This window comes from Porphyromonas canoris (assembly GCF_000769115.1).
GTDB lineage: Bacteria > Bacteroidota > Bacteroidia > Bacteroidales > Porphyromonadaceae > Porphyromonas_A > Porphyromonas_A canoris.
Genome location: NZ_JQZV01000013.1, coordinates 865,071 through 922,741, shown reverse-complemented (window position 1 = coordinate 922,741; position 57,671 = coordinate 865,071). Strand labels below are relative to the sequence as shown.

Annotated in this window: 44 protein-coding genes and 3 tRNA genes (2 of these 47 cut by a window edge); 21 read left to right on the top strand and 26 right to left on the bottom strand. The window is 44.1% G+C overall.

The annotated features are described in order from the left end of the window. The 5 genes in view from recF to HQ43_RS08910 are tightly spaced (at most 30 nt apart) and all read left to right on the top strand, a layout consistent with a single transcriptional unit that may run on beyond the window. On the top strand, window positions 1-348 hold the 3' end of the coding sequence (gene recF, locus HQ43_RS08930; RefSeq protein WP_036792432.1) for a DNA replication/repair protein RecF. Its footprint begins 768 nt before the window's first position; only the last 348 of its 1,116 coding nucleotides appear in the window; its start codon lies off the left edge, out of view; the stop codon is at window positions 346-348. Between the two features lie 6 nt (window positions 349-354). Beyond that, the gene (locus HQ43_RS08925) at window positions 355-660 is read left to right on the top strand and encodes a hypothetical protein (protein WP_036792430.1); all 306 of its coding nucleotides are present in this window, start codon (window positions 355-357) and stop codon (window positions 658-660) included. 30 nt (window positions 661-690) lie between these two features. Beyond that, on the top strand, window positions 691-1,284 hold the full coding sequence (locus HQ43_RS08920; RefSeq protein ID WP_036792427.1) for a thymidine kinase: 594 nt from the start codon (window positions 691-693) through the stop codon (window positions 1,282-1,284). A gap of 5 nt (window positions 1,285-1,289) precedes the next feature. Further along, the gene (rfbC, locus tag HQ43_RS08915) at window positions 1,290-1,835 is read left to right on the top strand and encodes a dTDP-4-dehydrorhamnose 3,5-epimerase (protein ID WP_036792895.1); all 546 of its coding nucleotides are present in this window, start codon (window positions 1,290-1,292) and stop codon (window positions 1,833-1,835) included. A 7-nt stretch (window positions 1,836-1,842) separates the two neighbouring features. After that, window positions 1,843-3,066 carry an anaerobic sulfatase-maturation protein gene (locus HQ43_RS08910; protein WP_036792418.1) on the top strand — a complete coding sequence of 408 codons (1,224 nt, stop codon included), beginning with the start codon at window positions 1,843-1,845 and terminating at the stop codon, window positions 3,064-3,066. 124 nt (window positions 3,067-3,190) lie between these two features. Here HQ43_RS08910 and HQ43_RS08905 read toward each other — a convergent pair whose 3' ends face one another. From HQ43_RS08905 to HQ43_RS08855, 11 genes are all read right to left on the bottom strand, one after another. Further along, a complete protein-coding gene (locus HQ43_RS08905; protein WP_036792416.1) occupies window positions 3,191-3,679 on the bottom strand; it encodes an HU family DNA-binding protein in 489 nt (162 codons plus the stop codon). Window positions 3,680-3,725: 46 nt separating this feature from the next. Continuing rightward, on the bottom strand, window positions 3,726-4,031 hold the full coding sequence (locus tag HQ43_RS08900; protein ID WP_036792414.1) for a hypothetical protein: 306 nt from the start codon (window positions 4,029-4,031) through the stop codon (window positions 3,726-3,728). Between the two features lie 128 nt (window positions 4,032-4,159). Then, a complete protein-coding gene (locus HQ43_RS08895; protein WP_036792408.1) occupies window positions 4,160-4,426 on the bottom strand; it encodes a hypothetical protein in 267 nt (88 codons plus the stop codon). Window positions 4,427-4,630: 204 nt separating this feature from the next. After that, window positions 4,631-5,116 (bottom strand): gliding motility lipoprotein GldH, encoded by a 486-nt coding sequence (locus HQ43_RS10170; RefSeq protein ID WP_081964590.1) that lies wholly within the window; start codon window positions 5,114-5,116, stop codon window positions 4,631-4,633. A gap of 34 nt (window positions 5,117-5,150) precedes the next feature. After that, window positions 5,151-6,347 (bottom strand): PSP1 domain-containing protein, encoded by a 1,197-nt coding sequence (locus HQ43_RS08885; protein ID WP_052103174.1) that lies wholly within the window; start codon window positions 6,345-6,347, stop codon window positions 5,151-5,153. A 63-nt stretch (window positions 6,348-6,410) separates the two neighbouring features. Next, window positions 6,411-8,465 (bottom strand): excinuclease ABC subunit UvrB, encoded by a 2,055-nt coding sequence (gene uvrB, locus HQ43_RS08880; protein ID WP_036792403.1) that lies wholly within the window; start codon window positions 8,463-8,465, stop codon window positions 6,411-6,413. A gap of 20 nt (window positions 8,466-8,485) precedes the next feature. Beyond that, complete coding sequence (locus HQ43_RS08875) at window positions 8,486-9,304, bottom strand: UDP-2,3-diacylglucosamine diphosphatase (protein WP_052103173.1); 819 nt, start codon at window positions 9,302-9,304, stop codon at window positions 8,486-8,488. After that, window positions 9,304-9,642 (bottom strand): metal-sulfur cluster assembly factor, encoded by a 339-nt coding sequence (locus HQ43_RS08870; protein ID WP_369794013.1) that lies wholly within the window; start codon window positions 9,640-9,642, stop codon window positions 9,304-9,306. Before HQ43_RS08870 ends, HQ43_RS08875 begins: the two co-directional genes overlap by 1 nt. Then, on the bottom strand, window positions 9,630-10,664 hold the full coding sequence (locus tag HQ43_RS08865) for a S41 family peptidase (protein WP_036792398.1): 1,035 nt from the start codon (window positions 10,662-10,664) through the stop codon (window positions 9,630-9,632). Before HQ43_RS08865 ends, HQ43_RS08870 begins: the two co-directional genes overlap by 13 nt. A 14-nt stretch (window positions 10,665-10,678) precedes the next feature. After that, window positions 10,679-11,635 carry a hypothetical protein gene (locus tag HQ43_RS08860; protein WP_036792396.1) on the bottom strand — a complete coding sequence of 319 codons (957 nt, stop codon included), beginning with the start codon at window positions 11,633-11,635 and terminating at the stop codon, window positions 10,679-10,681. Continuing rightward, entirely contained in the window at window positions 11,632-14,298 is a 2,667-nt protein-coding gene (locus tag HQ43_RS08855) for a DNA gyrase/topoisomerase IV subunit A (RefSeq protein ID WP_036792393.1), read from the bottom strand. Before HQ43_RS08855 ends, HQ43_RS08860 begins: the two co-directional genes overlap by 4 nt. 959 nt (window positions 14,299-15,257) lie before the next feature. Between HQ43_RS08855 and HQ43_RS08850 the strand changes: the two genes are divergently transcribed. From HQ43_RS08850 to hydF, 4 genes are all read left to right on the top strand, one after another. After that, window positions 15,258-16,724 (top strand): monomeric [FeFe] hydrogenase, encoded by a 1,467-nt coding sequence (locus HQ43_RS08850; protein ID WP_036792390.1) that lies wholly within the window; start codon window positions 15,258-15,260, stop codon window positions 16,722-16,724. After that, the gene (hydE, locus tag HQ43_RS08845) at window positions 16,708-17,754 is read left to right on the top strand and encodes a [FeFe] hydrogenase H-cluster radical SAM maturase HydE (RefSeq protein WP_036792387.1); all 1,047 of its coding nucleotides are present in this window, start codon (window positions 16,708-16,710) and stop codon (window positions 17,752-17,754) included. Before HQ43_RS08850 ends, hydE begins: the two co-directional genes overlap by 17 nt. Window positions 17,755-17,840: 86 nt before the next feature. Then, complete coding sequence (gene hydG / locus HQ43_RS08840; RefSeq protein ID WP_036792384.1) at window positions 17,841-19,262, top strand: [FeFe] hydrogenase H-cluster radical SAM maturase HydG; 1,422 nt, start codon at window positions 17,841-17,843, stop codon at window positions 19,260-19,262. Between the two features lie 32 nt (window positions 19,263-19,294). Continuing rightward, window positions 19,295-20,485 (top strand): [FeFe] hydrogenase H-cluster maturation GTPase HydF, encoded by a 1,191-nt coding sequence (hydF, locus tag HQ43_RS08835; protein ID WP_036792381.1) that lies wholly within the window; start codon window positions 19,295-19,297, stop codon window positions 20,483-20,485. 865 nt (window positions 20,486-21,350) lie between these two features. Here the strand turns inward: hydF and HQ43_RS08825 are convergent. From HQ43_RS08825 to HQ43_RS08795, 7 genes are all read right to left on the bottom strand, one after another. Beyond that, a tRNA-Arg gene (locus tag HQ43_RS08825) sits at window positions 21,351-21,422 on the bottom strand. 110 nt (window positions 21,423-21,532) lie between these two features. Continuing rightward, window positions 21,533-23,500, bottom strand: coding sequence for a fructose-bisphosphatase class III (locus HQ43_RS08820; protein ID WP_036792377.1), 1,968 nt, complete (start codon window positions 23,498-23,500; stop codon window positions 21,533-21,535). Window positions 23,501-23,619: 119 nt separating this feature from the next. Beyond that, window positions 23,620-23,693 (bottom strand) — tRNA-His (locus HQ43_RS08815). A 190-nt stretch (window positions 23,694-23,883) separates the two neighbouring features. Beyond that, window positions 23,884-24,579 carry a hypothetical protein gene (locus HQ43_RS08810; RefSeq protein ID WP_036792375.1) on the bottom strand — a complete coding sequence of 232 codons (696 nt, stop codon included), beginning with the start codon at window positions 24,577-24,579 and terminating at the stop codon, window positions 23,884-23,886. 263 nt (window positions 24,580-24,842) lie between these two features. After that, on the bottom strand, window positions 24,843-25,571 hold the full coding sequence (locus HQ43_RS08805; protein WP_036792373.1) for a carbonic anhydrase family protein: 729 nt from the start codon (window positions 25,569-25,571) through the stop codon (window positions 24,843-24,845). A gap of 392 nt (window positions 25,572-25,963) precedes the next feature. After that, complete coding sequence (locus tag HQ43_RS08800; protein WP_036792368.1) at window positions 25,964-26,416, bottom strand: hypothetical protein; 453 nt, start codon at window positions 26,414-26,416, stop codon at window positions 25,964-25,966. Between the two features lie 370 nt (window positions 26,417-26,786). After that, window positions 26,787-26,873, bottom strand: a tRNA-Ser gene (locus tag HQ43_RS08795). Between the two features lie 91 nt (window positions 26,874-26,964). Here HQ43_RS08795 and mltG point away from each other — a divergent pair. Next, complete coding sequence (mltG, locus tag HQ43_RS08790; protein ID WP_036792365.1) at window positions 26,965-28,017, top strand: endolytic transglycosylase MltG; 1,053 nt, start codon at window positions 26,965-26,967, stop codon at window positions 28,015-28,017. Here the strand turns inward: mltG and HQ43_RS08785 are convergent. Both HQ43_RS08785 and HQ43_RS08780 read right to left on the bottom strand, forming a co-directional pair. Next, window positions 28,010-29,536 (bottom strand): GH3 auxin-responsive promoter family protein, encoded by a 1,527-nt coding sequence (locus HQ43_RS08785; protein ID WP_036792363.1) that lies wholly within the window; start codon window positions 29,534-29,536, stop codon window positions 28,010-28,012. The genes mltG and HQ43_RS08785 overlap by 8 nt on opposite strands. 120 nt (window positions 29,537-29,656) lie before the next feature. Then, window positions 29,657-30,076 carry a hypothetical protein gene (locus tag HQ43_RS08780; RefSeq protein WP_036792360.1) on the bottom strand — a complete coding sequence of 140 codons (420 nt, stop codon included), beginning with the start codon at window positions 30,074-30,076 and terminating at the stop codon, window positions 29,657-29,659. 473 nt (window positions 30,077-30,549) lie between these two features. On the opposite strand from HQ43_RS08780, the gene ileS reads away from it, so the two are divergent. The 10 genes from ileS (at window position 30,550) to HQ43_RS08730 (ending at window position 46,303) form a co-directional block, all read left to right on the top strand. Beyond that, a complete protein-coding gene (ileS, locus tag HQ43_RS08775) occupies window positions 30,550-33,987 on the top strand; it encodes an isoleucine--tRNA ligase (RefSeq protein WP_036792353.1) in 3,438 nt (1,145 codons plus the stop codon). Between the two features lie 35 nt (window positions 33,988-34,022). After that, entirely contained in the window at window positions 34,023-34,412 is a 390-nt protein-coding gene (locus HQ43_RS08770; RefSeq protein WP_036792346.1) for a TraR/DksA family transcriptional regulator, read from the top strand. Window positions 34,413-34,430: 18 nt separating this feature from the next. After that, window positions 34,431-35,105 carry a lipoprotein signal peptidase gene (locus tag HQ43_RS08765; RefSeq protein ID WP_036792343.1) on the top strand — a complete coding sequence of 225 codons (675 nt, stop codon included), beginning with the start codon at window positions 34,431-34,433 and terminating at the stop codon, window positions 35,103-35,105. Beyond that, complete coding sequence (locus HQ43_RS08760) at window positions 35,077-36,000, top strand: DUF4296 domain-containing protein (protein ID WP_036792341.1); 924 nt, start codon at window positions 35,077-35,079, stop codon at window positions 35,998-36,000. Before HQ43_RS08765 ends, HQ43_RS08760 begins: the two co-directional genes overlap by 29 nt. A 2-nt stretch (window positions 36,001-36,002) precedes the next feature. Next, window positions 36,003-38,009 carry an NAD-dependent DNA ligase LigA gene (gene ligA / locus HQ43_RS08755; RefSeq protein WP_036792338.1) on the top strand — a complete coding sequence of 669 codons (2,007 nt, stop codon included), beginning with the start codon at window positions 36,003-36,005 and terminating at the stop codon, window positions 38,007-38,009. 15 nt (window positions 38,010-38,024) lie between these two features. Beyond that, entirely contained in the window at window positions 38,025-41,684 is a 3,660-nt protein-coding gene (dnaE, locus tag HQ43_RS08750; protein ID WP_081964588.1) for a DNA polymerase III subunit alpha, read from the top strand. Window positions 41,685-41,803: 119 nt separating this feature from the next. Next, window positions 41,804-42,118, top strand: coding sequence for a thioredoxin (gene trxA, locus HQ43_RS08745; protein WP_036792335.1), 315 nt, complete (start codon window positions 41,804-41,806; stop codon window positions 42,116-42,118). Window positions 42,119-42,665: 547 nt separating this feature from the next. After that, window positions 42,666-43,469 (top strand): glycogen/starch synthase, encoded by an 804-nt coding sequence (locus tag HQ43_RS08740; protein WP_036792333.1) that lies wholly within the window; start codon window positions 42,666-42,668, stop codon window positions 43,467-43,469. A 46-nt stretch (window positions 43,470-43,515) separates the two neighbouring features. Continuing rightward, entirely contained in the window at window positions 43,516-44,976 is a 1,461-nt protein-coding gene (locus tag HQ43_RS08735; protein ID WP_036792328.1) for a DUF4270 domain-containing protein, read from the top strand. Window positions 44,977-45,076: 100 nt separating this feature from the next. After that, window positions 45,077-46,303 (top strand): nucleoside permease, encoded by a 1,227-nt coding sequence (locus HQ43_RS08730; protein WP_036792325.1) that lies wholly within the window; start codon window positions 45,077-45,079, stop codon window positions 46,301-46,303. Between the two features lie 127 nt (window positions 46,304-46,430). Here the strand turns inward: HQ43_RS08730 and HQ43_RS08725 are convergent, their stop codons facing one another. From HQ43_RS08725 to HQ43_RS08705, 5 genes are all read right to left on the bottom strand, one after another. Further along, a complete protein-coding gene (locus HQ43_RS08725) occupies window positions 46,431-47,615 on the bottom strand; it encodes a TolC family protein (protein WP_161785905.1) in 1,185 nt (394 codons plus the stop codon). Continuing rightward, the gene (locus HQ43_RS08720) at window positions 47,612-50,713 is read right to left on the bottom strand and encodes an efflux RND transporter permease subunit (protein ID WP_316930796.1); all 3,102 of its coding nucleotides are present in this window, start codon (window positions 50,711-50,713) and stop codon (window positions 47,612-47,614) included. The genes HQ43_RS08725 and HQ43_RS08720 overlap by 4 nt, the downstream gene beginning before the upstream one ends. An 18-nt stretch (window positions 50,714-50,731) precedes the next feature. Then, window positions 50,732-52,243: an efflux RND transporter periplasmic adaptor subunit gene (locus HQ43_RS09565; RefSeq protein WP_052103171.1), complete on the bottom strand. Its 1,512-nt coding sequence runs from the start codon at window positions 52,241-52,243 to the stop codon at window positions 50,732-50,734. A 151-nt stretch (window positions 52,244-52,394) separates the two neighbouring features. Further along, complete coding sequence (locus HQ43_RS08710; protein ID WP_036792322.1) at window positions 52,395-52,814, bottom strand: hypothetical protein; 420 nt, start codon at window positions 52,812-52,814, stop codon at window positions 52,395-52,397. An 822-nt stretch (window positions 52,815-53,636) separates the two neighbouring features. Next, window positions 53,637-56,018, bottom strand: coding sequence for a DUF5686 family protein (locus HQ43_RS08705; RefSeq protein WP_161785904.1), 2,382 nt, complete (start codon window positions 56,016-56,018; stop codon window positions 53,637-53,639). Window positions 56,019-56,254: 236 nt separating this feature from the next. On the opposite strand from HQ43_RS08705, the gene HQ43_RS08700 reads away from it, so the two are divergent. Then, window positions 56,255-57,256: a malate dehydrogenase gene (locus HQ43_RS08700; RefSeq protein WP_036792318.1), complete on the top strand. Its 1,002-nt coding sequence runs from the start codon at window positions 56,255-56,257 to the stop codon at window positions 57,254-57,256. 95 nt (window positions 57,257-57,351) lie between these two features. Here the strand turns inward: HQ43_RS08700 and HQ43_RS08695 are convergent, their stop codons facing one another. Beyond that, window positions 57,352-57,671: the 3' end of a glycoside hydrolase family 3 protein gene (locus HQ43_RS08695; protein WP_052103170.1), read on the bottom strand. 1,411 nt of this gene lie beyond the right edge of the window; 320 of the gene's 1,731 nt are visible here — the last part of the coding sequence; the start codon falls outside the window, past its right edge; it ends in the stop codon at window positions 57,352-57,354.

Here is a 57,671-nt window from a genome sequence, read left to right as displayed (position 1 = left end):
AAAGATGACATCGGGATGTACATAGACGGAGAGCTGATAAGAAAAATCGGGTCGCAAGGGCAAAACAAGACTTTTCTTATTGCACTAAAACTTGCTCAGTACGATATTCTAAAGGAGGCAACAGGGCTTAAGCCTCTTCTTCTCTTGGATGATCTTTTTGACAAACTCGATGCGGAAAGAGTGAATAAGATCATTCACATGGTAGCCGGGGACACGTTTGGTCAGATCTTCATGACGGATACGAACAGAACCTATTTGGACAAGATACTGAAAGAGAAGAAAGAGACTTCCTATCATCTGTTTTCGGTTGAGAAGGGAACCTTTTCTCTGATTGCATCAAATGCTTGAGAGACGATGAAGCGCAGGTACACAAGTGATAAAATAGACAAAGTATTGCAGGACGCCACCGAAGAAGTTTCGCTCCTGTCTGCCGTCAAACGTTACAGCGATGTCTACGAAGCGTGGCTCTTGTCCCCTCTTTCTCAAGGACTGACCGAGTCGGTAGAAATCTCTTTAGAGGGAGACGATACCATCCTTATCATCTGCAAGAGTAGCGTTGCCTGGCACCGGCTCAATCTTTCCAAAGAGTCCCTTCGGGAGTTGTTTGATGAAACCATGAGGGAGCATGGCATAAAAAAGATAGAACTAAAACGAGTGTAGAGCTCTCTTAAATCAAGGAAGATTATATATATGTATCAGTTTGAAGAAGACTCGGATATAAGAAGAAAAAAGATAAGAAGGCACGGAAGCATAGAAGTGATTTGCGGCTCTATGTTTTCGGGCAAGACGGAAGAGTTGATACGAAGGGTCAGGAGGGCCACCATTGCGCAGTTGAAAGTCGAGCTTTTCAAGCCCAGCATAGACACGCGCTACTCTCAGACGGATATTGTAAGCCACTCCCATGAGAGCATTCCCTGCACGGAGGTTTCTCACTCCATGAATGTCTATCTTTTGGGGTGCGATGCCGATGTTGTCGGCATAGACGAAGTGCAGTTTTTCGACAAAGGGATCACGGATGCCTGCGTGAAGCTGGCGGACGAAGGGGTGAGAGTGATTGTCTCCGGTCTGGATATGGACTTCAAAAGGGAGCCATTCGGTCCCATGCCCGATCTCTGTGCCGTGGCAGACAGCATCTCCAAAGTTCACGCCGTCTGTCTGGGATGTGGCAGGCCGGCACAGTATTCTCATCGTCTTGTTGCGGACACGCAGGTGGTTTTATTGGGAGAGACCGGAGAGTATATGCCTCTGTGTCGCTCTTGCTACTTGAAGATGAATAAAAAATGACCCCTATGAACACGACAACCATACCGACCTCCCTACCCGGAGTGTACATCATACAGACGAAGCGATACCCGGACGTTAGAGGATACTTCTCGGAGAGCTACAACAGAGCTTTCTGGCAGGAGATGTTTCCTCACGACCCGTTTGTTCAGGACAACGAATCTTATTCTCACCGCGGCGTGTTTCGCGGTTTGCATTCTCAGCAGGGAGATGCGGCACAGAGCAAGCTCGTGCGTGTCGTTCAGGGCAAGATCATAGACTTTGTCGTGGACATAGATCCCGGCTCTCCGACCTACTGCAAGTTTATAGAGGTAGAGCTATCTTCGGAGAACGGCAGGCAGCTCTACATCCCTCGCAGGTACGCACATGGTTTTCTGGCATTGGGCGAGCACAACATCGTGTCGTACAAAGTGGACAGATACTATGCGCCTCAAAGCGAGAAGAGTTTCAGGTTCGACGATCCGAAGATAGGGCTTGATCTTGCACGCCACATAGATTCGTCGCGGCTCATCATTTCCGAAAAAGATTTGCAGGGTGTTTTCCTGCCGGACTGAGCAGCTTATGTCTTTCACCCCCTTTTCGCATCCCTATTATATCTCCGTAAAACCCGTGGGTGCCGCGTGCAACCTGCGGTGCGAGTACTGCTACTATCTGGAGAAGTCGCGTCTGTATGCCGGCGAGCCGCGCAAGACGATGAGCGACGAGATGCTGGAGCTTTTCGTGAAGGAGTACATCGGCTCTCAGACTTCGCCCGACGTTCTTTTCACCTGGCACGGCGGAGAGACGCTGCTCCGTCCTATCTCCTTTTATAAGAAGGCACTCGCGCTGCAAAAGAAGTACGGCAAAGGAAAAAACATAGACAACTCTTTGCAGACGAACGGCACTCTGCTCACGGAGGAGTGGTGTCGCTTCTTCAAGGAGAACGACTTCCTGATAGGTATCTCCATCGACGGCACCTCGGAGCAGCACGACAAATACAGGAAGGATGCCAGGGGGATAGGCACGCACTCGGACGTGGTTCGGGGCATAGAGCTTCTGAAGCGGTTCGATGTGGCGTTCAATGTTCTTGCCGTTGTGAACGACTTCAATGCCGACCGCCCGTTGGAGTTTTACCGCTTCTTCAAGTCGTTGGGTTGCCGGTACATTCAGTTTTCTCCTGCCGTGGAGCGCATCTACTATTCGGACGAGGCGCTCTCCCCTCCCTCCGAGACGTTCGACCATGTCAAGGTGGCACCCTATTCGGTTTCGCCTGCGCAGTGGGGTCGTTTTCTGATAGCGATATTCGACGAATGGGTGCGGAACGATGTGGGAGAGATTTTCGTTCAGATTTTCGATGCCACGCTGGCCAACTGGGTCGGTGTCTCGCCGGGGGTCTGCATCTTTGCCGAGAGATGCGGCAACGCCTTGGCACTCGAACAGAACGGCGACGTCTACTCGTGCGACCACTTTGTCTTCCCTCACTACCTGCTTGGCAACATCCGCACCACGCCTTTGGTCGAGATGGTTTACGGGCAGCGGCAGCGAGCCTTTGGCGAGAGCAAGCGTGCTTCGCTGCCGGAGCAGTGTCTGTCGTGCACGTATCTCTTCGCCTGCAACGGCGAGTGCCCCAAGAATCGTTTCGCTTTCACGGCGGACGGAGAGCCGGGGCTCAACTATCTCTGCTCCGGCTACCGTGCATTCTTCCACCACGCCGCACCTTACATGGACCGGATGAAAGAGCTGCTTCGCCGCCGCCTGCCTCCCTCTCTCATCATGCACCGGCTTGGAGAAGAAGAGCAGCCGTGAGGGGGCTTTGCGCTTCGGTTCGGAACAAAAAAGACTCTCCCCCATCAGACCGGGTCTGATGAGGGAGAGATTTTTTTACCCGGCTGCTTCGGGTTGTTTCGCGATGTGCCGGTATCCGTCCGGATCAGAAGCCGCCTTCTCCTCCACTACCGCCGGAAGAAGAGCCGCCGCCCTCGCTGCCGCCCGGCTTCTTGCCGGAAGACTTGTAAGCAACGTCCAGAGCGGACTCGGCACGCTCGATGCGCACATCTTTCAGTGCGGTTCTGACCTTGATGCGGGGCGTATAGATCACTTTTGCCTTGCCCACGAGAGTGGCATCCACCTTATCGGCGGTTTCGACCCCCGCACCTGTTCTTACCGTGATGCTGGGGCGGAATGTTCCCATATCGCCGCAATCCACGCTTTTTCCGTCCTTGAGCAGGCGGATGAGGACCTTAGAAGCGCGGTCGAACACCGCCTTGATGTCTGCGGATGAGATGGTGGTTTCGTCAGAAACGAGTTCGATAAACTCCTCGAAATCTACGTTCGAGTGCAGGTGAATGGCAGGGTACCAAAGGGTTTTTCCTTCCTTGTTGAAGCCGACTTTTCGCTCGACTGCTTTTACTTTTATCATGATAACGTAATTAGTTGTTAAACAATAAATTATATTACTTGCGAATTTAGTAAAAATTTCTTGGCCAAGAAAATTTTTTTTCTTGGCCACAAAAATTTTTTTTCTTGGCCACAAAAATATTTTTTCTTGGCCACACAATTTTTTTTCTTTGGCCAAGCAACTTTTTTTCCTTACCCATGAAACTTTTTTTCCTTACCCATGAAACTTTTTTTCCTTGACCATGAAACTTTTTTTCCTTACCCATGAAACTTTTTTTCCTTACCCATGAAACTTTTTTTCCTTGCCCATGAAACTTTTTTTCTTGCCCATGAAAATTTTTTTCTTGCCCATGAAACTTTTTTTCCTTGCCCATGAAAATTTTTTTCCTTGCTCAAGAAACTTTTTTTTCTTGCCCATGAAACTTTTTTTCCTTACCCATGAAACTTTTTTTCCTTGCCCATGAAACTTTTTTTCTATGCCTATGAAAGTTTTTTTCCTTACCTACGAAAAATTTTTTTCTTGCTCATGAAAATTTTTTTCTTGCTCATGAAAATTTTTTTCCTTGCCTATGAAACTTTTTTTCCTTGCCCATGAAACTTTTTTTCCTTGCCCATGAAACTTTTTTTCCTTACCCATGAAACTTTTTTTCCTTACCCATGAAACTTTTTTTCCTTGCCCATGAAACTTTTTTTCCTTGCCCATGAAACTTTTTTTTCTTGCCCATGAAACTTTTTTTCCTTGCCCATGAAACTTTTTTTCCTTGCCCATGAAACTTTTTTTCCTTACCTGCGAAAATATTTTTCCACCCTCCATCAACTTTCCGGGCAATCGTCCCCTTCTTGCCGAACGATGCGGCGGAAGTTCAATGAAAAAGCACCAAAGGTTTCGGATAAAACCTTCGGTGCTTTTCGTGTAGTGCTGCTTGGCAGCTGCGATGAGCGGAGAGCTGTTCAGGAGAGAGGGCGGTCGGGGTCAGGTGCCGGAGGTGTCGCTCTTTACGATTCGCAGACCGATCTCTTCGAGCCCGACAAGGAGAGTGTCGGCCATCAGGTGCTGGAGCGAAATGGTGTGAACGCCCGGTGTGGCGAAAGATTTCTTCAGATAAACAGGCGTGCTCGTGAGGTGGAAGTGATAACCGCCTTTGGAGATCCGGGTGTCTGCTTCCCGAAAGCGGACCTCCACGGTCTCGGTCTGATACCGACGAGTGTTGGTCTCGGAAATGATGCCCAGCACGAGGTTGTTGTACGGGTATCTTTCGGTGTATCTGATGTCAATATGGATGTCGTACAGCTGCGTGGTGTCTTCGATGTCGAACGAGTAGAAGAGCTCTTTCTTGGAACGCCATCCCTCTTCGGGGACCTCGTGGAAGAGCGCGTAGTGGTACCCGCTCCGGCATGAAACAAGTACCGATGATGCTGCCAGAAGCAGTAAGAAAAGGATGCAGAATGTTCTTTTCATGTCTCCGCCGGGGGTGTGAGAGAGGGGGTGAGGATCAGTCTGCCACTCTGTCCGCTTTCGCTTCCTTGCGCCTGCGTGGGGAGGACTTGGATCTGCTGCGTCTCTTCTTCTCTCCCGTGCCGCCTTCTCCCGAATCGAACCGGGAAATGCTCTCGTTGAGAATGTCTTTGGAGGGCTTCTCTTCTTTGCCTTTCTTGGCGTCGTGCTCCGGAGAGAACGGTATCTCACCCTCTTTGTTCATGCGGATCACTCGGAATGCTCTGTCCGCAGAGATGGTTACGTAAGCCGGTCCCTCCTGTCTCTCGTTGCGGTTGTCAATGGCGTATGTGATGTTTTTTGCCAAAATGTCCGCTTTGAAGTATTTGTACATACCGAGCTGAGTGCGCAGACGTACTTCCCTCGACGGCATCTTCTTCTGTGCTTCGGCGTAGACATCGGTCTCGAAGTTGATACAACATTTCAGCTTGCCACACTGCCCCGCAAGCTTCAAAGGATTCATCGAAAGGTCTTGAATGCGGGCTGCATTGGTGCCTACCGAAAGGAACGACGGCATCCACTGCGAACAGCAAAGCTCCCGACCGCACGGACCAATGCCTCCGATGCGACCGGCTTCCTGTCTCGCCCCGATCTGCTTCATCTCTATGCGGATGTGAAACTCTTCGGCAAGCTTCTTTATCAGCGTCCGAAAGTCTACACGATCATCGGATATGTAGTAAAAGATTGCTTTCAGCCCGTCCGCCTGATATTCGACATCTCCGATCTTCATATCGAGTCCGAGATCTTTGGCAATCTCCCTGGAGCGAATCATGGTGCTGTGCTCCAGGGCTTTTGTCTGATGATACTTCTCCATGTCCGACTCCTTTGCCAAACGATATATCTGTCGAATCTCTCCACCGGGATGGCGATAGCGAATCTTTTTCATCTGCAAAGCCACGAGCTTCCCCGTCAGTGTTACCATTCCTATATCATGACCGGGTGAAGACTCCACGGCAACCATGTCGCCCTGATGCAGCTCCAATCCCAACGGATTGGTATAGTATCCCTTGCGAGTGTTCTTGAACTGGACTTCGGTAAACTCGTACTCATTCGCCCCTTTCGGAAGATGAGAGAAATAGTCGTAAGAGTTCAGCTTTATCATGGGCGTCGCTCCCCTTTTTCTCTTACGACAGGGACAACATCTCTTCTGTGGCGATTGTTCCGTATCTATATGTGTGTCGTTATCTGTAACCATAACTGTCTGTTTGTTGTTGCACTAATATAAGTAATTATTGAAAAGAGGCTGCCATGCAGGTCTCTATCCTTTTTGATTCTCCTGCAGAGCGGACAGACGAAAATACTCGTCTCTCCACTGAGCGGCAGAGATAAAATCCAACGCTTTGGCTGCTTTCTCCATGGCACTCTTGGCAGCGCTGATCTTTTCGGACAGCTGTTGTGCCGAGACATACGCACTCTCGGCTTGCTCTGCCACCATTGCGGTGTCCGTTGCTTTGAATGAGTAGCTTGCCGCCTTTGAGTCTGCTTTCTTCCCGGTGGGCGCTCCCGTGAGATCCAATATGGAGGCAGAGTTCTTCACAATCTGCTTGGGAGTGATGCCATACTTTTTGTTGTATTCGAGTTGTTTGTTTCGACGACGCTGAGTCTCCTCTATGGTGAGTGCCATACTTGCAGTAATAGTATCGGCGTAGAATATCACCCTGCCATTCAGGTTGCGAGCCGCACGCCCTGCCGTCTGGGTAAGAGAGCGATGAGAACGCAGGAAGCCTTCTTTGTCGGCATCCAAAATAGCCACAAGAGAAACCTCAGGAAGATCCAGTCCCTCTCTTAACAGATTAACCCCGACAAGGACGTCAAACTCTCCCGACCTCAAGCCTTCCATTATCTCAACCCTTCTCAACGTATCCACATCGCTATGTATATATTCACACTTTATACCTGCTTGGGAGAGATACTCGGAAAGCTCTTCTGCCATCTTCTTCGTGAGCGTTGTTATGAGGACACGTTCGTCCGCTTCCACTCTTTTTCTCACTTCTTCCATGAGATGGTCTATCTGATTGAGCGTCGGATGTATTTCTATAACAGGATCAGGAAGACCGGTGGGTCGGATCACTTGCTCCACGACAACGCCTCCGCTTTTTTCAAGCTCGTAATCTGCCGGAGTTGCCGAGACAAAAATCGTATCTCCGATGATCTCTTCAAACTCTTCAAACTTCAGCGGTCTGTTATCTATGGCGGCAGGCAGTCTGAAACCATACTCCACCAAGTTTGTTTTTCTCGCGCGATCCCCTCCGTACATGGCTTTGACCTGAGGTATGGTTACGTGGCTTTCGTCTATCACAAGTAGAAAATCAGAGGGGAAATAGTCGAACAAACAGTAGGGTTTCTCTCCCGGCGCTCGCCCGTCAAAGTATCTTGAATAGTTCTCTATACCGGAACAGTATCCTACTTCTTTCATCATCTCGATGTCATACGATACTCTCTCATTGAGACGCTTGGCTTCCAATAGCTTCCCTTCTCGCTCAAAGAGATTGACCTGAATCTCCAGATCTTTTTGGATCTGCTTTATTGCTTGAGAAAGAAGTTCCGAAGATGTTACAAAAAGAGTGGCAGGATAAAGAGATAGTGAAGGAAGTACCCCCAACTCCTTACCTGTAAGAGGTCTAAATCGAGTGATTCTGTCCACCTCGTCTCCCCACAACTCTATTCTGTAAGCGGTACCATCATAGTTTTCTTCTGCCGGAAAAATATCTATGGTATCTCCCTTTGCTCTAAAGTTACCGGGTAAAAACTCTGCTTTATTGTGGATATAATAGGCATCTACCAATGATCTAAGAAGAGATTCTCTATCTATACGGCTTCCTTGTTTTATCTCTATACGCTTCTCCATATAGGCACTCGGATTTCCCATACCATAGATGCAAGACACAGAGGAGACGATGATAATATCCTGTCGTCCGCTCATGAGAGACATTGTAGTTCTCAGTCTCAACTTATCCAATTCGGCATTTATAGCCAAGTCTTTTTCTATGTAAAGATCAGATGCCGGAAGATAGGACTCCGGCTGATAATAATCATAGTACGACACAAAGTACTCAACAGCATTGTCCGGGAAAAAAGACTTGAACTCACCATACAACTGCGCTGCCAATGTCTTATTGTGGCTCAGGATAATCGTGGGTTTGCCTATCTTCTCTATGACGTTTGCGATGGTAAATGTTTTCCCTGAACCTGTTACCCCCAATAGTGTCTGATACCGGGATCTTCCACTGTTAAGACCATCAACCAAAGCCTTTATGGCTTCGGGCTGATCTCCTGTTGGCTTAAATTTAGAATTCAGTTGAAACACACTCATTTCTCTACTCTTTATATCATTTATATCTCGTCCTCTTCATAGATATTCAAAGAGAATTGTTTACCATCCCATTTGGCATACGAGTGGAACTTAATCCAATCCCCCAATATAACGACTCTTTTTTGTTCGGGAAGCATCAGATCCACAAGCATGTGTAGATGTCCAAAGATAAAAAAATCGGGCTTTTGATGACTTTCTTTTGCTTCGGTCAAATATTTTTTAGTCCAAGATATGAGATAGTTATTTTGCTCATCCACAAAGTCTGCATCATCTCCATATCTTTTTTCTACTCCTTTTCTTCTGCTATAATTGGACCATGAGTGAGCCAAACCGACAGCCCACCTGGGATGAATAGAAGCATAAAGCTTTTGACAAAACTTGTTGTGGAATACAGATCTGATCACTCTGAAGCCTTTGGATCTGTAATCATACTCATCGCCATGAGCCATAAGGAATCTTTTTCCTTCTATCAGACATTCCCAGCTACTTGTATGGAGTTTCACTCCAAGTTCCTGCTCCAGATACCCAAAACTCCAAATATCATGATTCCCCGTAAAAAAGTGAATCTCTATGCCGAGATCAGACATTCGTGCAATCTGTCCCAAGAAACGAGTAAACCCTCTTGGTACAACGTCTCTATACTCAAACCAGTAATCAAAAATATCTCCCAGCATCACAAGCATACAAGCATCCTGCTCAATAGATCTTAACCACTGAACCAGATGGCGTTCCAATGCTACGGGATCTTTATGAAAAGGCGATCCCAAGTGGACATCCGAAAAGAAATATACCGCTTTCCCGGATGGTATGCTATATGATGTGATACCTGAGTCTGTCATTATAAGAATCCAAGCTCCAACAGAGCCTCTTCACTCATCATCTCCTTAGACCATTCCGGTTCAAAGGTCAGATTTATAGTAACCTCGTTAATTCCTTTAACGCTCTCCACCTTCATCTTGACATCTTCCATAATGAAGTCCGCAGCGGGACAGTTGGGAGCGGTTAGCGTCATCGTAACCACTACATGTCCGTTATCCTGTATATCTATATCGTATATCAATCCAAGATCATACACATTCACCGGAATCTCCGGATCATATACTGTTTTAAGCATACGTACGATCTCTTCTTCTTGCATTAGCAGTGGGTTGTTATCATTATTGCTCATAAATTCCATTTTGAATAGATTATCTCAATACCTTTCTCTATAATATCATCTCTATCCTTAGATCCACTAAGAGACATTCGCACTTCCGGTTCTATTCCCTGTTCATGGGAGAGAAACTTTCTGTCCAGTCCGGCAGCAGTAGAATATCTCACTCGCCATCCGTTGGGCAATTCTGCCATTGCAGGCAGACCTGCACCTCCTCCGGATCTAAGTCCCACTGTCGTAATATTCTCCTCATAGACGGCTTTGTACAGAAAGTCATTCGTTGCGCTATAACTGCCGGCATCTTGAAGTACAACAATGGGAATATCTCTCCAAAAAGCATTCTGTCCGTAAGGAGAAACAAATTGAGGGCGAGGATCGGAATAATCTCCCCTCTTGTTGCTTTTCTTGTACTTCGTGTACCCGACCAATGTTTTCTGAGAGAGAAAATAAGAGAGAAGTATATCCGAATTGGTTACCAAGCCTCCTCCGTTTCCTCTGAGATCTATTATGACCCCCTTACAGTCACTAAAGTAAATGGAAAGAAACTGCATCTCTCCGAGTGAGTTCATAAAACTTGGATAGATGATATATCCTATATCCTTATTGCCATCGTCAATAGCTGATGATGACTTTATTTTTGTATAGATCATTCCGTGAGATACTCTGTACTTATCTCCCAGATAGATTTTTCTTAAAGCAGGGTCCAACGACTCCTCTCCATTGGGATTAGTCCACGTGTAATTTCCTCGATCAAAAAATGAGATCAGATTACAATGCCCATCTTTCAGCTCTCTTATCATATCCGAAAGCAGATCAAAAAACTCAAGGGTCGTCAGTTTTTTTGCATTCAAACGGCTCTGATACTCCATTTTTATGGCATCCCAGTCTATATTCTTCTCTTCAAAATAGCAGTAATTATCATTCAAGATATTCCAAAGAGCCTCAAAGTTTTCCTGCTGATTCCCTGAATTTTCTACCTCAATCTTCTTGCAAGAAGGGAGGAAAAACAGCAATATTGCAATGGCTATACCACCAAACCTCTTCATGATTTCCTGTATTTTTAGAAGTGAAAACTTTTATCTATCCGATCAGTTCTGATACTGCGCGATCCGCTCAACTTAAAATAGTCGAAAGAATATCCCAAAACCAAGCCAAAATAAAGTTCTCTGAACTTTCTGTTATTCAGCCTCATATTGGTATATCCATGCTCAAATCCCAATATCAGAGTAGAGTGAGCAAACGGAATGTCTGCCGTAATCATCTGCTTTACCCTCAATCTGTTCCATGGTTGAGTGAGATAAAACTTGAGTGGTGCACCATTCTCTCCTCCAATATAGTCATAATAAGGCTGCCCATAACCCGGATGAAAAGTTAGATGAAGCGCAGAGAGTTGTGCCCTGTAATGGAGAAACATTTTGTACTCCTTTATCTTTATGGGGAAAAGCACTCCTGTGGCTAAGTCTAAACCGGCAGAGAGTTTTAGGTTGAATACATTGTTGGTATTGGCTGACTTTATGGTAGAACCCAAAACAAGATTTCCCATTAGAGCCAAATCCCATTTCAACCACTTCTTTTCCAAAAGATTCCATGCCGGTCCGAATGCTCCATCAAACTGCAAAAACTGCATACCCGAACCATTTACGGGATTGCGATAGAGAGCCGCATGAATATCCATCAGAGATTGCCAAGATCCGATATGCAACCAATCCTGCCTCTCTCTCTTGTATCCCTCTCTTTTCAGCTTAAAGAATATGCCGTCGTGAGGAATGGGAGAAAGATAATCATCCAATGCCTGCCCTATTCCGATTGTGAGGAATCGCCTACTGTGAGTTGTGGGAAGAGGATCAAACTCCGAGAAAGGCTCTCCCACATAGATCCTATGTAAAGCCCTATTCATCACTTCTGAAAAGGCACTCTTCTTGGGTGTTGATGTCTGAACGGAGTCTTTCTGAGCCATAGCCGGAAAAGCCAAACAGCAAAGCAATCCGATGATATGGATTTGCACAAACTTTTTCATTCTTCCACCTCCATCTCTTCCGTTTCATTACCAAAAGGAATACTCTTCATCCCGGTAGCCTCTCCAAGAAGACGATTGGTCTCCATAAACTCTTCATTGTCATTCGATGGCGAATCTTCCAAGCTCAAAACCTCTTCGTCTTCAGTTGCGACCTCTACTTTTCTTCCCTCCTTCTCTTCTATATCTCCCACTTCAAAGGTACTCAAACGCTTACCTTTAGCTCTGATACCTTTCACAGCAATATACTCCTCCACATCTATGACTATCGGAAGGCGGTGCTGATCTTTTCCTTTGAAAGAGACTTCAAACAGAGGATAAGGTTCATCGGAAAGGGTTATCATCTCACAGCCATCGCCCAAGATGTTTTCTCTTTTTGCAGAATCTTCAACTTGGAAGCGTTTAATATAGGTGTATCCTTGCTCCGAATCGAAATAGATCAACGTCCAAACCTTGTTCGGATCATACTTCTCTATGATGAATATATCGTTTTCAAAGTGATTCGTGTCGCTAAATGAAGTAGTGTATGTCTCCCCATTCTGACGGATGACCAATATCTTGTCTTCAGGGAAAAACTCACCCAAGAAAGCTCCTCGTTCGTCATAGTTGATTCTATTGACATCATGATCGAACCAGACCATTCTGCCTCCAAGAGTGGATACACCCTTTTGCTTCAATACGATCTTGTGTACATCCCCTTTTGTAAGCAGGTATCCTCTCGATGAGCGTCCCATAATCCGGATAGAGGAAAAGTCTTTCTCAAATACCAGCTGACGCTGACTGGGCTTCGGCTTGAGTACTACTCTTACCGTCTCGGCTTCTCCATTAGGATTGGCGGAGAAGTAAACAAACTTGGATCCCTCTCCTCCATATCCCACGGGATAGTCCCTATCTCTCATGAAAGAGGTTACACTAAAACGTTTGATGAAATAGTGTCCATGCTTTCCCTCTCTATGGATCGTGTTGTAGACCGTCCGCTTATCATTCTTCACAAAACGGGCTACGTGAATAATATCTTTCCCTACAAAAGCCTTTTCCGCAACCTTAGTGATGATATACCTTGCATCCTTAAAGAAGACTATGATATCGTCTATATCCGAAATGTTACAAACGAACTCATCTTTCTTCAAAGCGGTTCCGATAAAGCCCTCTTGCCTGTTGACATAGAGCTTCTCGTTCTTCTCTACCACTTTGGATGCTTCTATGGTATCAAAACTGCGCACTTTGGTACGACGTGGATACTTTGCGCCATACTTTTCCAACAAGGAAGAGCACCACTCTATCGTATATTCCACAATGTGATCCATCCTGTACCGAACTAGTTCCATCTCTTTCAAAAGAGACTCCAGCAGTATCTGATTCTTCTCTTCATTAAAGCGCAGAATCCTTGCCATGCGGATTTCCAGCAGCCTCTTAAGGTCTTCATCCGTTACGGGACGTACAAGATCCTTAAGCTCTTTAGCCAATGCGGTTCGGATGTAAGCCACAGCCTCTTCGGTGCTTTTAGCCTCTTCAAACTTCTTATCCTTGTACACCCTCTTCTTGATGAACAGCTGCTCCAAATATGCAAAAAGATGCTTCTCTCTCAGCTCATCGTATTCCACTTGAAGTTCGGCATGAAGATGATTTTTGGTACGCTCCACATTATCCTTCAAAACATCCGATACGGAGACAAAGACGGGCTTATCATCCTTTATCACACAGCAGTTTGGAGAGATGCTTATCTCACAGTCTGTAAATGCGTAAAGGGCATCTATTGTCTTATCGCTCGATGTTCCGGGAGCCAGCTGAATCTCTATATTGGCCTTTTCGGAGGTCTTATCATCCACCTTTCGTATCCGGATCTTACCTCTTTCGTTGGCTTTAAGTATGGAGTCTATAAGTGAAGAAGTGGTCTTTCCGAACGGCAGTTCGTCTATGACAAGAGTCTTAGAGTCTTTCTTTATGATATTGGCACGCACTTTTACGTTGCCCCCTCGTTCGCCGTCGTTATACTTTGAGACATCTATGTGTCCGCCGGTCTGAAAGTCCGGATACAGCCTGAAAGTCTCCCCTTTCAGGTGAGAGATACAAGCCTGAAGTATTTCCGAAACATTGTGTGGCAGTATCTTGGATGAGAGACCGACTGCTATACCCTCCACGCCTTGTGCCAATAAGAGAGGAAACTTCACAGGCAGACGTACCGGCTCTTTATTGGCTCCATCATAGGATGGACGGTATTCCGTTATTTTCGGACTGAATAGCACCTCTTTTGCAAACGGAGTCAGACGAGCCTCTATATAACGTGCTGCGGCAGCACCATCCCCTGTAAGAATATTCCCCCAGTTACCTTGACACTGGATAAGAATATCTTTCTGACCGAGCTGTACCAGGGCATCCGATATACTTGCATCGCCATGCGGGTGAAGCTGCATAGAGAATCCCACGATGTTTGCCACCTTTATGAGTCTATCATCCATCTGAGACATCGTATAAAGAATACGACGCTGAACAGGCTTTAAGCCATCCGCAATGTGAGGCACGGCTCGTTCCAGTATGACATAAGAAGCGTAGTTGACAAACCACGACTTATACATCCCGGTAAGGACATAGGTTGATCCCGATGAAGAGACTCGCTGCGACTCTTCCGGATACTCTGTATATTCTTCTATTTCTATACTACTCATATACTCTCATGATGTATCGGTACAATCTAAGCAAAGATACAACTTTTTCCTCTTTCTATTTATTGCTTTCCGGACAGGATACAAGAGGTGCATTTTTTACCATACTACGGCAAAGAAAACTTGATCACTAAAACAAAGATTGAGGACATATACAAAAAACCAAAATTACACTCTTGAGGGATGATTTTTTTAATCTTCTTTTTGGAGCAAAATAAGAGCTTTTACAAACGTCATTTTTATATATTCCATCCCGAAAAATGCTCACTTTTTTCGCTCTCTCTATTTTGATCGGAAGAGTCGTTTTCAGAGCACGACCGAATTGTTAAATCCGCTCCGTTTTATTAACACAATTTCCGATACTCGTTAAGCCAAAATGCTAAACGAGCATATTTTGTCGGCTTAACGTGTTTAATTTTTCAATGAACACGTTTACTGATTTCATTAAACACGTTTACCGGATTCAATTAACGTGTTTAGAAATTTCAGTCATTGCGCTAATATCCAACAACTTACCTGTTTCTACCCGAAAAATGGGCTTTTTGGCACAATTTCTTTATTAAGAATTCATCACAATTAGACCTCTTAAATTTCACCTCTATTAACTCGAAAATGGGGCATAAAACCGATCAAGAGGAGAAAAGTTCCGAAATTCGGGACATTTCATATCCTATTGATATACAGACAAATAAACATTAAAAACAAGAATTGGAGAGTAAAATCTTCAAAAAACGTCCCCTTTGTCCCGGAGGATAGAGCCCTCCATTTTTATATAAAAGCTCCCTCCAAAAAAGAGATAAATCCGGCCACTCTCTTATCAGATTTAAGCTATATAAAATGGAATTATAGCTTTTAGTTCTAAAAAGAGTTACGAAATAGTTGTGTCATATCACTTTTGGGCTTATCTTTGTGGCGCAAAAGCAGATTATTTATATATATCTCTATTACAACATCTCTATAGTATGGCCTACACCAACAATGTAATGATTGTCCGACATAAGCTTCTGGCAACTCTTGTCAAGCTATGGAAAGAGGGACAGCTCGTAGAAAAAATAGACTACCTTCCTATTGAATTTTCCCCTCGAAGGTCGAAAGTACTTGGAAGGTGTTGCCCTCATAAAGAGCGCGCTGTGTGGAAGTATAAATGTTTTCCACTGCTCGGCTTCGATATGACGGATGAAGAGAGCGAAGTGGATATGCTTTCCAAGTACGCAAAGAAGGCTCTTGAGCGTGAAGCTCCAAACAAAGAGAACCTGATGTGTGTCATAGACGAAGCGTGTACATCCTGTGTACAGATCAACTATGAAGTCTCTAACCTCTGTCGGGGATGCGTGGCTCGAAGCTGCTATACCAACTGTCCGAAAGACTCCATCAGCTTTCAAAAAAACGGACAGGCACAAATCAACCACGACACGTGCGTGAGTTGCGGTATATGTCATAAGTCTTGCCCCTATCACGCTATCGTTTACATTCCCGTTCCTTGCGAAGAAGCTTGTCCGGTAAAAGCCATTTCAAAAGATGAGTATGGTGTAGAACATATAGACGAAAGCAAGTGTATATACTGCGGAAAGTGTCTGAACGCCTGCCCGTTTGGTGCTATCTTTGAAATATCCCAGACCTTTGATGTGCTTCAAAGCATCCGTAAGGGTGAAGAGGTCATTGCCATCATCGCTCCGTCCATACTCGGTCAGTTCAAGACAACCATAGATCAGGTTTACGGAGCATTCAAACAGATCGGCTTCACCGATGTTGTAGAAGTAGCTCAAGGAGCAATGGATACCACAAGCAACGAGGCTCACGAACTTCTCGAAAAACTTGAAGAGGGACAACCCTTCATGACTACTTCTTGCTGTCCATCCTATATAGAGTTGGTGAACAAACATATTCCGGAAATGAAGCCATTCGTTTCGTCCACCGGATCGCCCATGTACTACACTGCACGTATTGCACGCAAAAAATATCCGAACGCCAAGATCGTGTTTGTAGGTCCTTGTATCGGTAAGCGTCAAGAGATACGCAGAGACGAAGAGGTGGATATGATCCTGACATTTGAGGAAGTGGGTGCTATCTTCAAAGGAATGGACATAGAGCTTCAACAAGCTCCTGCTTACAAGATGGCATTTAACTCTGTACGTGAAGCACATGGCTTTGCACTGAATGGAGGTGTAATGGGTGCCGTAAAAGCGTATCTGGGCAAAAATGCCGATAAGGTCAATGGCATAGAAGTGGCAGACCTTAATAAGAAGAATATCACAATGCTCCGCAGCTATGCTAAAACAAAGAAAGCTCCGGGACAATTCATAGAAGTAATGACCTGTGAAGGTGGTTGCATATCCGGCCCAAGCGCATACAACGATATTGTGTCGGGACGTCGTCAGCTGAATAAAGAGCTCACGAACGTAAAGGAGACGTATGCGGACAATAATTGATCTTCTGAAAAGAGATCACACACTATCGGATAGAGACCTTATATATCTTCTCTCCTCTTCTGATGCAGATACCATACAATATCTGCATCAGAAGGCAAGAGAGGTTACTCTCGAAATCTTTCAGAACAAAATCTATCTGAGAGGACTGATAGAGCTAACCAACTACTGTCATAACAACTGCTTCTATTGTGGTATTCGCAAAGACAATAAAGAAGTTTCGAGATACCGTCTTTCTCATGAAGAGGTATTGGGATGCTGTCAGGAAGGATACGATCTCGGCTTTAGGACTTTCGTCCTTCAAGGAGGAGAAGACCCCCGACAAACAACTCCCTGGATAGAGTCCCTTGTACGCGATATACGCACAACATTTCCGGAGTGTGCCATAACGCTCTCTCTCGGTGAAAAGTCTTACGACTCATATCTTAAATTCTATAAGGCTGGAGCAAACCGGTATCTGCTGAGACATGAAACATTTGACTCCGCACACTACTCCTCGCTTCACCCTTCCACCATGAGCCATTCTCGGAGACAGCAATGCCTGATATCTCTCAAAGAGATCGGCTATCAGACAGGAACAGGAATAATGGTAGGAAGTCCGGGACAAACAGTGGAACATCTGCTTCAAGATATTAGATTTATCGAACGATTCAAGCCGGAAATGATCGGCATAGGACCTTTCATTCCCCATCATGCCACTCCCTTTGCCGGAGAAAGAGCCGGCAGTGTAGACATGACACTGCGACTCTTATCTATATGTCGCCTCATGCTGCCTCATGCTCTTATTCCCGCAACCACGGCATTGGCTTCACTTCCCGGAGAAGGACGCCTTGGAGGGATCCTTGCAGGAGCTAATGTCATCATGCCTAACTTATCTCCGGCTTCACTTCGCAAGGAATATTCGCTGTACGATAACAAGGCTGCTTTCGGAAGTGAATCGGCACAAGGAATTATAGATTTAGCTGCACAACTGCACACTATTGGGTATGAAATCTCCATGGAACGTGGGGATCATCCTGAATATCAGAATTAAGATTCTACCTACTTATATGTATTAAGAACAAAAAATATATTACTTTTGTTCTCTCCTCAGGAAATATTTGAAACCTTATATGTAAAATGGCATATAACAAAACATCAAGAAAAGCCGAAGAGTTTATTTCTCACGAAGAGATTTTGGATACTCTCGCTTTTGCCGAAGCAAATAAAGACAACAAAACGATTATTGAAGAGATCCTTGTAAAAGCAGCAGAAGGGAAAGGCATAGATCACAGAGAAGCAGCTATCCTCCTTGAGTGCGAAGATCCGGAAATACAGCAACGAATGTTTGACATTGCAAAAGAGATCAAGCAGAAGTTGTATGGCAACCGGATTGTAATGTTTGCTCCTCTGTACCTATCCAATTACTGCATCAATGGGTGTACCTACTGTCCTTATCACGCAAAGAACAAGACCATCCACAGACGCAAGCTCACGCAAGAAGAGATAGTCAAAGAAGTGATTGCTTTGCAGGATATGGGCCACAAAAGACTTGCTCTCGAAATGGGAGAACACCCTACTCTCAACAGCATGGAATATCTTTTGGAGTCCATCTCTACAATATATGGCATCAAGCACAAAAATGGTGCGATACGGCGTGTGAACGTCAATATTGCAGCGACAACCGTAGAAAACTACAAGAAGCTGCACAAAGCAGGAATAGGGACATACATCCTTTTCCAGGAGACTTATCATAGAGAAACTTACGAAACACTACATCCGACAGGACCGAAGAGCGACTATGTCTATCACACCGAAGCCATGGACAGAGCGATGGAAGGAGGCATAGACGATGTCGGTATTGGCGTTCTTTTCGGACTCAATACATATAAGTATGACTTCACCGGACTATTGATGCACGCAGAACACTTGGAAGCCACTTTCGGTGTAGGCCCTCATACCATAAGCGTACCGAGAATATGTCCGGCGGATGATATTGACACGGCAGACTTTCCCAACTCTATCTCGGATGACATCTTCCGTCGCATTGTGGCGATCATACGTATTGCTGTTCCGTACACCGGCATGATCATCTCCACGCGAGAGTCTCAAAAGTCTCGCGAGAGTGTACTCGAAGTGGGCATCTCACAGCTCAGCGGAGGTTCTCGCACTACGGTCGGAGGCTACACAGAGGAGAAAGAGAAAGCACACGATACGGCACAGTTTGACCTTAGCGACACTCGCACGCTCGACGAGATAGCCGCCTGGCTCATAGACCTTGGATATATACCGAGCTTCTGCACGGCTTGTTACAGAGAGGGACGAACGGGCGACCGTTTCATGGCTCTTGTCAAGAGCGGACAGATAGCCAACTGCTGCGGTCCCAACGCCATCATCACCCTGAAAGAGTACCTTGAAGACTACGCTTCGAATGAGACCAAGAAGAAAGGAGAAAAGCTCATTCTGAACAGTCTTAAGATGATTCCGAACCTCAAGATACGAGACAAAGCCACTCGCAATCTTTCGGACATTGAGAAAGGAAAGAGAGACTTCCGATTCTGACCCCTGTATTCGTCCACTCCGCACACAGACTCATGGAACAGACACCTCGATCCGAACGCCTCCACATCGTACTTTACGGCTGCACCAATAGTGGCAAGTCTTCCCTCATCAATGCACTCACGGGGCAGACGGTCTCTCTTGTTTCCGACACTCCGGGCACAACAACAGATCCCGTCAGTAAGGCGATGGAGCTCCCGGGTCTGGGAGCATGCGTACTGATAGACACCGCCGGATTCGATGACACAAACGAGTCTCTCGGCAAGCTCCGCATAGATCGCACGCGCCGGACGCTGCAAAGCGCAGACATCGCCATTGTCGTGCTCTCATCCGAAGAGCTTTCTCCCGAGTTAGAATGGATAACACAGCTTCAGGAGAAGAATATCCCGGTCATTCCGGTCTTCAACAAAGCGGACATACACGCTTGTCCGGACGCATTACGCACAACACTCAAAGAGAAAACCGGGCTCTCCCCCATCATCGTAAGTGCGCACACCGGCTTCGGCATGGATACACTGCTGGAGACGCTCCGCAGCACAAACACCCGGACACAATCTGCCGAAACCATCACCGGATCACTTGTTTCGGAAGGCGACACAGTATTGCTCGTAATGCCTCAAGACGCCCAGGCACCGAAAGGCAGACTCATCCTCCCACAAGTGCAGACCATACGAGAGCTCCTCGACAAGGGCTGTCTTCCCATCTGCTGCACACCCGACACCATGAAGCAAGCCCTCGATGCGCTACAGCATCCGCCCAAGCTGATCATCACAGACTCACAAGCCTTCAAGAACGTATATGAGATCAAGCCGGCAGCAAGCCTGCTCACCTCCTTTTCGATACTCTTTGCAGCATACAAAGGAGACATCGACAGCTTCGTACAAGGCGCCCAAGCCATCGCGAGCCTTACTCCCCACTCCAAAGTCCTCATCGCCGAAGCGTGCACACATGCACCGGTCACGGAAGACATCGGACGAGTAAAAATACCCGCCCTGCTGCGCAAACGCATATCCTCTTCGCTACAAATCGAGATCGTCTCCGGCAAAGACTTCCCCGAAGACCTCACGCCATACGACCTGATCATCCACTGCGGCGCCTGTATGTTCACCAGAAAGATGGTCATGAACCGCTCCGAGCGGGCACAACAACAGCACGTCCCGATGACCAACTACGGCATCACGATGGCTTATCTCACCGGTATTCTCGACAAAGTAGCCCTTCCTTAAGCAAAAAACTCAAGACATTCAGGCAAAAACAACAGGAGAAGAATAGAGCGATCACCTCTGTTCTTCTCTTTTTTATGCCTCACCCTCCGGCAAATGTTGCTCATGTCAAGAATGAAATCAACGCCTGAAAGCACAAAAACCAATAGGGAACCGACTCGAAATCTCCTTGACATAAATCCAAAAACATTCAATCAAAAAATAAAGACCAATCCATCTGAAATCATCTTATTCCTAACGACCAATTCTATATTTATAAGTAAGAATAGAACTTTTGCTCAGTAACTCCCAACCTCCTCCTCAACAACCTGCACCCGACTATCCAACAGCTCACATCCGAATCCTCAACAACTCACATCCGAATCCTCAACAACTCTCATCTGAATCCTCAACAACTCACATCCGAATCCTCAACAACTCTCATCTGAATCCTCAACAACTCACATCCGAATCCTCAACAACTCACATCTGAATCCTCAACAACTCACATTCTCCTGCCCAATAACTCTCAAGTTTTTACCTAACAATTTTCATTCTTCTACTGATCTAAAATTTGACTCTTAAGCACCTATTATATATTTCACGGCGAGAAATATTCGTTTCACGGCGAGAAATATTCGTTTCACGGCGAGAAATATTCGTTTCACGGCGAGAAATATAGAACTACTTGATAAGAATAGAGTTTTTACTCGGTAATTTTTGAGTTTATGCTTGGGAGTTTTTTGAGGAAATGTCTCTCTTATCGCACAGAAGACCGAGAAATGCAGAGAAGCAGGAGGAAAAGATGGGGCGTTGGTGTGGGAACGGAGAATAAAAAATGCACCGATATACATATTATATATCAGTGCATCGACGTTGTTGTGGTGAGTAGCCCCGACGGGAATCGAACCCATATTTGAAGTTTAGGAAACTTCCGTTCTATCCGTTGAACTACGAGGCCCCGGTGTTTTTGTTCCTCACTACCGTTGTGAGAGTGCAAAAGTAAGGCTTTTATTTCTAATCGCCAATACTCTTTTGCTGCTTTGCAAGTGAGGAAAGTGCTTCTTGCAGCTAAATCTTTCCGTACTTGTAGGCTTCGAGAAGAGCTTTAAGGGCGTCGATCTGGCTTCTGAGCACTTTGCCGTTGTCTGTGTCTCGAACATAGATGCGATGGGAGGAGGCGGCTTTCAGTACCGTAGAGCTTTGAATGTCCTCCATCTTCTCTATTGCTCTCTGTGTGGAGCAGAATGGCTCGTGCTGTATCAGATGCAACCCGTGAGAGTTGAAGATGAGCGTGTAGCCCGCAATGCCGGTGCTCTTCTGGTAGGCTTTGCTGAAGCCTCCGTCGATGAGCATCATGCGACCTCCGGCTTGTATGGGCTGCTCTCCTTTTACGGCTTTTACGGGAACGTGTCCGTTGATGATATGAGAGTCGGGGCCGGAAAGTCCGAACTCTTCGAGTATCTTGATACACACCTCTTCTTCTTTCCGATAGACGAAGTAGTAACCTTTCTGCTCGTGATGAGTGGCTTTGTCTTCCACAAGATAACGCTCCAGTGTGGTCATTGCCGACTTGTCGAAGAGTGGAGAGTCCGGACCGCACCAGAGATACCACATGAAGTCTATCGCCATCTGTTTCTCTTTCTTCTTCGCAACACTGCTGCTCACCCTTGCTTCTCGCACAATGCTGTCTATCTTGTCGTACAATGCTTTTCCGGAATAAGAGGTTTTCCCGATGCGCAAAGCTCGGAATGTCTTGTCTTCGTTCATCGGAATGGAGGCATGATAAAGCAGGTTGCCGTTATATGACAAATACATGCTGCCGTGCTTGTAAAGGATGTCGATGTGTTTCTGTAGCTTTTCGCTGTGTCGGAAGTTGATCAGCAGCCTTTCGACGATCTCTTTCTCTTTGTCGGACAGTTTGTAAGGATCTTTCGGATCTATCGTTGGGAAGTTGGTGTCCAAAAGAGGATAGCTCTTTCCGTCCGGCAGAGTAATGGTCTTGGCTGCCAGATCCATCTTATGCAGCAGATTCCTGTCCTCCATTCCATACTCAGGGTGTCGGGAAATGATTTCGTGCTCCAGCTTGAACTGAATCACGGATATTGCCTTGTGCATCTGAGCAATGAGGTAAGCGCTGTTCTCATCGTAAAGTTTGTCCGCAGAGCCAAGTTTGGGACGGAATACCTTGCACTCGTCATTGGCGTAGGTCTCCATTGCAAAGCGAGCAAGAGGAAGCAGATTGATTCCATATCCTTCTTCCAAAGTATTCAGGTTGGCATAGCGGAGAGAGACTCTTAAAACGTTTGCCATGGATGCAGCATTGCCACAAGCGGCTCCCATCCAAAGCATATCGTGATTACCCCACTGAATGTCGAAGTTGTGATACTTAGAGAGCGTATCCATCACGTGATGAGCTCCCGGGCCTCTGTCATATATATCCCCAACCACGTGAAGATGGTCTATGACAAGCCGCTGTATCGTCTGGCACAATGCAATGATAAAGTCCTCTGCCTTTCCGGTTTCGATGATGGACTTGAAAATGCTGTGGTAGTAAGCGGACTTGTGATCATTGCCGGCATCTTCGTGCAAAAGCTCCTGTATAATATAACTGTACTGCTTCGGTAGAGACTTTCTCACCTTGCTTCGAGTGTATTTCTCGGAAACTTTCTTGCAGACTTGGATAAGCTTGTTCAGAATCACCGGATACCACTCTTCTATATTCTCCTCCCTGCGATGAACCTGCTCCAACATCTCCTTGGGATAGTAGATAAGAGTACACAACTCCCTCTTCTCATCTTGCCTGACGTATGCGCCGAAGAGCTCATCTACTTTCCGCTTTATACTGCCGGAAGCATTCTTGAGTACATGATCAAAAGCTTCGTATTCCCCATGAATATCTGCGAGGAAATGCTCTGTGCCTTTAGGTAAACTTAGTATGGCTTCAAGATTGATAATCTCTGTGGCAGCCTCAACTGCAGAAGGAAATTTCTCTGCCAAGAGTTGCAGATATTCCAGACTATAATTCTTAATTTTCATCTTTAAGGTCAATGTCTATAATGATTTGTTTTTCTGTCTTCAAAGATAGTAAATAGATCAGATATAAAGCAGAAAAGCTGTGTTAACCAAATCTATATGGTAACACAGCCTTAACTTTTGGGAGGAAGACGGGTTTCGAACCCGCGACACCCGGAACCACAATCCGGTGCTCTACCACTGAGCTACAACCTCCATCTTCAAAAGGTCTATTTCCCTTTTGCTCTGCAAATGTAGATATTTATTTTGGATTAACAAGGGATTCAAAGCTTTTTACTAATGAATATTGGCACATTCTGCGCAATATGAAGCAAAATCAGCTCGATCTGCCAACCCAATCCTGAAAAGCAAGGGATATATTCGACCTTTCAGCAACTATAATCTTCCTAAGGTTCAAGATAAAATGATCCGAGAGGTTTTAGGCGTCTCTTTACTAATTTCGTCCAAACAACTTTCTTCTTTACACTTTCATCAAACATATTACCCGTAGTAGTGCACTTTTTTGCTGTTAAAAAGTTGTAGCTCACCACAGAACTTTCCCCCGATGAGCGGCTAAAACCGGAGATCTCTTTTCCAATCAAGAAAAAGTCTCCCGACTGAAATCTAAACTTGTAAGTGGTATTAGATGTTCCGTAAGTACCAGCAATGGCAAAAAAGTTGACTATGATGTCGAATACTCCTTTGTCGGTAATTTTAAGATAAGACTCATATTTAGTATACTCATCTTCCTCTGTCGGGATAACATTATCCCACATCTTAAAGATTTTATATCCCTCGGACTCCGTACCGAAATAGATCGCCAGAATATTCGGATTATAGTTGTACTCATATCCATCATCACGAGTAGATATTTTTTCTCTGTAATTAGGCTGTGCTATTAAGATAATATCCTCAATTCCATCCTTATTAAGATCTCCCTTTTCGTGAGCAAAAGCCCAACCCTCCGGCACTATTTTTTCAACACTTTCTCCTCTTTTGGCTAAAGTTGGTCTTCCGTTATTTTGGTTAGTAGCATAAGAAGTGCTACCTAAGAACAATGCGGAAATTGCTATCAACAATGTTGGCAAATAAGATCTCTTCATTCTATTTTTCATTTTCATAATAAGTTATAATCCGTGATATTCTTACATTATCCAAAAAGTATTGTGGTTTGAAAGCCTACTAAATGCTCTCTTGCTTCTCTTTCCGCCGATAAAGGTATAGAATTTTCAAAATACAGCATGTTGATAGCAAAGAAAAGACACTAAGAGATACAGACAAAGGAAAAACATCTAAATAAAAAAAGGCTCCCAAAGTTGGATAACAACCAACTTCGGGAGCCTTTCTGTATAACGTTAATTCCTAATTAGAGGAAGAGAACACGACCTGTGGACATTTCATAGATCGCTCCGCAGATCTTTATTTTACCCTCATCTTCAAGTTTTTTGAGGATAGGACTGTCTCGGCGAATCTCATCCATAGTCTGTAGTACATTTTCACGTACCACAGCATCAGCAAACTCCTTATTAGAGTAAGTACGTTCTCCTGCGTACTCGGTACCTTCCACAGAAGGCTTGATCTCCTCCATCAAAGAAGTGATATTGCCCATCTCAACACCTTTAATGGCAGCTTTGACAGCGCCACAGTCCTGATGTCCCAATACGAGAACGACTTTTGAGCCGGAAACTTCACAGGCATATTCAATACTGCCAAGCATGTGTTCATCAGCCACATTACCGGCTACACGGCCGACAAAAAGATCACCGACTCCCTTGTCAAAAATATACTCAACAGGTACACGACTATCAATACACGAGAGGATGATTGCTTCAGGATATTGCCCCTCCAGACTGGCAACAGACTGAGCATTGAGATCACGAGGCAACTGTTTGTTGGCAATATAACGCTCATTGCCTTCGCGCAGACTGGCCAATACAATATCAGGAGTAAGTTCCTGCTGTTTGTCTTTGGTTAGCACCTCGGTGATAAGTTCCTTTGGCTCTGTGTTAGAGGTTTCTGATTGAGTCGACTGCGACTGATCGTTGCAGGAACATAAGATAACCACAGCTGTGGCAAGCATAAAGATTTTCTTCATCTTCTTGTTTTTTATGGTTAATAATACACAAATCCCCCTTCTATCCTCGGAAAGGAGGAGGATAAACAGATACAGCAATAAGGCTATTTAAGCCTTTGCACAAAGATAATACTTTTACAAGTATCAAGGAAGCCAAGATCATATAGGGTAAACTCGCAGGTCGTATAGGTACTATGAAGTCCTACATCTATAAGATCAAAAAACGGAGTTGTAGAGCCGAATGTGGGCTTATTTTTTGTTTAATAAAAGTTCTTAGATTTCATATTGACATCACTAATCCAATAAGAAGAAAAACAAAATAAAAAGGGCTGAAATACTTCCTTTCTTGTTTTAGAAGCTTCTAAATAGTCCTGAAAATGTATTTTGATTGTGCAAAATGTTTTGCTAATTATTTATGTCAATAATACATACAATACAAGAAGCCCAAGTCCTACAAGAAAAAGAATCAGACAGCCTGAATTCACACTCGAACGATTGACCGTCTGAGCTATATCTTCAAGACTTTCTTTATTCAAAACCTTTCCAAGTACGAGTAAATAATCGCTTAGGATTCCAACAAGGATGGAATTAGATGATAACGAGCCATATGCATTTGTAACAGTTATTTGTATTCTTGTCTTATCTCCCTCCTCTGTGAGTGCAATATCTGCAATTGCAGGATTTAGATTATTGGAAATTGGAAAATGGTATGTATTGAATACTTCATTGATGTCATTTTCCTGAAGCATATACTTTGATGGAAATTTTTCAAAGAGCAACATAATAGCTGCTTTGACCTCATTTAATGGGTAATTGATAACAATCTCCCTTTCTGCTTTTTGTAAGCTGCTTACTAGTGGATTCATAATCAATATTTTTATTTATCGTGCTATCTATTTAAGTTCATAGAGAAGTCGTCATTGTTTTTAATCTGCGATAAAAACTTTTAATAAAAACCACTACACAAAGATAGTCTTTTTCAGTCGTATTGTGAAATTCTTGTAAAGATTGATTACCATTTCTGCCTTTGCAGAACAGTGATATTACTAATATCATTTATTGTATATGGTGCAAAACTTTACCTTATAGATTAAATCTTCATCACAGAAAAACTTCTTACCATCGTTTCTATTTTTTATACAAACAAAAAAATGCCCCAAAACCTTTAATTTTGGGGCATTAAACACATAATTTCGTGTACAAATTCTGCAAGTTACTAAACATTAGTACTTATTGCGGAAGCGGGGGGATTCGAACCCCCGGTACGGTAACCCGTACGTCAGTTTAGCAAACTGGTGGTTTCAGCCACTCACCCACACTTCCTTATTCCGAGTGCAAAGATAATACATCCAAGTCTATCACGCAATAGATAAAGCACATTTTCTTCTATCTTTGTAAGTAAATAGCAGAAATAATGGAAAGAAAGAAGAAAAAGAACATAATAAAGTGGTTAGGGATAGTGTCTCTTACCGTCATCTTGTGCGCAGGAGTCTTTACCTACATGGTGGTTAAGCGACTTAAAGATCCTGGAACATTCGGGATGTACAACGCAGGAAAGGGATGGATATACGTTTTTCCCGAAAGCAGCTGGGATGATGTAAGCAAATCCATCACGGAGTTATACAGTGTAAAGTATCCATCGCTTCTACCCTATCTACACCTCATATCCGATAGTCCATCGCCGGCAGTGGGCGCATATACCATACATCCCTCGGAAAGTTTGGAGTCTATATCCAAACGCATCGGCAAAGGAGAGCAAGACCAAGTCTCTCTGACACTGCCACTCGACAGACTTACCGGAGATACGGAGAGAGCTTTAGCCAAATATCTCATGTACAAAAAGGATGAGTATCGTGATGCACTACGAGATAGAGAGCTGATACAATCGCTGAACATACAAGACACAACACTACTAAACCACGTTTTACCGGGAGAATATACGCTCTTTTGGAATACTTCTCCCAAAGAGGTGGTTACGATGCTTGTAAAGAGATACGAAGAGTTTTGGAGCAAAGAACGTTTGGATCGTGCAGAAAGTTTAGGTCTTACACCTTTCGAGGTCAGGATCTTGGCTTCCATTGTAAGCTTAGAGAGCAGATACCAACCGGAGTTAGCCACCATTGCCGGTCTCTATCTGAACAGGTTGCGGCTGGGTATGCCGTTGCAGGCAGATCCTACCATCATTTTTGCCCATCAGGACTATTCCATAGTGCGTGTGTTGAAAAAGCATTTGGAGATAGACTCTCCCTACAACACTTATAAGAACAAAGGTCTGCCGCCTACCCCTATTTGTGTTCCATCTCAAGAGGCTATGGAAGCTGTTCTGAACGCCCAAAGCCACAACTTCTTATACATGTGTGCGGACTCCGACTTCTCAGGCAAACATATCTTTGCCGCCGATTATGCCACACACTTGAAGAATGCACGACTTTTCCAAGAAGAGCTTAACAAGAGAGGTATCAAGTAGAAGCCCTCTTTTCGACCACTTCCAAAAGTGCATTGAGAATATCCGTATTGTTGGATAATCGCGGAACTTTATGCTGTCCTCCCAGCTTCCCTTTTGAGTGAAGCCAGTTATGAAACGTTCCGTTTGGCACTATACTCATTTTGAGAGGGAGTAACGTGTAGTCGTTGAACCTCTTGGCGTCGTAGTCCGAATTGATCTCCCTGAGGGTTTTATCCAATATATCGGCAAACTGCTCCGGTGAATCGGGTTGCGTATAAAACTCTATCAGCCACCGGTGATAACCTCTTCCCTCCTCTGCCAGTACAATAGGTGCAACGGTGTATTCAGACACTTTAGCTCCTGTTTCGGCACAAGCTCTTTCTATTGCCTTGTCCGCATTGTGCACCATCAGTTCTTCTCCAAATGCGTTGATATAAGACTTTGTCCGCCCCACTATCTTTATCTTGTGAGGATAAATGGATGTAAACTCCACGACATCCCCGATGATGTAACGATACAAACCTCCTATTGTGGTGATGATCATAGCATAAGGGCTACCTCTCTTCACGCCTGAAAGTGGCACGATAGCCCTTTCGTCTCCTCTGTTATATGCGTCCAGAGGCCAAAACTCATAGAATACAGCGTGATCCAGAAGAAGCAACATTCCGGGATCTTGACTCTCATCTTGAAGTGCAAAAAAGCCTTCGGAAGCGTTGTAAGTCTCTCTATAAAAGATCTCCTTTCCCATTATGGAGCCGTATTCTGCCCTGTATGGGTCGAAGCTGATACCTCCATGAAAAAACACCTCGATATTGTTCCAAATCTCCGCCACACTCTTTGCCCCTGTGTAGTCGAGCACTCTCTTTATCACCATCAATAGCCATGAGGGAACGCCCGAAATGCTTCCCACATCCGCTTTGGCTATCACCGGGATGAGCTTTTCCAGCTTTTCCTCCCAGTTTCCCATCAACAAAATCTCTTTTGAAGGAACTCTGATCCACTCCCCGATGCTTGGCATATTTTGCACAAGTATGGCAGAGACATCTCCTGTCCGGATCCCGCTTCCCTCGTACGTAGGAGCATGACTTCCGCCAAGCACGAAACCTTTGGATGCGAAAAGCCTGCTGTCGGGATTTTCTGCCAGATAAGACCAGACCACGTCCGAGCCGGCTTTGTAGTGGTTCTGCTTCAAGTAAATCTTTGGAACCGGTATATACTTGCTCCTGTCATTGGATGTACCGCTGCTTTTTGCCATCCAAGTGACGGAATAAGGAGAAAGAACATTCTTCTCGCCCCTTAGCATTCGCTCGATGTATGGTGCCAAAGCCTCATACTCTACCACCGGGACAGACAACGCAAATTGCTCATAGGAACACTGTTGCCCTAATCGAAAAGGTGCAAGGTAAGCAGTATTCTTGCTTCTATCCAGAATATACCGCAGCTGTTGGTCCTGCAACGCTTCTCCGGTCTTTGCATAGCTGTTCAGGACTTTTACCCGATGTTTCGTGGCTTGATGCAATATCTTAGTCAGAAGATCCATTATTGTCTATATAAATTCGGATGTACACAAAGCGCAACAAAAGCGAATAGCTCAGCAGGTTGCCCCATACTCCTATTCGCCTTTGAAGATATTGGTTCGGACATATTCCGTACCAAACAGTTATTTCAGATACTCGGAGAGATCTGTATTTCCAAGAATTTCGCCAAGTTTGGTCAGATTAGGCTCTAAGCGTCCCCTTACCATTCCGGCCAGGAATGGAGGAACATCTGCATCTACCAACAGCTGTCCGTAGTTTTTGCCCTCTCTTTCCGTAAGCTCTATTCTCAGGCGAAGAGGAATGGGAGTGGATACGCCTTGATAGGTTATACAGTTCGGAGCAACATCTACCAACTTCAATCCCACTTCTCCGAGCGTTTTCACTTTCAGTTTCAGTTCTCCCTCAGAAGCAGAAAGAGTCTGAACATTATCTCCTCCAAACTTTGCAATCAAAGGTTCTACTTTGGTCAGGTCTGTAAGATAAGAGTGAACAGCAGGTATATCGAGCTTTATTGGAAATTCGGGACTTGAGAATGTCTTCATCGTAAATAATCTGTTTTAGTGTTACTCTACAAAGCTAATGAAAAACGTTTAGATCTGCGATACCCTACTGTTCAAGGTGTATTCATTACAAGCCTTCTCCTCAAAATCTTCTCGATGAATGCGTTTCTTTTCTCTCTTTAATCTGTTTATAAATAAAGATTAAGCCATTAAGAGAACAATTTCAAGGCTTGGTCTGTAATATTCAAAGATTGGTTTGCAGGATCCAAGGCTTGGTTTCCAATATTCAAAGCTTGATGTTCATGCTTCACGATTTGATTTGAGATTTTTATAACGTTCAGAACAAGATATAAACGAGATAAGAGAAGCTTCTTAAAGCGTTAGGAAGAGGGTTTGAATTTTAATAGTTTCGGGTTTTGCAGTAACCCTTAAAAATATTATTTTTGCAACTTATAAAACATATAGGGTAGAAAGCCCTCGAACAACTCAGTAGAAAATATAGAACTGCAAGATATATGAATAAAAAATACACTGAATATAGTGGTATGGATTTAGCCTCCACCAACCGCACGATGCTTGAAAAATGGAAGGCTGAAAATCTCTTTGCTAAAAGTCTTAACATTCGTAACGGAGCTCCGGACTTTGTCTTTTTTGAAGGACCTCCCTCTGCTAATGGTATGCCGGGTATCCACCATATCATAGCAAGAACGCTTAAAGATGTATTTTGCAGGTATAAAACCATGAAGGGATTCCGTGTCGATCGTAAGGCGGGATGGGACACACATGGTCTTCCGGTAGAGCTTGGCGTGGAAAAGAATCTCGGTATCACGAAAGCGGACATCGGTACAAAAATCTCCATAGAGGAGTACAACCACGCTTGTAGAAAAGAGGTGATGAAGTACACTAAGGAGTGGGAAGATCTTACAGACCAAATGGGATATTGGGTAGATATGCAACATCCCTACATCACCTACGATAACAAGTACATAGAGACCCTTTGGTACATGCTCAAGAAGCTCTACGAGAAAGGGCTTCTTTATAAGGGTTACACCATTCAGCCCTACTCTCCTGCTGCCGGCACAGGGCTAAGCTCTCATGAGCTTAACCAGCCGGGGTGTTACAGAGACGTTAAAGACACCACTTGTACGGCTCAGTTTGAGATATGCGACCCTAAACAGGAAATGCGGGGATGGGGAGATGCCTACTTCTTGGCTTGGACGACAACACCATGGACCCTGCCTTCCAATACGGCTCTTTGCGTAGGCGGAAAGATAGATTACTCCGTTATCAGAACATACAATCCCTATACATTCAAACCCATCACCGTGGTTTTGGCTTCGGATCTGGTGGGTTCATACTTTCATAAAGACGGGGCTGCTTTGGAGCTCGACTCCTACAAGGAGGGCGATAAAGTGATCCCCTACCAAGTGGTAGCACAGCTAAAGGGAGCAGATCTTGTGGGCATGAGATACAAGCAGCTTATCCCTTGGATCAAACCGATGGGAGATGCATTCCGTGTAATATCGGGCGACTTTGTTACAACAGAGGATGGAACGGGTATCGTACACATAGCTCCCACATTCGGTGCAGATGATGCCAGAGTGGCGCAAGCCAATGACATCGTAGGTCTTCTGCTTATAGACCATGAAGGCAAGCAAAGACCTATGGTAGATCTGTCCGGAAAATATTACAGGTATGAAGATCTGTCCGAAGAGTTTATCAGCTCCTATGTGGACAAATCTCTGTATGACGAGTATGCAGGACACTTTGTAAAAACAGAATACGACGACTCCGAACAGAAAAAGGATGAGGAATCTCTGGACCTTAAGCTCTGTATGATGCTTAAGCAACAAGGGCTCGCCTTCAAGATCGAGCGATATGTACACAACTATCCTCACTGTTGGCGAACAGACAAACCAATCCTCTACTATCCGCTTGACAGCTGGTTCATCCGATCTACAGCCGTACGAGAGCGTATGATAGAGCTGAATGAAACAATCCTTTGGAAGCCTGCAAGCACGGGCACAGGGCGTTTCGGAAAGTGGTTGGAAAACCTTCAGGACTGGAATCTTTCCAGAAGCCGCTATTGGGGAACACCTCTTCCAATCTGGAGAACAGAGGATGGCAAGCATGAGATATGTATCGGTTCCGTACAGGAGCTTTACGAAGAGATAGAGAAAGCTGTCAAAGCTGGAGTTACAAGCAAAAATCCTCTCGAAGGATTTGTTCCCGGCGACTTCTCCAAGGAGAACTACGACAAGATAGATCTTCACAGACCTTTTGTCGATGAGATTGTTCTTGTTGCGCCTAATGGCGAACCGATGCACAGAGAATCGGATCTGATAGATGTTTGGTTCGACTCCGGTGCCATGCCTTTTGCACAATGGCACTATCCGTTTGAGAATAGGGAGTTCATAGATAATCATCAAGCCTATCCGGCAGACTTTATCGCCGAGGGTGTGGATCAGACCAGAGGTTGGTTCTATACGCTTCATGCGCTGTCTACCATGATGATGGACTCTGTCGCTTTCAAGGCAGTGATCTCGAACGGATTGGTATTGGACAAGAATGGCAACAAGATGTCTAAACGTCTTGGTAATGGTGTGGATCCGTTCGAGACGATCAACAAATATGGTTCGGACCCGTTGCGCTGGTACATGATGACCAATGCGTCTCCGTGGGATAACCTCAAGTTTGATATAGAAGGGCTGGAAGAGGTTCAAAGAAAGTTCTTTGGAACACTTTACAACACCTATTCGTTCTTTGCCCTCTATGCAAATCTTGATGGCTTCTACAACGAGCAAAACGAAATTCCATACAAGGACAGACCGGAAATAGACAGATGGATACTCTCAAAGGTTAATACGCTTATAGAGGAGGTGGATAGTGCTCTCCAACAATACGAACCTACACGGGCAGGGCGTGCAATAGCCGAATTTGTAACAAATCAGCTTTCAAACTGGTACGTGCGTCTCTGTCGTAAAAGATTCTGGGGCGGTGGTCTCACCGAAGATAAGCTGAGTGCTTACCAATCTTTATACATCTGTCTGGAAACGGTAGCCAAGCTGATGGCTCCAATAGCTCCGTTCTACGCAGATATGCTATACAGAGACCTTCAGATGAGCACGGCATCAGAAGAAGATCCGGTATCAGTTCACTTGGCCGACTTCCCTGTCTCCGATAACCGTGAGATAGATACTGCTCTTGAAGCACGCATGGAACTTGCACAGAATATCTCTTCCATGGTGTTGGCACTAAGAAGAAAAGCAAATCTTAAAGTGCGTCAGCCTCTGACCCGCATCATTGTTCCGACGATAGATAAAGAGTTCAGGAAAAATCTGAAAATGATAGAGCACATCGTGATCAATGAGGTCAATGTGAAAGCTATCGAGACTGTGGATCCTTCCGACAGCGTTATAGTAAAACGTGTGAAGCCGAATTTCAAAGCATTGGGCCCCAAGTGCGGTGCTCACATGAAGCAGGTGGCTGCATATCTTACCGCTCTGGAACAAGAGGATATAAACAACCTCGAACAGGCAGGATCCATATCGTTTGAAGTGGCAGGTTCTAACATAACGGTAGATAGAGCCGATGTGGAGATCTTTGCAGAAGATATTCCGGGCTGGTTGGTTGCCAATGAGGGAACTTTGACATTGGCTTTGGATATCAATGTAACAGAAGAACTGCGCCGAGAAGGAGAGGCAAGAGAGTTTATCAATCGTGTGCAAAACCTCAGAAAGTCAAAGAACTTTGATGTTGTGGACAAGATAAAGATCACCATCAAATGCGATGAGGATCTCCAACAAAGCATACAGACACACATGGAATATATCTGTACACAGGTTCAGGCATTGGATATAGCATTCTCTTCAAACTTGGATGAGAACAGTGCAGATACGATAGATATAAACGAGATAATAGTACCTCTTGTTCTAGAAAAGGTACAATCTTGATGGGAATATAAATAACCTCTTATACATTAAATGCTATGAGTGAAAAAATTGAAAAGACCAGGTATTCGGATGAAGAGCTTTTGGAGTTCAAGGAGATCATAACTCAAAAACTGGAAAAAGCCATAGAGGACTATGAGCTGCACCGTTCTTCTCTTGACAATTCGGACAGCAATGACACTGCGGACACCTCTTTCACATTTAAGAATATGGGAGAAGGTGCCAATATCCTCTCTAAGCAGGAGTCTGCAATGTTTGCTGAAAGACAATTGAAGTTTATTCAGAACCTTCAGGCAGCTTTGGTAAGGATAGAGAATAAAACTTATGGCATTTGTAGGGAAACAGGAAAGCTTATTCCGAAAGAACGGCTAAGAGCTGTTCCGCATGCAACACTAAGTATTGAAGCCAAGAATAGTGGAGTGAAGTAAACCGAGAGATAAATAATAATGATAGGAAGCGAAAAAAAGAAGAGGAGCATCATAGTGGGGTCACTAATACTCCTTCTTCTTGTGGTGGATCAGGTTGTAAAAATTCTGGTCAAGACTAATATGGCTCTTGGAGACTCTATTGAGATAACCAAGTGGTTTTATATACACTTTACAGAGAATCCGGGAATGGCTTTTGGCTGGGATTTCTTTAATAAGTATATACTGACCATCTTTCGGATTGTAGCCTCGATGGGACTCCTTTATCTCATTGTAAGACTTATAAAATCTTACGATAAAGAGAAGCCTCGTTACTCTTTAGGGTTTATACTTACAATCTCTGCCATATTTGCCGGAGCTTTTGGGAACATAATAGATTCCGTATTCTATGGTCAGCTTTTTTCTCATAGTCACGGACAGGTAGCCCAATTTTTACCGGCGGAAGGAGGATATGCCCCTTGGCTAAATGGGAAAGTGGTGGATATGTTCTACTTCCCGATCATCCAGACAGTATGGCCAAGCTGGGTTCCATTCTTTGGAGGAGAAGAGCTTATATTTTTCCGTCCTATCTTTAATGTAGCAGACGCTTGTATCTCCGTCGGGGGAATACTTCTCATCACACTGTATTATAAGTCTTTCGGAAGATTGATAGAATCGTCTAAGAAACATGAAGACTCTACTGAGGAGAAGGTATAATACCATCATTCTCTCTGTATTCTTATGCAGTATTCTCATATTTGGTTGCCGGACAAGACCCAAATATGTTCTCAACAGCGATGAATTTTATGCAGTTTCAAAGGATATATTCATCGCCGAACAGATTTTACGATCCGAATCCGTAGAAGATTCCGTTAAGGTTCTTTACTATCAAAGTATTTTTGACAAGCACAACCTTACACAGGCTCAATATGATTCGTCTCTTGTCTGGTACGCCAAGAATGTGAATCTTCTTAATCCGATATATGACAAGATTGCCAATGAGCTTGCAGCAGAAGAGGCTCTATTAAAAGTGATCAAACAGGATTCTCTTCATGTTTTGGACAGATTGGCTCCTAAAATAGATGATCTGTGGACTCATGCCAGACAGTTTGAGGTTCCGACTTCTCACTCTATATTCAGACGCCTGTTCTTCTTCAACAGTTTTCCTAAAGGAGCAGATAATGAAGGGTTGCGCTTTTCCTTTAATGTTATCACCCCCTCGAATGAAGAGCGTTCGGATAGTCTGAGAGTGGTTTGGTTGATCTTTTCCGAAAAGCGGAAAGGTGTTCGGATAGATACATTGTACAATCATCCTTCAGGGCAATATAGAATAGACATCCCTTATGACTCGACTCTATTTAACAACGCAACAAGACTTATAGGTCTGTTTCATTGGGATGGAGTAAAGAGTCTTCAAAGAAAAGCTCTGAGATCTTTTATAGACTCCATTCGTTTTTACCACTTCAAGGAAGAGAACCTGACGGATACGTTAAATATTTCCGAAGATAAAAACGGAAGTCTCGATACAATACCAACAGCAGATACAAGCACAGACAGCATCCCTAAAGAATCTGAAATAAAAGACTCGATACCCGGCTCCAAAGAACTCTAATCATGAAAGAAAAGATAGAACAACTCCGAGAAGAACTTAATAACCATAACTACAACTACTATGTTCTTGGAGTTCCTACTATTTCGGATATCGAATTTGATGCTCTGATGAAAGAGTTGGAAACTTTGGAGAAACAGTATCCGGAGTTTTTTGATCCTCTTTCCCCTACTCAGCGTGTGGGAAGCGATTTAACCGAAAAAGGAGTAAAGGTTAAGCACGCAAGGCCTATGCTTTCTCTTTCCAACTCCTATTCATTTGAAGATGTAGTTGCTTTCTCTAACCGAGTCAAGGAGACAATAAAAGAAGATACCATTGAATATAATACCGAGTTGAAACTGGACGGTATATCTATATCTGTGATCTATGAACATGGTCGCCTGTTACAGGCTTTGACCAGAGGGGATGGTGAGCAGGGAGAAGATGTTACTTCGTCTGTTAAAGCCATTTCTTCCATTCCTCTAAAACTGAGAAGCGGAAATAAAATACCCGAAAGGATTGAAGTAAGAGGAGAAATAATCCTTCCATGGAAAAGATTTAAGGAGATCAATGAGGAGAGAGCAAGAGTAGGAGAAGAACTATTTGCCAATCCTCGAAATGCAGTATCCGGAACGATTAAGCAATATAGCCCGGCGCTCGTTGCTCACAGAAAGCCTGAAGCGTATATGTACTACATCTATGCCGATGATGCTTCTTTTCTTCCCCAGAGTATATCAGAAAGAATAAAATTGCTCCATAGTCTCGGCTTTAAGACGGAATCTCATGGAAAAGTATGTCGTAGTACCGATGAGATTCTGGAGTTTATCAAACATTGGGAAAGCAAACGAGATGATCTGCCATTTGCAACAGATGGCATCGTGATCAAAGTAGATGAAATCAGACTGCAAGAAGAGCTTGGACTGACAGCTAAATCTCCGAAGTGGGCTATTGCCTATAAATATCCGGCAGAAAGAAAAGAGTCTAAGCTTATCGGGGTTGAGTTTCAAGTGGGAAGAACAGGCACTGTAACGCCTGTCGGGATAATGGATCCATTACATCTTTCCGGTACAATCGTCAGACGTGCTTCCCTGCACAACGCAGACTATATCAAAAGTATGGATCTCCGCCTTGGGGATATTGTTGCAGTAGAGAAAGGAGGCGAGATCATTCCCAAAATTGTAGGAGTAAGAACCGATCTTCGGAATGATGGAGCGACATCCCCTATTGTTTTTCCATCCAACTGTCCGGAGTGTGGCACTCCTTTGGTACGAAAAGAAGATGTTGCAGCAATCTACTGCCCCAACTCTACCGAATGTCCTCCGCAAATCATAAACTCAATAGAACACTTCTGCTCAAGAAAAGCTCTCAATATAAACATTGGTCCGGAGACTATTAAGGAGTTGTATGGTAAAGGCATGGTGAAAGATGCATCGGATTTATATACTCTCACGCCCATGCACCTTATCCAACTCAAAGGTTTCAAGGAACGTAGTGCTCTCAAGCTATACGATAGCATAAAAGACTCTGTAAGTACTCCTTACCACAGGGTGCTGTATGCTTTAGGGATTCCTCAAGTTGGGGAAACGACAGCAAAACTTCTCGCACAAAGGTTCAAGTCTCTTGACAATATTTCTATTCAGACCATTGAATCTCTCTGCGAGGTAGAAGGTATTGGGGAGATTGTTGCCGGTTCCATTAGAGGCTATTTTCAAGAGGAGAGACACACGAGTTTTATAAACAGATTAAAAGCAGCAGGACTCAAGCTTGAAGTAGAAACGACATCGGAGCAAACTATTACTTCCAAAAAGTTAGATGGAATGACTTTTGTTGTCAGCGGAATATTCTCTTCGCACTCAAGAGATGAGATAAAAGAACTTATCACTCAAAATGGAGGGAAAGTTGCCTCTTCCATATCCTCTAAAACGAGCAAAGTAATAGCCGGAGAGAATATGGGACCACAAAAGTTAGAAAAAGCGAACCAACTCAATATCCCTATCATCTCCGAAGACGATTTTCTGAGCCTCATCCATTAAAACTTCATCAACACCATGAGCCATAACATATATCCATTTACACACCTTCATGTTCACTCTTTCTACTCAACCCTGGACGGACTTTCCTCTATCCCTCAGCTTGTAGAAGCCGCAAGAGAAGATGGACAAAGAGGTCTTGCCCTCACGGATCATGGAAATATGTTTGGAATAAAGGAGTTTTATAACCATGTTCAGAAGATCAACTCTCCCATCAATAAAAATATCAAGAATCTTAAAGAGCAGCTTAATGATGCTATTTCAAATGGAGGAGATGTAGCAAATATAGAATCCCAAATAGCAGAAGAAAAGAAAAAGCTGTTTGTTCCGATATTTGGCTGCGAGTGTTACTGTGCCAGAAGAGGCAGACTATCCAAGCAAAACAATGAGTTTGACCGAAGCGGCTACCACCTCATAGTCCTTGCAAAAAACAAAGTAGGATATAACAACCTTATCAAAATGGTTTCGATATCCTACTCTGAGGGAAAGTACCACCGCCCCAGAATAGACAAAGAACTCCTGGAAAAGTACCATGAAGGTCTTATCATCAGCAGTGCTTGCCTTGGAGGAGAGATTCCGAGACTTATCGCTCAAGATAAACTGCAAGAAGCAGAAGAGAGCATCCGCTGGTTCAAAAATATCTTTGGGGACGACTACTATCTTGAACTTCAACGACACAAAACGGACGATCCAACCGCAGATAGAACAACCTTCCTCAGACAAGAGAGTGTAAACAAACATATTTTGGATTTAGCAAGAAAGGTTGGAGTTAAAGTCATTGCGACCAATGATGTTCACTTTGCAAGAGAAGAGAATGCAGAAGCCCATGACAGACTGATCTGCGTAAGCATGGGAAAGCTTCTTGACGATCCCAATCGCCTAAGATACACAAAGCAAGAGTGGCTGAAGACTCAAGCACAGATGAGTGAGATATTTCAGGATATTCCTTTTGTGCTTACCAATACGCAGGAGATATTGGATAAAGTAGAGATCTACTCCATAGACAATCCTCCTCTGATGCCCCACTTCCCTATTCCGGAGAACTTTAGAGATGCGGACGACTACCTGCGTCATCTCACTTACGTCGGTGCTCAAAAGCGATACGGAGAAAATCTTTCGGAAGAACTTAAAGAGCGTCTTGAGTTCGAGTTGAACACGATCAAGAACATGGGATATCCGGGATACTTTCTCATCGTTCAGGACTTCATTGCCGCAGGACGTGCAATGGGTGTGGCCGTTGGTCCGGGGAGAGGATCTGCTGCGGGATCTGCGGTTGCATATTGTCTTGGCATAACGAACATAGACCCCATCAAGTATGACCTTCTTTTTGAAAGGTTTCTGAATCCGGACAGAATCTCACTTCCCGATATTGATATAGACTTCGATGATGATGGTAGATTTGAAGTGATCAAGTGGGTTACCGAAAAATATGGTGTGGAAAACGTTGCCCATATCATAACATTCCAGACAATGGCATCGAAGAGTGCCATAAAAGATGTTGCCAGAGTAACCAATGTCTCTATTGCCGAGAGTAATCATTTGGCAAAACTGATTCCGGCAAGACTTCCGGACGTAAAAAAGATAGACATTACGGCAAGTCTCAAACATGTTCCGGAACTTGCAGAAATTTACGGCAAAGGAGATAAAAAGATACGAGAGACTTTAGATTATGCCATCCAATTGGAAGGGACTGTCCGCTCTACCGGTATTCACGCTTGCGGTATTATCATCGGTCAGTCCCCTATTTCGGATGTTGTACCCATTGCGACGTCTTACGACAAAGAAATAGATGAAGAGATCCTCGTAACTCAATACGAAGGGAATATCATAGAAGAGACCGGGCTGATAAAGATGGACTTTCTGGGTCTCAAAACACTCTCTATCATCAAAGAAGGATTAAGGAACATAAAGAGCAGACATGGCATAGATATAGACATTGATGCCATTCCTCTCGACGATGCAAAGACTTTTGAGCTCTTCTGTAAAGGCAATACTTCCGCCGTCTTTCAGTTTGAATCTGCCGGAATGCAAAAGTATATGAAAGAGTTGCGACCATCTCGCTTTGAGGACCTTATCGCGATGAATGCTCTCTATCGTCCCGGACCGATGGACTACATTCCCTCTTTCATCAAACGCAAGCATGGCGAAGAGGAGATATCCTATGACCTTCCCTGCATGGAGCGTTACTTGGCAAATACTTATGGTATTACGGTCTATCAGGAGCAGGTGATGCTTCTGTCCCGTGAGATTGCCGACTTTACTCGCGGACAGTCCGATGAGCTTCGTAAAGCTATGGGTAAAAAGATCATCGAAAAGATGATGACACTCAAAGACAAGTTCATGGCAGGAGGTTCGGCTAAAGGGTATCCCAACCAAACATTGGAGAAGATCTGGGCAGACTGGGAGAAGTTCGCATCGTATGCGTTCAATAAAAGCCACTCCACTTGCTATGCCTACTTGGCTTACCAGACGGCATACCTGAAAGCTCACTATCCTCCGGAGTTTATGGCAGGTGTGCTCAGCAGGAACGTAAACAACGCCACCGAGGTTACCAAATACATAGACGAATGCCAGAAGCTGGGTATTCAGGTACTTTGTCCCGATGTCAATGAGTCCGACCATAAGTTTACCGTAAACAAAGATGGCAACATCCGCTACGGATTGGAGGCAATAAAAGGGATGCCCAAGTCTGCCGTACATGCGATAGTTTCGGAAAGAGAAGCCAACGGACCTTTTACGGACATTTACAACTTCTTTGAGAGAGTGAACCTTTCCGCTTGTACAAGAAAAGCCTTGGAGTCCATTGTTTACTCCGGAGGCTTCGACTCTTTCTCCAATTACAGCCGAGAGGATTTTGTTGTCCCGGAAGTCCCTGGGGACGAAGATACGTTCCTCCTAAAGCTATTCAGATACGGACAGAAAGTGCAGCAGGACAAACACAGCATGCAGCTCTCTCTCTTTGGGGATAGCGACTTTCAAGAGATGGCAAAGCCGTGTCTGAACAGCCATCCACCCAAGTGGAGCGACATAGAGAGACTCAAAAAAGAGAGAGAGCTTTTGGGAATATCCATCTCGGCATCCCCTCTCGACAAGTATGCCATCACGATCAAGCATTTCTGCAACTCTTCCATTTTGGATCTGAACCACGTCGATGAGTTCGTCGGAAAGGAGATGACAATGGCAGGAGTCGTAACAGGTTTCCGACAAGCCTATACCAAGAAGGGACAGCTTTGCGGTTTCATCAAAGTGCAAGACTTTGAAGGAGAAGGCGAGATCGCTCTCTTCGGAGACTCTTTCCCGAAATTTTCATCTTACGGAGTAGAAGGAATGTACATTTATGCCCAGATTCGGGTGGATGTGCCTCATTATAGAAGTGAAAACAAAAAGCCTTTTGTCAACATCGTCAATATCACTTCTTTGGACAACATCCACGACAATCTGAAGTACGACCTTGAAATAGAGATTCCGATAACCAATCTGACGGAAGAGATTGTAGCTGAAATAGGAGATCTTCTTGCCGTATGCGAAGAGGGAGATACCAATATCTACTTTCATTTTGTAGACTCCATTGCCGAAGTGAGGCTGAAAATGCAGGTAGAAAGACCGCTTAATATTTCGGTAGATCTGTTAGACTACCTGACAGAGGCAGAGCTTAAATTCACTTTGGCACAAAAATAGATAAGACATTAAGAAGATAGATGATAGAGTGTTTATTCCGAAACAAAACCGGTAAAATGCCTATCTTTATACTGAAAACGATTTTTTTGATACTAAGAACCCTTAAAAACTTAACAGTAATGGCTTTTAACTTTACAGACGACAACTTCAAGCAAAAAGTGGCAGAAAGCATGCCTATCGTAATAGATTTCTGGGCAGAATGGTGCGGACCGTGCAGAATGGTAACCCCAATCATCGAAGAGCTTGCTGCCGAATACGAAGGCAAAGTACTCATTGGCAAGATGAACGTAGATGAAAACAGCTCTACCCCGGCAGAGTTCAGCGTTCGCAATATTCCTACTATCCTGTTTATCAAGAACGGAGAAGTGGTAGAGCGTCACGTGGGAGCAGCAAGCAAGGCAGTTCTTCAGCAAAAAGTGGAAGCTTTGCTGTAATCTTACTCGATCTCCGATCAATAAGCCTTTACACAGAAAGGAATTTTTCTAAGCTGTGTAAAGGCTTTTTTGTTGCTCTAAACCGACTAAAAAAACGGAATATAAATATTTATATGTTTGGTTTAACAGGTTCAGAGTTGCAAACCAAGCCTTGATTGGTAAACATCAAGGTTTGATTTCTGAAAATCAAAGTCCGACTTATGGCATTCAAAACTCGGTTTGATATAATAAACAGGTTTGGACAAAGCTTTATACACGTTCATTCTTTTTTGTGGCAGTATTCAAAAAAAACAACGCAAAGCTCCATTCCACCATCTTTCAACTTCATCTTTTCTACTCATCCGCATCTCCGGGCAGATCCCCAACGTTAAACGGGTATGGTGTTCGGCATAAAACGATCCGGGGACTCTCCTAAGCTCCTTTTTTTCAAGGATGGCAGTGCCGTTCAAAGATGGCATGCATCGCTCGGTGGGTCTCTTTTTATTTGAATTTGACGTTGAAAACTATTATCTTTGTACAATCTATAAACCAATGATTGTAAAGGAATATGGGAAAGAGAAAGATCCTCTTTGTTTCACAAGAGATTACTCCATATATTGAAAACTCCGAAATAGCAACACTTTCATTAAAGCTTTCTCAAGGCATCCAAGAGAAAAAGCATGAAATACGGACATTTATGCCCAATTACGGCAGCATAAACGAACGCCGCAATCAGCTCCATGAAGTGATAAGGCTTTCCGGTATGCTCTTGAATATCAATGATCACGATAATCCTTTGATAGTGAAGGTTGCAACACTCTCATCGGCGAAAATACAAATCTACTTTGTCGAAAGTAAAGACCTTTTCGATACAAAAACAGGGGTGTTGAATGAGGAAGGACTTCCGCATGACAACAACACGGAGAGAGCCATATTTTTTGCGAGAGGAGTGTTTGAAACAGTAAAGAAGCTCCGATGGGTACCGGATATTGTGCATTGCCAAGGCTGGTTTGCCGGCATGGCTGTCTTGTATCTCAAGAAGATGTATCATGACGATCCGCTTTTCAAAGATACAAAGGTGGTACTCTCTCTATTTGAAGATACCCCTGAAATACCTTACGGAAAGGATACGGAAGAGATCTTGAAGTACGACAATATCAAGTCCAAGCATATCACAAAGGAGGGATTGAACTTCTCTTCATTCGTGAAGCTCATGAGCGAAAATCTTGATGGTATGATTTTAGGACCGATGGAAGCTCAAAAGGGTACAGAAATAGAAGAGGTTCTAAAACAAGAGAGTGTACCATATACTCGATTTGAAGGAGAAAACGATCTGGTGGACAAGGTTGTTGCATTCTACGACACTATCTAAAGATCGGCTCTGTCTAATATCAGTAAACATGAAAAATGGTAGTAATATGAAGAAACTTATAGCGTTTCTCCTTTGTAGCGTGGGTCTTTTGGTCTCCGTTGCTTCTTGTGATGAACCAAAGAATGCTCTCGGAATAGAGCTTCAACCCGACGACTCTAAGATAAAGACCTACTCGGCACAGTTTTCATTGGATGCAGTAACTGTTCCTTTTGATGTCAAAACAAATGGTGCAAAAGATGAAGACGGATTCAATAAGATATTGGTATCAAGTCCTTTCAGCTTTATAGGACATCTGCCCGATGAGTATTTCAAGAGTGTAAGCAGCGATTATCTCTGCCAGTTGTACGCCCCAAAGGGTTTGAAGTTCTCTGACATTCCCGAAAAAGGACGCATAGACTCCACAAGAGTTTCGCTCTACTATACCTCCTATGACGGAGACTCTTTGGCTCCTCTTACTATTGCCGCATATAAGTTGGGGAAGACAATTCCTTTTGAACACTACTCCGTTGGAAACATAGACCAGTACGGGCCTTTTGAAAAATTGGGAGAGTCTTCTTTTCTTCCATCTGTGGGCAACTCCCGAATCGTTATTGGCTCCGGACAAGATAAGGTAACAATCATGTCTGTATCTATTCCGGTGGATAATAAATTAGGACAAGACATATACGATAGAAGCGTAAAGAATGACCCGATATTCTCTTCGCAAGAGGCGTTCAATAAATACTTTCCGGGAATGCACCTGACCGTTCAAGCCGGATCCGGTAGTATGTTGCGCGTCTATCGTACTGCTCTTACGATGTATTATACCAAAGATACCATTGTTCAGTCTTCAAAGAAGACGGACTCACTTGTACACTTGGTAAAGGATCAAGAACTGATACTTACTCCGGAGGTTTCGCAGATCGCAAGATTTCATCATGCGGATCTTTCATCCCTACTTGGCAAGACTACGCTGAGCGGTAATCCGGATGAGTACTACACGAATCTCAAATCTCCGGCAGGAGTGGTTACGGAAATAACCTTCCCAACAAAAGCTATCCAAGCTCTTCTCAAGGGGGGCAATACCGGTTATGAAAGAGCTTTGGAGTCTGTTCCGTTCACTCTTACCGCAGATCCGAGCGACAATGGCGTCTATCATCTCTCTGCTCCGACCTATCTTTTGATGTTGCCTAAAGACTCTGTCGCTTCATTCTTCGACAGACGAGAGACAGAATTGACAGAAGCTTATACAACATTCTTAAGTCAGATTTACAGCTCTGCATCTACAAGCTACAGCTTCTCAAACATATCAAAGCTTATCAACAAGCACATCAAGGACAACCCCAACGAAGATCTAAAGGTATGGGTACTCCCGGTAGAGAGAGCGTTATCTGACCCTAACAGCAACAATCCTGTTACTTTAAGCATAAGCAATCTCTTGAAACCGACCGGTCTCCGACTCAAACACAGTAAGAACGTAAAGAACTTACGCATCATTTACTCGGAGCGGAAGACGACAAACAAGTGATATAGCAGCAAAACAAAAAAGAAACAATAAAAACAAAAGAGAGGATACTACGGGCTGATGCTCCGGGTAATCCTCTCTTATTCTAAAGAGTCATATAGAAATGAATAATTCATCAGTATCAAACTTAAAGTTCAGACTTATCTTAATGAACTTTTTGCAGTATGCAATCTGGGGAGCATGGTTGATCTCCTTAGGCGCATACTTAGGAGGATCACTACACTTTACCGGACTGCAAATAGGAAGTTTTTATGCCACGATGGGGATTGCTTCGCTGTTTATGCCGGCCATTATGGGTATCATAGCAGATAGATGGATTCCAGCAGAAAAGCTTATGGGAATCTCACATCTGTTAGGAGGAGGTTTTATGTTCTTAGCAGCCGGTATGACATCCTATGAAACGCTCTACCCGATAATACTATTGAGCGTAATGTTCTATATGCCAACCATAGCTCTTTCCAATTCCGTTGCATACTCCGCATTGAGCAATGCCAATCTCGATACCGTTAAAGTATTTCCACCAATACGGATTTGGGGAACCATTGGCTTTATCATTGCGATGGTGGCTGTGGATTTGTTAGGATTTAAGACCAATGCCAATCAGCTCATATTCTCCGGAGCACTCTCCATAATATTGGCACTCTATTCCCTAACCCTTCCGAAGTGTTCGATATCCAAAAGCAAAGATAAAAAATCGTGGGTGGACTTGTTGGGCTTACGTGCATTCGCCCTGTTCAAAGAGAAACAGATGGCAATATTTTTCATCTTCTCCATGTTTTTGGGTGTTTCTCTCCAAATTACGAATGGCTTTGCCAATGACTATCTAACCAACTTCTTTGGAGCAATGCCTCAGTTCGGTAATACCTTTGGAGTGAAATATTCGGGAGTACTCATTGCTATATCACAAACATCCGAAACTCTCTGCATTCTTCTTATACCATTCTTTCTCAAGAGATACGGCATTAAGATCGTGATGCTCATGAGCATGGTGGCTTGGTCTCTTCGCTTTGCCTTGTTAGGCTTGGGAGATCCCGGCAATGGAGTATGGCTCCTTGTGCTATCCATGATTGTCTATGGTATTGCTTTCGACTTCTTCAACATTTCGGGCTCGTTATACGTTGACAAAAAGACCGATACTTCCATACGCTCCAGTGCACAGGGAGTATTCATCATCATGACAAATGGGCTGGGAGCAACAATAGGATCCTATGCTGCAGGATACGTGGTGGATCAGTTTGGTTATCCTAATTCCTGGTACATATTTGCTACTTATTCTGCCGTTGTTGCCGTCCTGTTTGCTTTTCTATTCAAATATAAACACGAGCAGTAACCTCTCTTTCCTATTACTGAGCGACACTTGCTCAGATTACGTGCCTTAAAAAAAGCTCTCCGATAAGCGTTACGATGCTTATCGGAGAGCTTTTCTTATGTAGTATGAAACAGAAACGAAGAGGAGTTCAGAGACGATGCGCAGTGAGTTCGGCTTGTACAAGCGCAAGGTCTCGCTCCATATTCAGTTTCTCTTCATAGGCTTCAAAGAAGTATTCAACCTCCAAGAGGTAGGTAAGCAGGGAGATCTCTCCGTTGTCGTATGCCTTGAAGAGCAGGGCATCGTTACGATTATTGACCAGTACAGCGTTGTAGCGGTCTATATTTTGTCGCAGCACTTTGGCTCTGTCATAGAGGTTGCGATAGTGGCGTTGGTGCTGAGTACGACTCTCTTCAGTTTCTGCACGTGCCGCAAGAAGCTCCGCCTTGGCTTGACGAATGTGGTTTTTATTCTCCCAGAGAGGAATGGAGACTCCCACGGTGATGCCCTGGAACCGCTCTCCGGTAAGAAACTCTCCCAAGTATCCGACGGAAAGCTTTGGAAGAGTCTCGGAGCGAGTGAGCCTAAGCTGCTGCTCGCCAACGTGCTCTTGCTCTTTTTGTGTGAGCAGAAGCGGACTATTGGCTTGTGCATCCGTGTACCAAATGTCAAAGTCCGGCATCTCTTCGGGAGCAGGATAGGAGTCAATGGCAAACTCCGGTGCTTCTCCCCCATTGAGTACGGCAAGTTCGGAAAGGAGTCGATCTCGCTCCAGATTCAGGAGCTTGAGCTTGTTTTCGGCATTGGTGAGGTTGAGAATGGCTTTATTGTATTCAAGGACATTGACGCTGCCGGCTTTACTCATTCTGTCGTACGCGGTGGCTATCCGACGTGCATTGTTCAAGATCCTATCGTATAGCGCGAGAAGAGCATTGTAGCGAACGAGTTCTATGCAAAGTGATTTGGCTGCGAACATCAGCTCCATCCTCTCCGTGAGGTATTGGTAGTGAGCCGTGCGATTCTGTCTGTCGGAGAGATTTTTCCTATACAGATAAACGGTTGGAAAGTCCAGTGTCTGCTTTACGATGATCTCTTGACGCACTCCCAGTTCTGCAGGCCTGCCTCTGAAATAGCCCCATTCCACTTCCGGATTGGCAGGAGTAAGCCCGGTCTTATTGGAGATTTTTTTGGCTTCATATTGCCGTTGGAGCGTTTTGAGCTTCTTGCTGTTCTGCTCTATCTGCCTAAGCACAGGAGTGTATATGTCTTGCGCAAGGAGAGGTGCAGCAGTAAGAGATAGGAGTAATATCAGGGTCTGTATTTTTGTCTTCATTGTGCGTTCTGTTTTTGTTTTCTTTGTGCGAACCATTCGTACACTATCGGCATGAGATAGATGTTGAGAAGAGTAGAGGTGAGAAGCCCGCCCAACACAACAACAGCCATAGGGCTCTGAATTTCATTACCTGGTTTGTCTCCACTGAGAATAAGCGGAATGAGCGCAAGTGCAGAGGTAAGGGCGGTCATGAGGATAGGATTGAGGCGGTCAATAGAACCGTTCAATACTGTTTCATGCAGCGGTGTCTGCTTCTCTTGCAGCTGTTTGTACTTGGAGATGAGGAGTATTCCGTTGCGAGTGGCTATCCCAAACAGGGTGATGAAGCCGATGATAGAAGGAATACTTACAATAGAGGTGGTAAAGAATATGGCAAGAACGCCTCCGATAAGTGCCAATGGCAGGTTCAACAGTACGATGGCGGAGAGCGAAACACTCTGAAACTCTCCGAAAAGCAGCAAGAAGATGACAAGGAGAGAGACTATCGTGGCGATCAGAAGAGTCCGTGTGGCACTCTGCGCACTCTCGAACTGTCCTCCATATTCTATGCGATAACCTTCCGGAAGTGTCGTGCTTTTTTCTATCTCGGTGCGTATCTCTTCTACCGCTCCTTTGAGATCTCGTCCGGAGACATTAGCGGAAACAACGAGCTTGCGCTGTACGTTTTCTCTTGAAATGCTGCTCGGTCCTCCCGCGGATACAATCTCTGCAACTTCACTCAAAGGGACTTTTCCTCCGAATCCGGTGTCTATAAGAGCATCTTTTATAGCGTCTATGGAGGAGGTGTAGCGTTTATCCAGCCTTAATACCACTCCGAAGCTTCTCTGTCCTTGATAGATTTCGGAAAGCTGCTCACCGGAGAATGCCAACTCAATGAAGCGGTTGAACTCCTCAACGCTTATACCATATCTGGATAAAGCCCCCCGATTGGCTCGGATTTGTAACTGCGGCGTCTCGGTCTGCTGCTCTACAGAAACGTCCACCACACCATCTATTTTCTCTATAACACTTTCGATCCGGTTACCCAACATTATGAGTCTGCTCAGCTCAGTACCGAAGATTTTGATCGCAATATTGGCTCTGGTTCCAGAAAGCATGTGATCTATCCGGTGTCCCAACGGCTGTCCTATTGTGGTTGCAATGCCGGGAATGCCTGCCAAGCGTTCTCTCATTTCATTGAAGAGCTCTTCTCTGCTTCGCTTGTCAAGCTTGAAATTGACGTCGATCTCTGCTCCGTTGGTGGACTGTGAGTGTTCGTCCAACTCTCCTCTTCCTGTCCGTCTGGCTGTGCTGATTACCTCCGGAATCTCCAATAATGATCGTTCTATCATGGAACCAATCTCGTTGTTCACATCCAGCGATACTCCCGGCTTGACAACGGCGGATATAACCGCAGATCCTTCATTGAACTCCGGAAGAAAACTCTGTCCCATTCGAGAGAATATCACTATGGCTCCGACAAAAAGAACCACAGTGAAAGCCACGACTTTCTTTTTGTTATCCAATACCCACGAGAGAGTTTTGAAGTATCCGGCAGAGAGTTTGCGAGTGATCCAGCTGTCTTTTTCGTTCTTTTTAAGGTACTTTTCTCCTGAGAGGATCATCTTGCAAAGCAAAGGTGTTACGGTCATAGCAGTAACCAAAGACATGAAAAGAGAAATAATATACGCTATTCCAAGCGGTTTGAGCATGCGACCCTCCATCCCGGAAAGGAAGAAGAGAGGCACGAAGGCAACCATGACTATGAATGTTGCATTAAGAATAGAGGCACGTATCTCCTTGGATGCCTCAAAGACAACCGTGAAGACCGACTCTCGTTCGGCCTTTGGCTTCTTATGGTTCTGCCTTAGTCGCTTGTAAACATTCTCCACATCTATTATGGCATCATCGACCAAAGAACCAATGGCTATACACATCCCTCCCAGTGTCATCGTATTGATATCCAATCCAAGAAGGTAAAGCACGACAAGAGTGCCAAGAAGAGAGAGAGGAATGGCAATAACGGAGATAATCGTAGTCCTAAAGCTGTTGAGGAAGATAAACAGTACAACGATAACAAATATCGCTCCCTCCAACAACGCTCGACCAACATTGCTCACTGAACGCTCTATAAAATCTGCCTGACGGAATATATGGCTATCCAGCTTTACATCTGCCGGAAGAGACTTTTGAATCTCTTTCAGATTGGCTTCAATCTTTCTTGTCACATTCAGAGTATTGATGTTCGGCTGCTTTGAAACAGATAGAATGACAGCCGGAGTAGCATTCCGGGAAGCATATCCCATCTTGATGGCACTGCCTATCACTACATCTGCCACATCGGAAAGCAGTACCGGTTTCCCGTCATTCATCTTCACAAGAGTAGATCCAAGCTCTTCCAAATCGGTTGTTCGGGCAATACCTCTGATGGCATACTCGTTACCATAGTCTCTCACAACTCCTCCGGTGGAGTTTGTACTCATGCTTCTTCCTACGGCCTCCAGCTCTGACATCGTTACACCATAGGCGTGCATCTTCTGAGGATCTGCAAAGATCTGATACTGCTTTAGATCTCCTCCTATTATGGTAACCTGTGAGACACCTCCGGTGGCAAGTATCGCTGGCTTTACGACCCAGTCTGCCAATGTCCGCAAATCCATCATGGAAGTGGAGTCTGCCTGCATACCGATAAAGAGGATCTCCCCCATAATACTGGATTGAGGTGCAATAATCGGAGTAATACCTTCGGGCAGAGACTCGCCCAAAGCAACCATCTTCTCGCTCACGATCTGTCTGGCTTTGAAAATATCCATTCCCCAGTCAAACTCCGTCCAGACAAAAGAGTAACCATAAGAGGAGGCAGAACGGACTCTTCGCACATTTGTTGCTCCGTTCACAGCCGTCTCTATGGGGAAAGTAACAAGGCGCTCCACCTCTTCTGTTGCCATTCCTTGAGCATCGGTCATGATGACAACGGTAGGAGCCGTAAGATCCGGAAAGACATCCACATCCATCTTTCCCGATGAGTAGATACCTCCTATTATGAGAAGCACCGAAGCGAGTAAGATAACCAACCGGTTCTTCAAAGAGAATCGGATTATATTATCTATAATATTCATCACTATCCTCCTTTCTTTTTAGTGCAAATGACCGGCATGAGGGTCTATTGATCCGGATGCTTGTGCCAGCTTTACCAAAACAGCTCCACGTGCCACCACTCTATCTCCTTCGGAGAGACCTCGAACGATCTCCGTTCTCAAGCCATCTTTCCTTCCTGTCTCCACCTCTCTTTTTTCAAACAGAACCGGTGTAAGTTGCAGATAAACAAAGAAGTTTCCCATCTCTTCTATGAGAGACTCATTGGGGATGGTGAGAACTTCTTCCTGACCTCTTGTACGGATGTACATCTCTATGAAAGAACCGGGAAGCAGATCGGCAATATTCTTTACGCGGAACAGCGTTGATACCACAGGGTTTTCGGTATTGACAAAACGGCTGTAAGAGACCAGACTACCATCCAATTTCTCAAGCGTGTATGTCTTTTCATCATTCAGCTTTTTGAAATGAGCTGCAGAGATATCTCCGAGATAAGGATAATATTTTGAGGGTATCTCTGCCCGAATAAACAGATTTTTATTCTGCGAGATAGTCATGATGGCACGCCCCTCTTCCACATACTCTCCACCGGCAACCATGAGTTGCTTTACGTATCCGGATATTGAAGCAGTTACGGCTCTGCGATTACCGGAACAGTTTTTCTTTAAGTTATCAAAGATACTTTCTGCTGTCTCGTACTCCGATTTGGCTTGAAGAAGTTCGCTTTCCGTAACTATATTATCTTCGACAAGAGAGAGTTTGCGCTCATACTCTCTTTTTGCCAGCGCATATTGGCTCTCAGCTTCTCGGTAACGTACGGCAAGGTTATTATCTACCAATTCTCCCCCTTCTACGTAAAGCAGTGTCTGTCCGAAAGAGACAGATTTCCCCTCCACCATATCCCCGAATGGAATGGAAACGATACCGCTGTTCTTTGCCACGATAACACGCTCTTCGCCTTGTGCCGGTTCTATTTGAGCCATGGTCTTTATTACCTGTCCAAACTGCTCTTTCTTGCACACTTCTGTCGAAAAGCCTATTTTCCAACTCATCTCTTTAGTAAAAGCCACGCCGTTGGAACTGGTTATGACAAGATCTGCAGCTGCATGTTGTGCTTTATGAAGATTGTTAAATACGACTATTTCCGGTGTTCGGGTTGGCTGCTGTTCTCCTTTACCGTCAATCATTTCTATTAACAAAGCTCCTTTTCCTGCTGTTGATGGGGCAAGCTTCAGCTTGAATATCCCCGGACTTTGAGGAGCTTCGACTTCCTGTTTTACGGTCTCCATCGCCTCACCAATAAGGCTAACGGTTATCTTTCCCGACTCTAATGGCTTAAAGTCTGAAAGTTGAGTAACATAAATGGTTATATTGGAGGCTTTTCCTTTAGCAAATGGTGTGGCTTCGATAAAATACTCGTAATGGTCGTTATATGCCGTAAGCTGAAGCACTTCATCGTGCGTATGTTCCTCTTTCTCGGCATCTTTTTTTGCTCCACATCCTGAAAAGATTATAGTAAGGAGCAGAGATAATATTATGGTATATCGTCTCATTTTATAGAATCTGTTTATAGGTTTTACAGGACTTCCTCTGCCGACAACATGAGAATATATCGGACAGAAGTATATAACGTAACCCTCTTTCTCGCCATACGGATGGCAGAAAGAAAGATAAAGTCTCAGAAAATATCCGGACTCGACAGATCTATAAAACGGGAGGGGCGCGTAAACCGGAGACAGGCAGTACAGCTTCTGAGAGCTTGTACTTTACGTAAGGATTAAATAGTAATGTTCGGACAGGAAAAGCTGCTGCACCATCTATCTCTATGCCATTCAAAAGAAACGCTACCCCGAAACTTAGGTCTAAAATAACCGGTTCCGGAATCTGATCGGCATCATTGACGCTTCTGGATGAAGCCACATAAGCATCTTTCACCAAACACTCTTCCGCTCTCCCATCGCTGTGAGAACAATCGTCTCCGTGTGTATGTGTACGCTTCTGTTCGCCTACAATAGATGTTACAGATACGAAGTGCTCATTCAAGTGAAGATGAGGAGCCAAAGAGTGCACCAGCACGAAAATACCGGTAATCAAAGTCACTAATATGATGCGTCTGTCTATCATAAAGATGAAATCTGCACAACGTATAGGGCAAAAGTAACAATTTATATCCAAATAAAGCAACAATTTTATCCGGCTCCTTCTATTTATTCAAAACAACACCATTTTCTAAAATCATTCCTGCTTTTGAAGCAAAAGTCAAAGATGTTTTTATATAAAAGTACTGCACCTCTTTCCCTTATTTTCTTTCTCTTTTCTTGCTTTTGCAGCTTACTCGGAAAAACAGATTTCTCATAAAACTCTTATAATAAACACTTTATCAAAATCTCAAATTTTTGATCAACTCTCCTCTCGGTCGTTTTCATAGGCTGTTTTTGCGTTAATATAGTTGAAATTCATCCCATTTTGGTGTAAATAAATCCTAACTAAGAATCTGCCTAAAAAATGGTCATTCAATCAATAAAATATCATAAACATATAATTATCAATACATTAAACCAAAAATCTAAACGTATTAAGTGAATTCGATAAACGTATTAAATGAAATCAATAAACGTGTTTACTGAAAAATTAAACACGTTAAGCCGATCGACTATCCCTATTCACACTTTTCACTTACCTGAATCGCTTAATTTGTGTAAAGAATCAAGCCGGTTTTAACAATTCGATTTGGAGTCAAAAACAAGAGGAAAGATCAAAATAGAGAGCCGTATTATGGGGAAAATCTTCGGGATGGAATATATAAAAATACACTCTCTATAGTTGAATAAAAAAGCCAAGTGGGCAGCCCCCCCCTGTCTCTTTTTAGAAAAAGCGTGTATCTGCTCCGATTTACAGAGCCTTTCTGTCGGATGAATAAAGAAGAATAAGACTGATATTCAGGAACTAAAACTCCCACTGCAGCTTCATCTTGAACCCAAATTCATTATAATCTTTGAGGCGAGAAGGGGTTATTCTGTAATAGAAATCCACACGCAAGATACGTAAAATATTCTCCAATCCCACCCCACACTCTGCATACCATTTATGAGACATGGGTGTGGTTTCGGGTGGAGTGATAAAAATTTCATCCGAATACTTGGGATGGTTGCGTCTACTTGTATTGCCGTACATACCGTTGAATATCAACACTTCCCTAAGTTTAAGCTCTTTGATGAGTGGGATCTTGTTGAGAAGAAGTCCTTTCATGTGATAACTCATAAAAAGAGAAGCGTACTCATCGGCAACATACTCCAATGGGCGCATAAGCTGGAACGCATGAGAGTAAAACTCGAATGAGGAGTTGGCAGGCGGTGAAAAGAGCATCGGGAATGGCACATGGTTCCAAATAATACCGGCACCTATCTTATAGTCTATATTCCCAAGGCGACCAATCCATAGATTTTGTTGCAAAGCAATCTCGGATCTATTGTAATAATACTCTCCGCCCATACGTGGAATGGCTGTCTCATGGCTGAATAGTATTTCCGGAATATCCATGGAAATTCTCACCTTTTCCGGATTTCTGGAAGCTCCCTCATACACCTTGCTACCCGGTGCATACTTTAGATGAATACCCAGTTTGACATCCTGAATGTGAGGTACTATCTCCAATGTGGAGTCCGGTAATATTTTCAGATAACGATATGTACCGGTGGGAGTATCTTTTACTTTCGTCCACTCCGCTCGGAGAGAGAGTCCGGAAAACCAGTCTTTCCTATAACTCACTTTGGCCGCATTGCGGTAAGATCTGTTTGTGAGATAGGCAGAGCCCAAGCTGTTTAGCAGATTATCTTTGCTGGAACTGGAGTATATCTGTCCCGGAGTATGCAGATCCCGTTCGCTCGTAATGGTAATATCGTGCTTGGGGAACTCGTTCAGATTGTACTTTTTATCCGTAAAAGAGTATGAGGAAGATATGGAATACTTCCACTGCTTGTCCTTGAAGCCGTAAGCTGCAAAGCCGTCAAGGAAAAAGTTTGAAAACAGATAGCCGGTTGTCTGTCCCCCTATCCTGAGTCTCAATCCCTCTATCGCATTGGTAGACACAAAGCTCGAAATGGGACCGAAATTGAATTTACTTCCTCCGAAGAGCATATCTTTTCGATAGCGCGTTCTCAGATAGTCGGAAGCAAAAGTATCTATCGTGCCGAAGACGAAGCGATAAAACGAAATCTCTTTCATCTCATCCAAAAACGATTTGAGCCCTTCATTCGTGGATAGAAGCCTGCGATCCGCAACATAAGTACTATCTAAAGCCACTGCGACATCGGTATTTGAAAGATCTATATATCGGGAAGGAGTGTTCAGAACAATAGAGTCCGGAGGATTCCACGCATGGTTATCGTACATTCTGTTATGAATGCTGTATACTTTCAATAGTCGGTGAAAAAGCGACATTTGAGAGTACATATTTTCCGTTTTCGGCACTACAAGTCCATTCTCAAGAGCCATATAGTCTATCTCTATTCGGAGCTTTTCCACAAAATTGAGGTTGATATACTCCGGCACTTCCAGCTCGCACCTCTCTATGGTATAGTCTTTGGTCGTATTAACGATGACACTTCCCGTAAAATTGAATGCTTGTGGCGTGAAAGGATAAAAGCTCAACACCCGGAGGCTATCCCCTTGGTCATTGAGCAGAGAGTCCGTTATATAGTATTTGTATGCCTTGGTTCCTTGAGAGCCGATCGGGGAAACAAATCTGTTGTTCAGCAGTTTTATGTAGCTGTTATGGATATCCATGTCGGGAAACATCTCGTCAAGACTTTTGGTCATAGTACCATCATCTATGTCCTGATCCACTCCGAGCGTGTTTCTGTAAAGTACAACCTCGTTTTTCTTAGACTTTTTGATTTCCGTTCCTACTGCCGTAACAGACTCTCTAACAGACAGAGGCAAGATGTATGACTTGTCAAAAACAGATCTCTCCACATATTTCTGGAAGAATGGAAGAGCTTTGTTCATCAACTTGTTGTTCAAGTTGAAGTTGGAAAGGCAGAGAGTAAGGTTTTCATATCTCTTGGCAGAATAGATTTGAACATCATCCACCAACAGCAGTCTCTGTCTATGCTTGCTCTGAATGCTGTCCAAGAGAATCACTGCAGGATTATTCTTTGCCTGATACTTCCCTCTTTTTGCTACAACAATAACATCCGGCGTTTTCCATACACCTGCCTGCTTATGTATGATAGAGGTAGTATCTTGCATCGCGACATACTCCACCTTATCCGGGATATGCAGCATACTTCCGGCAAGAGCCTTCACAGGCTTTAATCCTAAAAGCAAGAAAACCGCTAAAAGCAGTAAATATGTTATTCTGTTATAACTCATTCGATTACAAAAATAGGCTATTTCTTTTTATTCTTCAATAAGTAATAGTTTCTGCTTTTTGCATATATTTTTATCTATATTAGGCTTCTTGACCATAGAAATACCGTTTTAATGGATTATCTTTGTGGGAGAAGAAATAAAAGTCGACACAAAGAAGAAACACAATAAACACTTATACAACATTTATAATTATGGCATTTTTGACACAAGACAAACTCGTAATCGTTGGTGCTGCCGGTATGATCGGCTCAAATATGGCACAAACAGCAGCTATGATGAAGCTTACTCCAAACCTGTGTTTGTTCGATCCATTTGCTCTTGGATTGGAGGGTGTAGCGGAAGAGTTGAGGCACTGCGGATTTGAAGGAATCAATATCACCTACACCACAGATATTAAGGAAGCATTTACCGGAGCCAAGTACATCGTTTCTTCAGGTGGAGCACCAAGAAAGGATGGCATGACAAGAGAAGATCTTTTGAAGGGTAATGCAGAGATCGCAGCTCAATTGGGTAAAGACATCAAGCAGTACTGTCCGGATGTTAACCATGTTGTCATCATCTTCAACCCTGCAGATATTACCGGTCTTGTTACTTTGGTTCACTCAGGACTCAAGCCAACTCAGGTAACTACCCTTGCAGGTCTCGACTCTACAAGACTTCAAAGCGAATTGGCTAAGCACTTCGGCATCATGCAAAGCGAGGTAACCAACCCACGTACCTATGGTGGACACGGAGAGCAAATGGCAGTATTTGCATCTACTGCAAAGGTTCAAGGCACTCCTCTCACCGATCTTATCGGCACAGATAAGCTTACAAATGAAGCTTGGGCTGCTCTAAGAGAACGTGTGGTAAAAGGTGGAGCCAATATCATTAAACTTCGTGGACGCTCTTCTTTCCAAAGCCCTTCTTACGTTTCAATAGAGATGATTCGTGCGGCTATGGGCGGAGAAGCTTTCCGTTGGCCTTCCGGATGCTACGTTTCTACTCAAGGATTCGACCATATCATGATGGCTATGGAAACAGACATCACCAAAAATGGTGTGGTATATAAGGAAACAAAGGGTACTCCGGAAGAGATGGCTGAACTGCAAAGCAGCTACAAGCACTTGTGCGAATTGAGAGATCAAGTTATCGCTATGGGTATCCTCCCTGCTCTTGATAAGTGGAACGAACTTAACCCCAATATCAAGTAATGGTGCTGTAAAGTATCTTTCATAAAGAAGAAAAGAGAAAATCCCTTAGAGTGCTTGCTCTAAGGGATTTCTTTTTTAGCCTGATCCGAATAGTTCTACTGCTTAATCAAAGGCGAGGAGTATGAAGCCGTTTGAACGGGCAGGATATCTATGGAGACCGGTAGCTTTCCTCTAAAAGGGGCAACGCCGGTTATGGCTTCAACCATCGCTTTGCAAGCCATGGAGGTATCTTCGTACCCGACACAGATAGCGGAAGCTTTTTCGGATAACAATGGCAAAGCATTAAGAAGATAAGGCGTTCCCATCACCACGATGAGCGGCTTCCCTTTGACTTGTAAAGATTCAAGAGCTTCTTTATTCTCAACCCTCTTACCGGACAGTACAAGCAGAAGAAGCTCCCTATCCGATGTCTCTT

Coding starts and splice junctions, on each gene's coding strand:
- HQ43_RS08870 (WP_369794013.1), bottom strand. CDS start 9,642: ATGGAATTTATGAGCAATAATGATAACAACCCACTGCTAATGCAAGAA.
- dnaE (WP_081964588.1), top strand. CDS start 38,025: ATGAGCCATAACATATATCCATTTACACACCTTCATGTTCACTCTTTC.
- hydF (WP_036792381.1), top strand. CDS start 19,295: ATGGAACAGACACCTCGATCCGAACGCCTCCACATCGTACTTTACGGC.
- HQ43_RS08725 (WP_161785905.1), bottom strand. CDS start 47,615: ATGAAGACAAAAATACAGACCCTGATATTACTCCTATCTCTTACTGCT.
- HQ43_RS08850 (WP_036792390.1), top strand. CDS start 15,258: ATGGCCTACACCAACAATGTAATGATTGTCCGACATAAGCTTCTGGCA.
- HQ43_RS08740 (WP_036792333.1), top strand. CDS start 42,666: ATGGGAAAGAGAAAGATCCTCTTTGTTTCACAAGAGATTACTCCATAT.
- HQ43_RS08700 (WP_036792318.1), top strand. CDS start 56,255: ATGGCATTTTTGACACAAGACAAACTCGTAATCGTTGGTGCTGCCGGT.
- uvrB (WP_036792403.1), bottom strand. CDS start 8,465: ATGAGTGTGTTTCAACTGAATTCTAAATTTAAGCCAACAGGAGATCAG.
- HQ43_RS08735 (WP_036792328.1), top strand. CDS start 43,516: ATGAAGAAACTTATAGCGTTTCTCCTTTGTAGCGTGGGTCTTTTGGTC.
- HQ43_RS08780 (WP_036792360.1), bottom strand. CDS start 30,076: ATGAAGACATTCTCAAGTCCCGAATTTCCAATAAAGCTCGATATACCT.
- HQ43_RS08730 (WP_036792325.1), top strand. CDS start 45,077: ATGAATAATTCATCAGTATCAAACTTAAAGTTCAGACTTATCTTAATG.
- HQ43_RS08760 (WP_036792341.1), top strand. CDS start 35,077: ATGAAGACTCTACTGAGGAGAAGGTATAATACCATCATTCTCTCTGTA.
- HQ43_RS08720 (WP_316930796.1), bottom strand. CDS start 50,713: ATGAATATTATAGATAATATAATCCGATTCTCTTTGAAGAACCGGTTG.
- HQ43_RS08875 (WP_052103173.1), bottom strand. CDS start 9,304: ATGACAGACTCAGGTATCACATCATATAGCATACCATCCGGGAAAGCG.
- mltG (WP_036792365.1), top strand. CDS start 26,965: ATGGAAAGAAAGAAGAAAAAGAACATAATAAAGTGGTTAGGGATAGTG.
- HQ43_RS09565 (WP_052103171.1), bottom strand. CDS start 52,243: ATGAGACGATATACCATAATATTATCTCTGCTCCTTACTATAATCTTT.
- HQ43_RS08710 (WP_036792322.1), bottom strand. CDS start 52,814: ATGATAGACAGACGCATCATATTAGTGACTTTGATTACCGGTATTTTC.
- HQ43_RS08920 (WP_036792427.1), top strand. CDS start 691: ATGTATCAGTTTGAAGAAGACTCGGATATAAGAAGAAAAAAGATAAGA.
- hydE (WP_036792387.1), top strand. CDS start 16,708: ATGCGGACAATAATTGATCTTCTGAAAAGAGATCACACACTATCGGAT.
- HQ43_RS08860 (WP_036792396.1), bottom strand. CDS start 11,635: ATGAAAAAGTTTGTGCAAATCCATATCATCGGATTGCTTTGCTGTTTG.
- HQ43_RS08810 (WP_036792375.1), bottom strand. CDS start 24,579: ATGAAGAGATCTTATTTGCCAACATTGTTGATAGCAATTTCCGCATTG.
- HQ43_RS08865 (WP_036792398.1), bottom strand. CDS start 10,664: ATGAAGAGGTTTGGTGGTATAGCCATTGCAATATTGCTGTTTTTCCTC.
- HQ43_RS08820 (WP_036792377.1), bottom strand. CDS start 23,500: ATGAAAATTAAGAATTATAGTCTGGAATATCTGCAACTCTTGGCAGAG.
- HQ43_RS08765 (WP_036792343.1), top strand. CDS start 34,431: ATGATAGGAAGCGAAAAAAAGAAGAGGAGCATCATAGTGGGGTCACTA.
- rfbC (WP_036792895.1), top strand. CDS start 1,290: ATGAACACGACAACCATACCGACCTCCCTACCCGGAGTGTACATCATA.
- HQ43_RS08770 (WP_036792346.1), top strand. CDS start 34,023: ATGAGTGAAAAAATTGAAAAGACCAGGTATTCGGATGAAGAGCTTTTG.
- hydG (WP_036792384.1), top strand. CDS start 17,841: ATGGCATATAACAAAACATCAAGAAAAGCCGAAGAGTTTATTTCTCAC.
- trxA (WP_036792335.1), top strand. CDS start 41,804: ATGGCTTTTAACTTTACAGACGACAACTTCAAGCAAAAAGTGGCAGAA.
- HQ43_RS08910 (WP_036792418.1), top strand. CDS start 1,843: ATGTCTTTCACCCCCTTTTCGCATCCCTATTATATCTCCGTAAAACCC.
- HQ43_RS08885 (WP_052103174.1), bottom strand. CDS start 6,347: ATGGTTACAGATAACGACACACATATAGATACGGAACAATCGCCACAG.
- ileS (WP_036792353.1), top strand. CDS start 30,550: ATGAATAAAAAATACACTGAATATAGTGGTATGGATTTAGCCTCCACC.
- HQ43_RS08800 (WP_036792368.1), bottom strand. CDS start 26,416: ATGAATCCACTAGTAAGCAGCTTACAAAAAGCAGAAAGGGAGATTGTT.
- HQ43_RS08805 (WP_036792373.1), bottom strand. CDS start 25,571: ATGAAGAAAATCTTTATGCTTGCCACAGCTGTGGTTATCTTATGTTCC.
- HQ43_RS08855 (WP_036792393.1), bottom strand. CDS start 14,298: ATGAGTAGTATAGAAATAGAAGAATATACAGAGTATCCGGAAGAGTCG.
- ligA (WP_036792338.1), top strand. CDS start 36,003: ATGAAAGAAAAGATAGAACAACTCCGAGAAGAACTTAATAACCATAAC.
- HQ43_RS08895 (WP_036792408.1), bottom strand. CDS start 4,426: ATGGGCAAGGAAAAAAAGTTTCATGGGCAAGGAAAAAAAGTTTCATGG.
- HQ43_RS08925 (WP_036792430.1), top strand. CDS start 355: ATGAAGCGCAGGTACACAAGTGATAAAATAGACAAAGTATTGCAGGAC.
- HQ43_RS08905 (WP_036792416.1), bottom strand. CDS start 3,679: ATGATAAAAGTAAAAGCAGTCGAGCGAAAAGTCGGCTTCAACAAGGAA.
- HQ43_RS08785 (WP_036792363.1), bottom strand. CDS start 29,536: ATGGATCTTCTGACTAAGATATTGCATCAAGCCACGAAACATCGGGTA.
- HQ43_RS10170 (WP_081964590.1), bottom strand. CDS start 5,116: ATGAAAAGAACATTCTGCATCCTTTTCTTACTGCTTCTGGCAGCATCA.
- HQ43_RS08900 (WP_036792414.1), bottom strand. CDS start 4,031: ATGGGCAAGGAAAAAAAGTTTCATGGGCAAGAAAAAAATTTTCATGGG.